This is a genomic window from Staphylococcus sp. HMSC068G11, assembly GCF_001815825.1.
GTDB lineage: Bacteria > Bacillota > Bacilli > Staphylococcales > Staphylococcaceae > Staphylococcus > Staphylococcus epidermidis.
Map to the genome: position 1 here is coordinate 1 of NZ_KV822098.1, position 57,671 is coordinate 57,671.

The 57,671-nt window shown below is 30.9% G+C and carries 46 protein-coding genes and 1 pseudogene (1 of these 47 running past the window's edge); 17 read left to right on the forward strand and 30 right to left on the reverse strand.

Annotated features, from left to right (window positions below; genetic code table 11):
• Window positions 1-86: 86 nt before the first annotated feature.
• Window positions 87-1,694, reverse strand: a complete 1,608-nt coding sequence (locus tag HMPREF3058_RS08255) for an ABC-F family ATP-binding cassette domain-containing protein (protein ID WP_002491343.1) — start codon at window positions 1,692-1,694, stop codon at window positions 87-89.
• A gap of 210 nt (window positions 1,695-1,904) precedes the next feature.
• On the opposite strand from HMPREF3058_RS08255, the gene cvfB reads away from it, so the two are divergent.
• The 6 genes from cvfB to phoU all read left to right on the forward strand — a co-directional run bounded on the left by cvfB (window position 1,905) and on the right by phoU (window position 8,053).
• Window positions 1,905-2,801 (forward strand): RNA-binding virulence regulatory protein CvfB, encoded by an 897-nt coding sequence (cvfB, locus tag HMPREF3058_RS08260; RefSeq protein WP_002489980.1) that lies wholly within the window; start codon window positions 1,905-1,907, stop codon window positions 2,799-2,801.
• A gap of 617 nt (window positions 2,802-3,418) precedes the next feature.
• The gene (locus tag HMPREF3058_RS08265; protein WP_002446401.1) at window positions 3,419-4,396 is read left to right on the forward strand and encodes a PstS family phosphate ABC transporter substrate-binding protein; all 978 of its coding nucleotides are present in this window, start codon (window positions 3,419-3,421) and stop codon (window positions 4,394-4,396) included.
• A gap of 206 nt (window positions 4,397-4,602) precedes the next feature.
• Window positions 4,603-5,529, forward strand: coding sequence for a phosphate ABC transporter permease subunit PstC (gene pstC / locus HMPREF3058_RS08270; RefSeq protein WP_001830936.1), 927 nt, complete (start codon window positions 4,603-4,605; stop codon window positions 5,527-5,529).
• Window position 5,530: 1 nt separating this feature from the next.
• Entirely contained in the window at window positions 5,531-6,436 is a 906-nt protein-coding gene (gene pstA, locus HMPREF3058_RS08275) for a phosphate ABC transporter permease PstA (protein WP_002491318.1), read from the forward strand.
• Between the two features lie 87 nt (window positions 6,437-6,523).
• Window positions 6,524-7,399, forward strand: a complete 876-nt coding sequence (pstB, locus tag HMPREF3058_RS08280; RefSeq protein WP_002446399.1) for a phosphate ABC transporter ATP-binding protein PstB — start codon at window positions 6,524-6,526, stop codon at window positions 7,397-7,399.
• A 6-nt stretch (window positions 7,400-7,405) separates the two neighbouring features.
• Entirely contained in the window at window positions 7,406-8,053 is a 648-nt protein-coding gene (phoU, locus tag HMPREF3058_RS08285) for a phosphate signaling complex protein PhoU (protein ID WP_002446398.1), read from the forward strand.
• 92 nt (window positions 8,054-8,145) lie between these two features.
• Here the strand turns inward: phoU and pepF are convergent, their stop codons facing one another.
• On the reverse strand, window positions 8,146-9,957 hold the full coding sequence (pepF, locus tag HMPREF3058_RS08290; protein WP_002491319.1) for an oligoendopeptidase F: 1,812 nt from the start codon (window positions 9,955-9,957) through the stop codon (window positions 8,146-8,148).
• A gap of 247 nt (window positions 9,958-10,204) precedes the next feature.
• On the opposite strand from pepF, the gene HMPREF3058_RS08295 reads away from it, so the two are divergent.
• From HMPREF3058_RS08295 to HMPREF3058_RS08315, 5 genes are all read left to right on the forward strand, one after another.
• Complete coding sequence (locus HMPREF3058_RS08295) at window positions 10,205-10,543, forward strand: hypothetical protein (RefSeq protein ID WP_002446396.1); 339 nt, start codon at window positions 10,205-10,207, stop codon at window positions 10,541-10,543.
• 179 nt (window positions 10,544-10,722) lie between these two features.
• Window positions 10,723-11,724, forward strand: coding sequence for a nickel ABC transporter permease (gene nikB / locus HMPREF3058_RS08300; protein ID WP_002502090.1), 1,002 nt, complete (start codon window positions 10,723-10,725; stop codon window positions 11,722-11,724).
• Window positions 11,714-12,568, forward strand: a complete 855-nt coding sequence (gene nikC / locus HMPREF3058_RS08305) for a nickel transporter permease (protein ID WP_002487215.1) — start codon at window positions 11,714-11,716, stop codon at window positions 12,566-12,568. Before nikB ends, nikC begins: the two co-directional genes overlap by 11 nt.
• Window positions 12,531-13,307 carry an ATP-binding cassette domain-containing protein gene (locus HMPREF3058_RS08310; RefSeq protein ID WP_002491353.1) on the forward strand — a complete coding sequence of 259 codons (777 nt, stop codon included), beginning with the start codon at window positions 12,531-12,533 and terminating at the stop codon, window positions 13,305-13,307. Before nikC ends, HMPREF3058_RS08310 begins: the two co-directional genes overlap by 38 nt.
• A gap of 2 nt (window positions 13,308-13,309) precedes the next feature.
• Window positions 13,310-14,005, forward strand: a complete 696-nt coding sequence (locus tag HMPREF3058_RS08315) for an ABC transporter ATP-binding protein (protein ID WP_002491351.1) — start codon at window positions 13,310-13,312, stop codon at window positions 14,003-14,005.
• Between the two features lie 129 nt (window positions 14,006-14,134).
• Here the strand turns inward: HMPREF3058_RS08315 and HMPREF3058_RS08320 are convergent, their stop codons facing one another.
• The 12 genes and pseudogenes from HMPREF3058_RS08320 to HMPREF3058_RS08375 all read right to left on the reverse strand — a co-directional run bounded on the left by HMPREF3058_RS08320 (window position 14,135) and on the right by HMPREF3058_RS08375 (window position 26,968).
• On the reverse strand, window positions 14,135-15,145 hold the full coding sequence (locus HMPREF3058_RS08320; RefSeq protein ID WP_002491348.1) for a siderophore ABC transporter substrate-binding protein: 1,011 nt from the start codon (window positions 15,143-15,145) through the stop codon (window positions 14,135-14,137).
• Window positions 15,146-15,209: 64 nt separating this feature from the next.
• A complete protein-coding gene (locus tag HMPREF3058_RS08325; protein WP_002491340.1) occupies window positions 15,210-15,974 on the reverse strand; it encodes an HAD-IIB family hydrolase in 765 nt (254 codons plus the stop codon).
• Between the two features lie 1,030 nt (window positions 15,975-17,004).
• Window positions 17,005-18,258, reverse strand: a complete 1,254-nt coding sequence (locus tag HMPREF3058_RS08330) for an aminoacyltransferase (RefSeq protein WP_002475750.1) — start codon at window positions 18,256-18,258, stop codon at window positions 17,005-17,007.
• A gap of 25 nt (window positions 18,259-18,283) precedes the next feature.
• Window positions 18,284-19,537 carry an aminoacyltransferase gene (locus HMPREF3058_RS08335; protein WP_002457482.1) on the reverse strand — a complete coding sequence of 418 codons (1,254 nt, stop codon included), beginning with the start codon at window positions 19,535-19,537 and terminating at the stop codon, window positions 18,284-18,286.
• Between the two features lie 272 nt (window positions 19,538-19,809).
• The gene (locus HMPREF3058_RS08340) at window positions 19,810-20,469 is read right to left on the reverse strand and encodes a type 1 glutamine amidotransferase domain-containing protein (protein WP_002446387.1); all 660 of its coding nucleotides are present in this window, start codon (window positions 20,467-20,469) and stop codon (window positions 19,810-19,812) included.
• 190 nt (window positions 20,470-20,659) lie between these two features.
• Window positions 20,660-21,391 (reverse strand): annotated as a pseudogene (trpA, locus tag HMPREF3058_RS08345) (tryptophan synthase subunit alpha).
• The gene (trpB, locus tag HMPREF3058_RS08350; protein ID WP_070731358.1) at window positions 21,384-22,592 is read right to left on the reverse strand and encodes a tryptophan synthase subunit beta; all 1,209 of its coding nucleotides are present in this window, start codon (window positions 22,590-22,592) and stop codon (window positions 21,384-21,386) included. The pseudogene trpA and the gene trpB overlap by 8 nt, the downstream one beginning before the upstream one ends.
• A 3-nt stretch (window positions 22,593-22,595) precedes the next feature.
• Window positions 22,596-23,219, reverse strand: coding sequence for a phosphoribosylanthranilate isomerase (locus tag HMPREF3058_RS08355; protein WP_002491337.1), 624 nt, complete (start codon window positions 23,217-23,219; stop codon window positions 22,596-22,598).
• Window positions 23,209-23,997, reverse strand: coding sequence for an indole-3-glycerol phosphate synthase TrpC (trpC, locus tag HMPREF3058_RS08360; protein WP_002491347.1), 789 nt, complete (start codon window positions 23,995-23,997; stop codon window positions 23,209-23,211). The genes HMPREF3058_RS08355 and trpC overlap by 11 nt, the downstream gene beginning before the upstream one ends.
• Before the next feature lie 3 nt (window positions 23,998-24,000).
• The gene (gene trpD, locus HMPREF3058_RS08365; RefSeq protein ID WP_002487231.1) at window positions 24,001-24,996 is read right to left on the reverse strand and encodes an anthranilate phosphoribosyltransferase; all 996 of its coding nucleotides are present in this window, start codon (window positions 24,994-24,996) and stop codon (window positions 24,001-24,003) included.
• A gap of 2 nt (window positions 24,997-24,998) precedes the next feature.
• Complete coding sequence (locus HMPREF3058_RS08370) at window positions 24,999-25,565, reverse strand: anthranilate synthase component II (RefSeq protein WP_002487220.1); 567 nt, start codon at window positions 25,563-25,565, stop codon at window positions 24,999-25,001.
• Window positions 25,562-26,968 carry an anthranilate synthase component I gene (locus HMPREF3058_RS08375; RefSeq protein WP_002491332.1) on the reverse strand — a complete coding sequence of 469 codons (1,407 nt, stop codon included), beginning with the start codon at window positions 26,966-26,968 and terminating at the stop codon, window positions 25,562-25,564. The genes HMPREF3058_RS08370 and HMPREF3058_RS08375 overlap by 4 nt, the downstream gene beginning before the upstream one ends.
• A 660-nt stretch (window positions 26,969-27,628) precedes the next feature.
• On the opposite strand from HMPREF3058_RS08375, the gene HMPREF3058_RS08380 reads away from it, so the two are divergent.
• On the forward strand, window positions 27,629-28,717 hold the full coding sequence (locus tag HMPREF3058_RS08380; RefSeq protein WP_002491341.1) for a prephenate dehydrogenase: 1,089 nt from the start codon (window positions 27,629-27,631) through the stop codon (window positions 28,715-28,717).
• A gap of 73 nt (window positions 28,718-28,790) precedes the next feature.
• Here HMPREF3058_RS08380 and HMPREF3058_RS08385 read toward each other — a convergent pair whose 3' ends face one another.
• The gene (locus HMPREF3058_RS08385; RefSeq protein ID WP_002491338.1) at window positions 28,791-30,053 is read right to left on the reverse strand and encodes a Y-family DNA polymerase; all 1,263 of its coding nucleotides are present in this window, start codon (window positions 30,051-30,053) and stop codon (window positions 28,791-28,793) included.
• Between the two features lie 143 nt (window positions 30,054-30,196).
• Between HMPREF3058_RS08385 and HMPREF3058_RS08390 the strand changes: the two genes are divergently transcribed.
• On the forward strand, window positions 30,197-30,382 hold the full coding sequence (locus HMPREF3058_RS08390; RefSeq protein WP_001831035.1) for a 2-hydroxymuconate tautomerase: 186 nt from the start codon (window positions 30,197-30,199) through the stop codon (window positions 30,380-30,382).
• A 62-nt stretch (window positions 30,383-30,444) separates the two neighbouring features.
• On the opposite strand, the gene HMPREF3058_RS08395 is transcribed toward HMPREF3058_RS08390, so the two are convergent.
• Entirely contained in the window at window positions 30,445-31,434 is a 990-nt protein-coding gene (locus HMPREF3058_RS08395) for an LCP family protein (protein WP_070731360.1), read from the reverse strand.
• 135 nt (window positions 31,435-31,569) lie between these two features.
• Between HMPREF3058_RS08395 and msrA the strand changes: the two genes are divergently transcribed.
• Window positions 31,570-32,085, forward strand: a complete 516-nt coding sequence (gene msrA / locus HMPREF3058_RS08400) for a peptide-methionine (S)-S-oxide reductase MsrA (RefSeq protein WP_002491330.1) — start codon at window positions 31,570-31,572, stop codon at window positions 32,083-32,085.
• A 193-nt stretch (window positions 32,086-32,278) separates the two neighbouring features.
• Here the strand turns inward: msrA and mprF are convergent, their stop codons facing one another.
• From mprF to parE, 6 genes are all read right to left on the reverse strand, one after another.
• A complete protein-coding gene (gene mprF, locus HMPREF3058_RS08405) occupies window positions 32,279-34,801 on the reverse strand; it encodes a bifunctional lysylphosphatidylglycerol flippase/synthetase MprF (protein ID WP_002491328.1) in 2,523 nt (840 codons plus the stop codon).
• Window positions 34,802-35,051: 250 nt separating this feature from the next.
• Window positions 35,052-36,269, reverse strand: a complete 1,218-nt coding sequence (locus tag HMPREF3058_RS08410; protein ID WP_002446374.1) for an AI-2E family transporter — start codon at window positions 36,267-36,269, stop codon at window positions 35,052-35,054.
• A 146-nt stretch (window positions 36,270-36,415) separates the two neighbouring features.
• Window positions 36,416-37,264: a glucose PTS transporter transcription antiterminator GlcT gene (gene glcT, locus HMPREF3058_RS08415; protein ID WP_002457493.1), complete on the reverse strand. Its 849-nt coding sequence runs from the start codon at window positions 37,262-37,264 to the stop codon at window positions 36,416-36,418.
• Window positions 37,265-37,459: 195 nt separating this feature from the next.
• Window positions 37,460-38,917, reverse strand: a complete 1,458-nt coding sequence (locus HMPREF3058_RS08420; protein WP_002457494.1) for a glutamine transporter AlsT — start codon at window positions 38,915-38,917, stop codon at window positions 37,460-37,462.
• A 211-nt stretch (window positions 38,918-39,128) separates the two neighbouring features.
• A complete protein-coding gene (gene parC / locus HMPREF3058_RS08425) occupies window positions 39,129-41,531 on the reverse strand; it encodes a DNA topoisomerase IV subunit A (RefSeq protein ID WP_002487212.1) in 2,403 nt (800 codons plus the stop codon).
• Window positions 41,528-43,522 carry a DNA topoisomerase IV subunit B gene (gene parE, locus HMPREF3058_RS08430; protein WP_162152154.1) on the reverse strand — a complete coding sequence of 665 codons (1,995 nt, stop codon included), beginning with the start codon at window positions 43,520-43,522 and terminating at the stop codon, window positions 41,528-41,530. Before parE ends, parC begins: the two co-directional genes overlap by 4 nt.
• A 209-nt stretch (window positions 43,523-43,731) precedes the next feature.
• On the opposite strand from parE, the gene plsY reads away from it, so the two are divergent.
• Both plsY and HMPREF3058_RS08440 read left to right on the forward strand, forming a co-directional pair.
• A complete protein-coding gene (gene plsY, locus HMPREF3058_RS08435; RefSeq protein WP_002439653.1) occupies window positions 43,732-44,340 on the forward strand; it encodes a glycerol-3-phosphate 1-O-acyltransferase PlsY in 609 nt (202 codons plus the stop codon).
• Between the two features lie 243 nt (window positions 44,341-44,583).
• Window positions 44,584-44,880 (forward strand): HesB/YadR/YfhF family protein, encoded by a 297-nt coding sequence (locus HMPREF3058_RS08440; protein WP_002491342.1) that lies wholly within the window; start codon window positions 44,584-44,586, stop codon window positions 44,878-44,880.
• A 60-nt stretch (window positions 44,881-44,940) separates the two neighbouring features.
• On the opposite strand, the gene menI is transcribed toward HMPREF3058_RS08440, so the two are convergent.
• The 3 genes from menI to HMPREF3058_RS08455 form a co-directional block, all read right to left on the reverse strand.
• Window positions 44,941-45,408 (reverse strand): 1,4-dihydroxy-2-naphthoyl-CoA hydrolase MenI, encoded by a 468-nt coding sequence (gene menI, locus HMPREF3058_RS08445; RefSeq protein ID WP_002476703.1) that lies wholly within the window; start codon window positions 45,406-45,408, stop codon window positions 44,941-44,943.
• A 122-nt stretch (window positions 45,409-45,530) separates the two neighbouring features.
• Window positions 45,531-48,236 carry an aconitate hydratase AcnA gene (gene acnA, locus HMPREF3058_RS08450; RefSeq protein ID WP_070731362.1) on the reverse strand — a complete coding sequence of 902 codons (2,706 nt, stop codon included), beginning with the start codon at window positions 48,234-48,236 and terminating at the stop codon, window positions 45,531-45,533.
• A gap of 421 nt (window positions 48,237-48,657) precedes the next feature.
• Window positions 48,658-50,298, reverse strand: a complete 1,641-nt coding sequence (locus tag HMPREF3058_RS08455) for a BCCT family transporter (protein WP_002491333.1) — start codon at window positions 50,296-50,298, stop codon at window positions 48,658-48,660.
• 211 nt (window positions 50,299-50,509) lie between these two features.
• Between HMPREF3058_RS08455 and mscL the strand changes: the two genes are divergently transcribed.
• Window positions 50,510-50,860, forward strand: a complete 351-nt coding sequence (mscL, locus tag HMPREF3058_RS08460) for a large conductance mechanosensitive channel protein MscL (RefSeq protein ID WP_002446365.1) — start codon at window positions 50,510-50,512, stop codon at window positions 50,858-50,860.
• A 118-nt stretch (window positions 50,861-50,978) separates the two neighbouring features.
• Here the strand turns inward: mscL and sbcC are convergent, their stop codons facing one another.
• From sbcC to tkt, 5 genes are all read right to left on the reverse strand, one after another.
• Complete coding sequence (gene sbcC / locus HMPREF3058_RS08465) at window positions 50,979-54,008, reverse strand: exonuclease subunit SbcC (RefSeq protein WP_002491349.1); 3,030 nt, start codon at window positions 54,006-54,008, stop codon at window positions 50,979-50,981.
• A gap of 3 nt (window positions 54,009-54,011) precedes the next feature.
• On the reverse strand, window positions 54,012-55,136 hold the full coding sequence (gene sbcD, locus HMPREF3058_RS08470; protein ID WP_002491336.1) for an exonuclease subunit SbcD: 1,125 nt from the start codon (window positions 55,134-55,136) through the stop codon (window positions 54,012-54,014).
• Window positions 55,137-55,243: 107 nt separating this feature from the next.
• A complete protein-coding gene (locus HMPREF3058_RS08475) occupies window positions 55,244-55,711 on the reverse strand; it encodes a CcdC family protein (RefSeq protein WP_002457502.1) in 468 nt (155 codons plus the stop codon).
• 233 nt (window positions 55,712-55,944) lie between these two features.
• Window positions 55,945-56,172, reverse strand: a complete 228-nt coding sequence (locus HMPREF3058_RS08480; protein WP_001831215.1) for a YneF family protein — start codon at window positions 56,170-56,172, stop codon at window positions 55,945-55,947.
• A 206-nt stretch (window positions 56,173-56,378) separates the two neighbouring features.
• Window positions 56,379-57,671: the 3' portion of a transketolase gene (tkt, locus tag HMPREF3058_RS08485; protein ID WP_002490242.1), read on the reverse strand. Its footprint extends 696 nt past the window's final position; only the last 1,293 of its 1,989 coding nucleotides appear in the window; its start codon lies beyond the right edge, outside the window; its stop codon occupies window positions 56,379-56,381.

The window sequence follows — 57,671 nt, forward strand, 5'->3', positions numbered from 1 at the left end:
TAATTATAAGTACTTGACTAATCGTAGGAAAGAGTCTGAGACTTTGATAAATGTCCCGGACTCTTGTATAAATGTTAAAACAATTATTAATTATTTTGTAATACGCCAATTTCTTGTAAGTATTCCTCATAAGGTACTTCTTTAGAAAGGGCACCAGCTTGATTCAAGTCAATCACTCGATTTGCGATTGTATTAATAAATTCAAAATCATAAGAAGTGAAGATGATAGAACCTTTAAATGATTTTAATCCATCATTTACAGCAGTGATACTTTCCAAATCTAAATGGTTTGTTGGCTCGTCAAGTAAAAGTACATTAGCACTTGATAGCATCATTTTACTTAACATGCAACGTACTTTTTCTCCACCTGAAAGCACGCTTGCTTTTTTCTTAACTTCCTCACCACTAAATAACATGCGTCCTAAGAAACCACGTAAAAATGTTTCAGTTTGTTCGTCTTCTGGTGCGTATTGACGTAACCATTCAACTAGATTCATATCGACATCATCAAAGAATTCAGAGTTATCTTTAGGGAAGTAACTTAAAGATGTCGTTACGCCCCATTTAAATGTACCTTCATCTGGTTCCATTTCTCCAGCTAAAATTTTTAACAATGTTGTTTTAACAATTTCGCTATCACCAACTAAAATAGCTTTATCATTAGGATTCATAGTGAATGAAACATTGTCTAGTACCTTTTCGCCGTCAATTGTTTTAGAAAGATTTTCTACTGTAAGTAAATCATTTCCAATTTCACGTTCAGGGGTAAATTTCACGTAAGGGTATCTACGAGATGATGGCTGGATATCGTCTAATTCAATTTTTTCTAATTGTTTCTTACGACTTGTTGCCTGTTTAGATTTAGAAGCATTTGCTGAGAAGCGTGCGATGAAATCTTGTAACTCTTTCATTTTTTCTTCTTTTTTCTTATTTTGTTCTTGTGCCATTTTTTGTGCTAATTGACTTGATTGATACCAGAAATCATAGTTACCAACATAAAGTTTAATTTTGCCAAAGTCTAAATCAGCTATATGAGTACAAACATTATTTAAGAAGTGACGGTCATGCGAAACGACAATGACAGTATTTTCAAAATTAATTAAAAAGTCTTCTAACCAACTTATTGCTGGTATATCTAAACCATTGGTAGGCTCATCTAGTAAAAGAACGTCAGGATCACCAAATAAACTTTGAGCTAACAATACCTTAACTTTTTGATTATTTTCAAGTTCAGACATATTTTTATCATGTAAGTCAGGTTCTATGCCTAATCCTGATAATAAATTAGCGGCATCAGCTTCAGCATTCCAACCGTTCATTTCTGCAAATTCTCCTTCAAGTTCTGCAGCACGAATACCGTCTTCATCGTTGAAATCAGGTTTCATATAAATTTCATCTTTCTCTTTCATCACTTGATACAAACGTTCGTGTCCTTTAATCACAACATCTAAAACACGTTCATCTTCATAAGCAAAATGATCTTGTTTTAACACAGCCAAACGCTCGTCTTTACCTAGAGATACATGACCAGTCTGTGAATCAATTTCGCCTGATAAAATCTTTAAGAATGTAGATTTTCCAGCACCATTTGCACCAATTAATCCATAACAATTACCCTCTGTAAATTTTATATTTACATCTTCAAATAGTTTACGATCACCAAAACGTAAACTTACATCAGTTACTTGTAACATTCATCTGCTCCTTTTTGGTTATTCTAACGGAGAAATTATATCATATAATAATTAGAGTTTCGACCTGACAATTAAGCTAATGATAGAATAAGTAACTCATGTTATAATTAATAAGAATTTTATAGATACGAATATAGTTTATTAAGTTAAATCTAACTATTTAAATAGAAAAAAGTAAATGAAATTGAATAATAGATTAAGGAGAATAGAATGGCATTAGATAAAGATATAGTAGGTTCAATAGAATTTTTAGAAGTTGTAGGATTACAAGGGTCAACATATTTACTTAAAGGGCCAAATGACGAAAGTGTCAAACTCAATCAGTCAGAAGTTGCTGATGAAGATGATTTTGAAATAGGTGAGGAATATAGTTTTTTCGTTTATCCAAACCGATCAGGCGATTTATTTGCGACTCAAAACATGCCTGATATTACAAAAGATAAATATGATTTTGCTAAAGTTATAAAAACCGATAGAGACGGTGCACATATCGACGTAGGACTTCCTCGTGAAGTCTTAGTTCCATGGGAAGATTTACCGAAACTTAAAGAACTTTGGCCTCAAGCAGGTGACTACTTGCTAGTTACTTTAAGAATAGACAGTACGAATCAAATGTTTGGACGATTAGCTAGTGAAACGATTGTTGAGTCGATGTTCACGCCAGTAAATGACGATAGTAAACAAAACGAATATATTTCTGCACGTGCTTATAGATTACTCAGAGTAGGTAGCTTCTTATTAAGTAATGAGGGTTATAAAATTTTTGTTCACGAATCAGAACGCAAACATGAGCCAAGGTTAGGTGAAGAAGTAGAGGTCCGAATTATAGGTCATAATGAAAAAGGTGAATTAAATGGGTCATTTTTACCATTAGCTCATGAACGTCTTGATGATGATGGACAGGTCATATTTGATTTACTTGTTGAGTATGATGGTGAATTACCTTTTTGGGATAAATCTAGTCCTGATGCAATCAAAGAAGTCTTTAATATGAGTAAAGGCTCGTTTAAACGTGCAATTGGACATTTGTATAAGAAAAAGATAATCAATATAGAAACAGGAAAAATCACTCTTACTAAAAAAGGGTGGAGCCGTGTCGATGATTAAAGAGGATGAAATCCATTAATACACTTAATTAATGTAGAGATAGAAAGTAATTCTTATTGAATTCGTTATCTCATCATGAAAATAAGCTCTAAATTACAGTATTTATAGCATTCTATATTTTGGAAAACTTGACTGACAATAAAAAATTTAATAATAGCGTACTTTTAATTAATTTAATCATAATATTACCTATACGTTATACACACTTGAGATATCAACTGATAACTCAAGTGTTTTTTTACGTTTAACACTTATTTTAAAATCCTAAATGATATATATTTTAAAGTGCTTCATTTAAAGAACTAAATCATTTCGTTAACGTAATTAATTAAAGAAATAATATGACCTTAAAGGACCAGATTAGATACAATTTATTAAAATTCTCTCTCCACTATAATAATCCCCAATGTCTCATCTATTCATTCAATCAAGTATTTTTATTCTTTTTAAAACTATGTTAGCAAATTAAATTTTAATACACGTTACATTAATTCAAATCTCATTCTTAACAAAAAATTTACAATAACTCTATTTTGATTTAATAAAAGATATGTAACATGAGAACTGTAAGAAATACATATACCATTATAGGTTATTTACATTAGGAGGATGTTTCAATGAAAAAGTGGCAATTAGTCGGTACTACTGTATTAGGTGCTTCGGTTTTACTTGGCGCTTGTGGCGGAAATGATGGAGGTTCAGGAGACGGCAAAGATCTTAAAGGTTCTGCTAAAGGTGAAGGATCGTCTACAGTAGCTCCTATCGTTGAAAAATTAAACGAAAAATGGGCTAAAGATCATAAAGACGCTAAAATTTCTTCAGGTCAAGCTGGTACAGGTGCTGGTTTCCAAAAATTCATTGCTGGCGAAACTGATTTCTCAGACGCTTCAAGACCTATTAAAGACGAAGAAAAGAAAAAATTAGAAGATAAAGGGATTAAATATCACGAATTCAAAATTGCACAAGATGGTGTAACAATTGCAGTTAATAAAGATAACGACTTTGTTAAAGAATTAACTAAATCACAATTAAAAGATATTTACTCTGGAAAAGCTAAAACATGGAAAGACGTTAACTCTAGTTGGCCAGATAAAAAAATCAATGCTGTTTCACCTAACTCAAGTCATGGTACTTACGACTTCTTTGAAGAAGAAGTTATGGATAAACAAGATATCAAAGCTGAGAAGAATGCTGATACTAACGCGATTGTATCTTCAGTAACTAAAAACAAAGAAGGTATCGGTTACTTCGGTTATAATTTCTACGAACAAAATAAAGATAAATTAAAAGAAGTTAAAATCAAAGATGACAATGGCAAAGTTACAGAACCAACTAAGAAAACAATTCAAAACGGTTCATACGCACTAAGCAGACCATTATTTATCTATGCTAAAGACAAATCATTAAAAGACAATAAAGTAATGTCAGAATTCATGAAATTTGTACTTGAAGATGAAGGTCAAGCAGCTGAAGACGCTGGTTATGTAGCTTCACCTAAGAAAACTTATAAATCTCAATTAGATGACTTAAAAGATTTTTTAGATAAACATCAAAAGTCTGATAAGAAAGACGACAAAAAATCAGAAGATAAATAATGAATACTAAGGTAATAAACACCTAGGGTTGGGAATTTTTGAAAGGGTATCAGGCAAAGTGGTCAATGTGCCACTTTGTCGAACCCTTTTCAGCTTTGCAGATAATGAGTAAATATTCTAATAAATATGAATAAACTCATTTTCTCATAAAAGCAATTCCCACTCTTTTTTTAAATTATTTTGGGAGATAAGAGAGAGGGTTTTACATGGCTTCACAAACAAAGGTGAGAGAAATGATAGCTAAGAATAATGCTAAAAAGGGCGGACTAAGTGATAAAATTGTCCCAATTATTTTAGCTATTATTTCAGCTATATCTATATTAACTACAATTGCTATTTTATTTACACTTTTAACTGAGACGATTACGTTCTTCACACGAGTACCATTATCTAAATTCTTTTTATCTGGTACCTGGAACCCAACTGGTTCATCGCCAGAATTTGGAATTTGGGCACTCATCATTGGCACATTGAAAATTACTGTTATTGCTACAATCGTGGCAGTTCCAATTGGTTTAGGTGCAGCTATTTACCTTAATGAATATGCATCTGATCGTTCACGTAGAATCATTAAACCAATATTAGAAATTTTGGCTGGGATTCCTACAATTGTATTTGGTTTCTTTGCTTTAACATTTGTTACACCTATATTAAGGAATCTAATTCCTAACTTAGGAGAGTTTAATTCAATCAGTCCTGGTATTGTTGTGGGTATAATGATCGTCCCTATGATTACAAGTATGAGTGAAGATGCGATGTCATCTGTACCTGATAAAATTCGTGAAGGTGCATTTGGATTAGGCGCAACTAAATTTGAAGTCGCTACAAAAGTTGTATTACCGGCGGCGACATCAGGCGTTGTTGCTTCAATTGTATTAGGTATATCAAGAGCAATAGGGGAAACAATGATCGTTTCTTTAGCTGCTGGTAGTTCACCAACATCATCTCTAAGTTTAACAAGTTCAATTCAAACGATGACAGGATATATTGTTGAAATTGCTACAGGTGATGCAGCATTTGGTTCTGATATTTACTATAGTATTTACGCTGTAGGATTTACACTTTTCATTTTCACTTTAATTATGAATTTATTATCACAATGGATCTCTAAACGATTCAGAGAGGAGTATTAATATGTCTACAAATTCAAATACTGACAATAAAACATTGATTGATAAAGATGCCGTAGAAAAAAATATTTCTTCTCGTGATAAGAAAAACTCGGTAAACAAATGGTTATTTTTATTATGTACATTAATAGGGCTCATTGTTTTAGTAGCACTATTAATTCAAACCTTCGTTAAAGGGGCGGGACATCTAACTCTCGAATTTTTCACTAATTTTTCATCTTCAACACCAGCAGATGCTGGTATTAAAGGGGCATTAGTAGGTTCCATTTGGTTAATCTTAAGTATTATTCCAATTAGCATCATTTTAGGAATAGGTACAGCCATTTATTTAGAAGAATACGCAAGAGACAATATTTTCACACAAATCGTAAAAGTGAGTATATCTAATTTAGCTGGTGTTCCTTCAATTGTGTTCGGTTTACTAGGTTATACATTGTTTGTGGGCGCGGCAGGTTTAGGTAATAGCGTGTTAGCAGCTGCTCTTACAATGTCACTACTAATCTTGCCTGTTATTATCGTTGCTAGTCAAGAAGCTATCAGAGCAGTTCCTAGTTCAGTCAGAGAAGCATCATATGGTCTTGGTGCTAATAAATGGCAAACAATTAGAAGAGTTGTTTTACCGGCAGCATTACCTGGTATTTTAACAGGTTTCATTTTATCTTTATCACGCGCATTAGGAGAAACAGCACCACTTGTAATGATAGGTATACCAACGATACTTTTAGCAACACCAAGCGGATTACTCGACCAATTCTCTGCGTTACCAACTCAAATTTATACATGGGCAAAAATGCCTCAAGCAGAATTCCAAAACGTTGCATCAGCAGGCATTATCGTTCTACTCGTTATCTTATTATTGATGAACGCTATAGCGATACTTCTACGTAATAAATTTAGTAAAAAATTCTAATCGAACTTATAAGGGAAATGCATTTTTATAAATAAACGTTATTGACCTATATCATCTAGGTCTCAAGATATAAAGGAGTTTTTAATTATGGTTAATTCACAAGTAGCAGACAAAGAGAAATTAGACGCACAAACAAATAATCAAGACTCAGTTGCCACAATAGTTACTACTGAAAACAATAAGAAATATACAATTCCAGACAGTGAAAAGAAGATTGTTTATTCAACTCAAAATCTAGATTTATGGTATGGAGAAAATCATGCTTTACAAAACATTAATTTAGATATATTGGAAAATAATGTGACTGCAATAATCGGACCATCTGGATGTGGTAAATCTACATACATCAAAGCTTTAAATAGAATGGTCGAATTAGTTCCATCTGTGAAAACTGCAGGCAAAATTTTGTATCGTGACCAAAATATATTTGATGCAAAGTATTCTAAAGAGAAGCTACGTACTAACGTTGGAATGGTTTTTCAACAACCTAACCCATTCCCTAAATCAATTTATGATAATATTACTTATGGTCCTAAGACTCACGGTATTAAAAACAAAAAAATTCTAGATGAAATCGTAGAAAAATCATTACGTGGCGCTGCAATATGGGATGAATTAAAAGATAGATTGCATACAAATGCTTATGGATTATCAGGTGGACAACAACAACGTGTTTGTATAGCTAGATGTTTAGCAATTGAACCAGATGTCATTTTAATGGATGAACCTACGTCAGCATTAGATCCTATTTCTACATTAAGAGTTGAAGAACTTGTACAAGAATTAAAAGAAAATTACTCAATTATTATGGTTACACACAACATGCAACAAGCTGCGCGTGTTTCAGATAAAACTGCTTTCTTCTTAAATGGATATGTCAATGAATATGATGATACTGATAAAATCTTTTCAAATCCTGCAGACAAACAAACTGAAGATTATATATCTGGTCGTTTTGGATAAGATGCAATGGCAATTATTAGACAAAAATATGAAGGTCAGCTAGATGGATTAATTAAAGATTTACGGCGTCTTGGTCTTCGTGTATATTTTAATATTAACAATGCACTAGTGTCTTTAGGGGAAGAAAAGAAATCATTCGCAAGACAAACCATTGAGAAAGACAAGGAAATTAACCATTTAGATCATGAAATTAACGAGAAGGTAATCATGCTAATTACTAGACAACAACCTATTGCCACAGATTTACGTATGATGATGGCAGCACTCAAAATCTCTACAGATTTTGAACGAATGGGAGATAATGCAGCTAGTATTGCTCATATACGTTTAAGAGTTAAAATAAATGATAACTATGTGTTTACACGTTTAAAAACCATGGGTAAATTAGCGATGCTCATGTTAGAAGATTTGAATAACGCTATTAGAAACAAAGATTTACCACTGATAAAAGAAGTCATTGAAAGAGATGAAGATATTGATGATTTATACGTTAACATCGTCAATACCAGTTACTTAATCGATAATGACCCATTCGTAGCTGGTCAAGCACACTTAGCGGCTAGACACTTAGAACGAATAGGTGATCATATAAGCAATATTGCTGAAAGTGTTTATTATTATTTAACAGGTCAACATTTTGAAACTTTTGATTAAATTATCAAATCCTATTGTATTTCTATAATGAGCAACCCCACCTGAATTCTATGCCACAGTTTCAGGTGGGGTTTGATATTTTGCTTTAACCTTTATGAATTTTCTTCTATTTGATATGTTAATACTTCTAATTCATCTACTAAATTTGAAATATAGTTAATTGTCTCTTTTAAAGGGGCGTCAGTCGTAATATCGACGCCAGCTATTTGCGCCAATTCAATTGGAGATTGACTACCACCAGCTTGTAGTGTTTTTAACCAACGATCAACAGCCGGTTGACCTTCATTCTTGATACATTGTGATACAACTGTACCTATTGTCAATCCAGCAGAGTAAGTATATGAGTACAATCCCATATAGTAATGTGGTTGTCTCATCCATGTTAATTCAACCCCATCAGTCATTTCAACAGTGTCACCGAAAAATGCTTTATATGTGTTCAACATTATTTCATTTAGAAGTGGGGCAGTTAATGATTCTCCATTGTCGACGCGGCGGTACACTTCACGTTGATACGCTGCTTCTAAAAGGTGAGTAACCATATTGTGATAATAAGTTCGAGATAAAATCGAACCAATAACCCAACGTTTAAATCGAGGATCATTACTACTATTAAATAAATAATTTGCCATCAACATTTCATTCATTGTGGAAGGTGCTTCTACAAAGTACATAGACGCTTCAGATTCCAGCAAATTTTGATGTTTCTGCGCTAATGTAAAATGACCTGCATGTCCTAATTCATGTGCAAGAACGAATGTTTCAGCCATTTTCCCAGTCCATGAAATAAACACATATGAATGTGTAACGTATGGACTTGCACAATATGCTCCAGTATCTTTTCCTTTATTCTGAGCAAAATCAATCCAGCGGTAATCATAGGCAGACTTTAACATTTTCACATAATCATCACCAAGTACATTGAGCGCTCCATAAATGTATTTTTTCGATTCTTCAATTGATATTTCTGGTTCAAAGTTAGGGTCTATTGAAATTTTTAAATCCTCAAATCGCATTTTATCTAGGTTATGTACACGTTGAATAATCTCTGCATACTTTTGCATAACTGGGGCTAAATCACTCATAATGACATCAATTTGTCTATCGAACATATCTTTTGTTACTTCTTGATCTTGTAGAAGATAATCAATAACAGAATCATATCCTCGTAAATCCGCTTCAATCTTTTCTTGTTGGACTTGCATATTATATGTTGCAGCCGTCGTATGTTGATATTGTCTTAATGCATCGCTAAAAGCTCTAAAACTTTTACGTCTAAATTCAGGAGATGGATGATCTTCGTATTCATTTTCAAAAGTTGCATAATCCAATGGATAGGTAACACCCTCATAATCAAACGATTCAAAATTAATATCCAAACTTTTTGTAGTACCGTATAATTCAAACGGACTTCTCAATGTTGGTGTTAATGTAGCTAATACTTTTTCAACATCAGCAGATAATTGATATGGCTTACGATCTTGAAGTTGTTTAATAAAATGTGGGTATTGGGTTTGAGACCTTAATTCACTTATTATCTCATCAGATAACTCCAAAATTTCGGAATCTACAAAAGATAATAAACTAGCAATTTTTCCAGAAGTCGTATTAAGTTTTGCGTTAACTTTTTGTGCTTCTTCATTAGACGTATCAACGCTTAATCTAAGTTCTGGATAATTATATAAACGATCTATTTCTATAAGTATCCTTTCATATTCATCTAATGCCTTTTCTATTGTTTCTATGTTATTAAGTTTTTTATAATATGTATGATTAAAATCTAAAGACATTTGTACTACTTGTTCCAATGTTTGATAGAATGCTTGATCACTTGTAAATAAATCTTTCAAATCCCAAGTTTCTCTTACCGGAATCTCTTCTCTCAAAGGTAAACCTTCACTCATTTTTGACACTCCTTTATAAATCATTTAATGACATTATACTAAAATTCAATAACAATCTCACAAAGGACGCCTAAACAGATGTTATGTAACATTTAGTAATGTTATAATTATTATAATCATGTTATAAGTATTAACATAATCTTGTTAAATAAATAATGTTAAAAAATGATTACTTCTTAAGTCTGAATGATATTATATTAATAAGTTGTATAATAGTAAGTAAACTTTACTTATAGGAGCACGTGCAATGACAATATTTGATATGCCAAACTATTTGTGGATTACCATTCTTGGTATGATTTTATTAACTGTATTTTACACACTTGTATTAAATAAATGGTTTCAATCTGCAATCATTACTTTTGTAGTTTTAGCAGTACTTGCCTTTTTTATACCAAATTTTCAAAGCATTTCGTATCAACCACTGCTTGGATATGCAGGATTCTTAGGCATAATGAGCTTAATTATAAGCTTTCTTATTTGGTATTTCTCTAGAAATTGGAGAAAAAATCGTAGAAAAATAAAATTGGAAAAAGAGATTCGCAAATATGATGATGAAGAGTCACTTCGTCGTCATCATAAATAACAACTTTTCAACTTTGCTATCATCTTATCTTAAGCAAAGTTGTTTTTTTATTTCTTTTTTTATCTCTTTTATTATTAATTAAAAAAAGTCATACTATAATAGATGTTGACGAAAACAATTTAATGAAATTTATTATTTAATATTTTTCCCATTCGTTGAAAGTGAAAGGATGCTAACATATGTTTAAAATGATAATTTATAAACTTTCACAAATGATTGTCGTACTATTTATATTAACTACAATCACATTTATATTAATGAAACTCTCTCCAGGTAATCCTGTAGACAAAATATTACATCTTGATATTTCACATGTATCTCATGAGCAAATAGAAACAACAAAGAATAAGCTTGGCTTAAATGATTCTATTTTTATTCAATGGTTGCACTGGTTAAATCAATTGTTTCATTTTGATTTAGGAACAAGTTATCAAACAAATGAGCCTGTAATCAGAGAAATAGCAAATTATCTTGGTCCTACACTTATAATTACTTTTGGTACGCTTATAATGTCGTTAGTTATTTCTATACCATTAGGGATTATAGCAGCGATTTACTATCATAAAATTTGGGATAGGATAATTCGTGTTATGACATCATTATCCGTAAGCCTACCATCATTTTTTATTGGTCTTATTTTATTATATATATTTAGCTTAAAATTGAATGTTTTGCCAACGTCAGATGAGGGGCGTTTCGCTTCGTATATTTTACCAATAATTACCATGAGTATTGGAATGTGTGCTTATTATATTCGATTTATTCGTTCTACTTTATTAGATCAATATCAAACACCTATAGTTGAATCGTCTCGTCTCAGAGGTATGCCCGAAAGATATATACTTTTTCAAGATATCCTTAAACCTACGATACTGCCAATCATACCTCTATTAGGTTTATCCATTGGGAGTTTGATAGGTGGCACAGTAGTTATTGAAAATTTATTTGATATTCCTGGGTTAGGCTATTTTTTAGTTGATAGTATAAAGTCGAGAGATTATCCAGTCATTCAAGGTTGTGTATTATTTATTGGTTTCTTTGTTGTGATTATAAACACAATTGCAGATTTACTTTCATTACTCATCGATCCTAAACAACGTTATACTATTACTCAAAAAGAAACATTAAAGTTTAAATGGTTAAATTCATATAAAAAAGAAGGTCGTAACGATGAAGTTTAAGTCGCCAAAGAAAAACACTATATTTATCATTTTTACGGTCTATATTATATGTCTTATTGTATTGCAATTTATAGTCAATGATAAAGCTGCGTATCAGGTACATTTGTCAAACTCATTTGAACCTATAAGTATGAATCATTTACTTGGCACAGATGATTACGGACGTGATTTATTCAGTCGTTTAGTCGTGGGCTCTCGCGCAACATTGTTTGTTACACTACTTACTTTACTGTTCACTGTTGTGGTTGGAGTACCTTTAGGGTTACTTGCAGGCTATAAAAAAGGTTGGGTTGATACGATTATCATGCGAATTATTGATATAGGATTAAGCATACCAGAATTCGTTATTATGATTGCCTTAGCAAGTTTTTTTCATCCTAGTCTTTGGAATTTGGTAATAGCTATTACAATCATAAAATGGATGAATTATACTCGCGTGACAAGAGGGATTGTCAATACCGAAATGAATCAATCGTATATACAGATGGCACAATTTTTTAATGTCTCAACTTTGAATATCTTATTTAAACACTTATTACCAAAAGTTTTACCATCTATATTTGTTATTATGATAGTTGATTTTGGAAAAATCATTTTATACATTAGTTCATTATCATTTTTAGGTTTAGGTGCACAACCACCATCTCCAGAGTGGGGAGCAATGTTACAAGCAGGGCGTGAATTTATTACTTCACATCCTATCATGATTATCGCTCCAGCATCTTTGATATCAGGTACAATATTGATATTTAATTTAACTGGTGATGCAGTAAGAGATCGTTTATTAGAACAAAGAGGTGTACAAGTTGAAACTTTTAACAATAAAAAATCTAAACATCAGTGATAAAGAAGGGCAAGCAATTATTAAAAATGTCGACTTAAATATATATCATCAATCTCTAAATGTCATTATAGGTGAAAGTGGTGCTGGAAAAAGTTTGACTGTTAAAGCAATATTAAATCATTTACCTACTCAGTTACATATGAGTTTCGATGAATTTAAAATGCAAGGTCAAAATACTTCTGGTATCAAGCAACTTTTAGGTAAACATATCGGCTATATCTCTCAAAATTATGCTCAAAGTTTTAATGAATATACTCGGTTAGATAAACAACTTATAGCTATCTATCGTTATCATTTTAATGTTTCTAAGGATAATGCATTGAAAAAGATAAAAAAAGCTTTAACTTGGGTTAACTTAAATGATGAATCAATCATTAATAAATATAGTTTCCAACTTTCAGGGGGACAATTAGAGCGAGTTAATATTGCTAGCGTTTTAATGTTAGATCCAGAATTAATTATTGCAGATGAACCTGTTGCATCTTTAGATGTAGTGAACGGTCATCAAATAATGCAACTCCTTCAACATATTGTTAAAGATCATCATAATACTGTATTACTCATCACTCATAACATGAATCATGTCCTCAAATATGCTGATTATTTTAATGTAATGAAAAATGGCATGATGATTGAATCTGGAGAAATAGGCAAATTATTTAATCACCAACATCTTCATCGGTATACAGAACAATTATTAAGCTATAGAAGCAAGCTGCAAAAGGAGGATAATATCTAATTATGATTCAATTTGATCATGTAGATTATTCATATCATCGAAAACAGCCTGTTTTAAAAGATATTAATATAAGTATTCAACGTGGAGAAAAAACAGGGATTTTAGGAGAAAGCGGTGCTGGAAAAAGTACCATTGGTTCTTTAATATTAGGTCAATTAAAGCCAACAAAAGGTAAAATAATTATCAATTCTTCTAAGGTTCTTCCTATTTTTCAGCATGCGACAGAAAGTTTTGATCGTCAATTCACGATTGAACAGTCATTGAGAGAGCCACTTTTATTTTATCGACAATTAAAACCACAAAATATCAAAAATATCATTCTTAACTATTTAATTGAATTTAATTTGTCTACAGATCTAATAACAAAGTTTCCTCAAGAGGTAAGTGGTGGGCAACTACAAAGATTAAATATTATTCGTTCTCTCTTAGCACAACCAGATATATTAGTTTGTGATGAAATAACTTCGAACTTAGACGTCATGGCCGAACAAAATGTAATCAATATTTTACTTAATGAAAAAAACATTGAAAATAAAACATTAATTGTCATCTCGCATGATTTATCTGTTTTACAAAGGTTAACGAATAGGATAATAGTTATCAAAGACGGTCAAATAGTAGATGAATTTAAAAGTAAAGATTTATTTAACCATCAAAGACATGCATATACAAAACTATTAATTCAAACATATGAATAATGAATATAGTCATTTAAATGATTAAGATATTTTTATTCACATAATAAACCCCAAAAGTTGGAATCAAAATCTAACTTTTGGGGTTTATTAGTTAATTATCGGAGTAAATTTTACCGCTATATAATTATTTTACTTTTGGAATGCATCTTTAATTCTCTTGAGTTGTTCAATCGTTAATTGATTGCCACCTTCACCAAAATACCATGCATTGGATTCAAATTGATAAACTTGATGATTTTTTATAGCTTTTACATTTTCAATAACTTTATTTTGTAAGATGCTTGGTTTCTTATTATCAGTGCCATTCTTCGTTCGATCTATTACAAATATTTTATCAGGGTTAACTTTGTTAAGATATTCATAATTAATATTATTTCCAGCTGAATTATCTTTCATGTTTTTATCAACATGTTTAATGCCCAAATCTTTGTTTAAAAATCCTCCAAAGCGTCCATTTGAACTAAATGCTTTTATCCCTTTATCATCAACAACTAGGAATAATACTGAGTCATGATTAATACTTTTCTTAGTTTCAGATACTTGTTGTTCTAATTTTTTATTTAAATCATTGGCTTCATTCTCTTTATTGAATATTTTACCAATCGTTGATGTATGAGATTTAATTGAACTTAAATAATGATCATGGTCTGGACTTACGAATAGAATTTTAGCATTAGGTGCCGCTTTTTTCATTTCGTCAATTGTCTTTGTATGGGCTTGTCTAAAAGATGCTAGAATAAGCTCAGGTTTAGATTTAGCTAATTGATCAAAATTTGGTCGACCTGGATTACCTAAATTAGAATATTTATCATCTTTAAATTCAGCTAAAGAGGAAGGTAAGAATGCATTTCCTTGACCTTTTGCAATTGAAACAATCTTATTTTGTAATCCTAATTGTTTCATTACATCTAGTGCACCATAATCAAGAACCGCTACACGATGGGGATTATAAGGCACCTTAACAGTGTCAGTTTTCGTTTCACCACGATGATGTGTATTATTCTTGTCCTTAAATTCATATGTATTTTTAATAGTCACTGTTTTTTTTGAATCATAACTATTACCTGATTTATCATTTCCGCATGCTGTTAATGCTATTGCATAAAGAATAATAGATATTAATGTTAATAATTTTTTCATAGTAATCCTCCTATCAATGATTATAATCGATATTGATAATCATTTTCAATAAGAAGATTGTTAATTATAAATATTTATCTAAAACTTCACATATTGCATGTATTGTATCATCAATAACTGTAATATTTTTATTTTTAAAAAATGATGTGTGTTCTATAAATTGATTAGTCACAAAATAACCTTGGCTCGCATGTTCAAGCATATGAACATCATTGTGATCATTACCAAAAGCGATATAATCACTATTAGTTCCTAAAACATATTGAATAGTAGTATACTTATCAACGCCACGTGCCGTTACATCAATATAGGACTCACTGTAATGACGAATTAATTCAATACCGTGAGACTGATTTACTAATTGATGAGCAATCATGTCAAAAACTTTGTTATCTATATTTAATAGAATTGCTTTTATAGGATTTCGAATATCATCCATATCTAGAGATTGTGCTTTACCATCAGGATCAATACGTTGATACAGTTCATTATTAGTATCCAAATTTGAAGCATAATTAAATTTACCATCAATGATGTATGATAATTGATATTTCTTTATAAGCTTTTTAATTAGACTAATATCATGCTCATTGATTACCGAAACAATTTCGATTTGTCCATTTTTAGATATAATTGAGCCATTACCACCAATCAAGGTATCATCCGCAAATTCAGGAATGACTGGAAGCAAGTCTCTAATGGGACGTGCTGAAGCAAACATTACATTGTGATTAGCTTGACGTAGCTTGAAAAGTCTTTGCTTAATAGATGGATCAATAGAACATCCATCAAAACAAATCGTACCATCAATATCAAAAATAAAATTCATTATTAGTCACTCCAAAAATTAGAATGATTTAATTATAGCATATGAGTATTAACTCAAATTTAAATATTTTGATTTAAATTGTATAAACTTGAAACATGGCATTCCAACTTGTTAGTCTCTATAGATTAACAAGTATAGATTTCTATAATAATCTCAGCTAAAAAAGCAAATAAGAGGAAACTTTATTAGATAATAAATATAGATGTCATTTAGATATACCAGTAAATTGAGTGAGGGGCTTTTATGGTGGTACACACAACTTCCTATAATATATATTATGTAAACTAAAATAAAAAAATTAAGATTCTTAGCCATATAGATGAACATATACTTCATTTATGTTGTTATATATACTATATATTTTTTTATTTGGCAGTTTTTACATGTGTTAAAAGTTATTGTATTGATCAAGAGTTATTTATTCATTAAAGACTTAAATATTTATTTCTTTGCATTTACAAGAAATGTTTCTTTAAATAACATCATTAATAATTAACAACGTAATACACAATAGCATTACGTTGTTAATTTATCACGTTTGAATGCAATTAAGTAGTATGATAATAAATTATATATATACGTTACAACTACTTAGCAATATACTTGCTATAATCATGAATATTCATTTATATATATAGGTAAATCACCAAAAATCTTTTGTTACAACACCCAAATTCACAACTACAAATTATAATATAAGGGAATTATAAATATTATTATTAAATAGTAGTATAATTATAGCTTTAGTTTACATAACATTTTTATATTCTTCTCTTTCTACTAATAGAACTACATTTAAAATAATTTAGTATTACAAACTTATAATTTGAATATAAAAAATATATTGGTGAGTATTATTGTATAGTTCTAATAATATGCTATGATTAAATATGTAGGGAACAACACGATTTTACATCCTAGACTTAAACATCCTACGCCGAGTGCTTTAGAGTACATAACCCTTCTCTAAAGCTAAACGAGCAGATTGGATATCTCAATCTGCTCGTCATCTTCTTGTATCAATTTATTTTTACTTTTTCAATTTATTACGTATGCGGTCTAATGTATTGAATAACCAATATTTCACTTTATTGATTGGTTTATAGAAATCACCGATTAATTCCTCAATCTTAACATTAAAACCTCTCTTAAAGCGATAAACACCATAGTCTTCACTGTTTTCAGTAAAATCACCTGATAAGCCATAGAAATTGTATCTATCATAGCCGTTATCAAAACAATAATTAATCATGTGCCAATGCATTGCATATGGTCCCATATATTGATTATATTTTTCTGAAGACCCTCCAGAGAAATAGTTCACTTCATATGCATTAGCAAAGTATACTCCTGACGCTAAATTTAAAATTTCGCCATCTGTTTGACGTAATTCACTAGCTTGAAGTAATTCTTTTTTATCGTGATCAATTTGCTTATCTAACTCAGCGATTTTCTTTAACTGTTTATCTGTTTTATTTTCTTTCGCCATCATATCATCACGTCGATTTTCTTTATCATTTAGTGATTCTTGCAAATGTTGTATATATTCACTTAAATCTATGTAAGCTAAAGGAACTAATACTTTATCGCCATAATGCTCTATAAAGTTATAGAAATAATCGTCAGTTTTAGAAGCAAATCCAGTTCTAGCTTCAGTCTCTCGGTATAAGTCTAAGAATAAATCAAATTCATCCTTACTAAGAAATCTAACTTTCACACCGTAGTTTATCGCTTTATTAATATTTCGTTTTCTTTGACTATCAAACTCTTTCCTTAGAGATGCAGGAGTTTTGCCCTCTAAATCTAATACCCCCATCCATCTAACTTGGCTGGAAGAATCATATTGGGTTGTAAATCCATGATGATCATAACCATGTGATTTAAATAGATTTACTAAAGCATCATTTTTTTCTGTTAAAGGATTAATATCCTTATCATAAACTTGATACAACCAGTAAGGATCTAATTTTACATATAAGCATTGATGTTGATGTAAATATTTATCAAGCTCTTTTAAATAAAAATCCACTAAACCTAAATCTGAATAGTCCATTACAGGGCCTCTATTGGAATAATACACATAACTGCCCATTGTAGGGATTTTAGAAAACAGGCTAGCTGCTATCACTCTATTGTCGTCGTCTTTTACACCTAATAACACTACTTGAAACCCATCTGATTCACGTGTAGCAATATTTTCCTTCACTTGGAAATAATGACTTTCTAATGATGGATTTTGTACAAAGTTTTCAAATTCTTTAACTGTTAACTCTGTAAATTTCATAATTAGATAATTCCCTTCTTAAAATCTATTTCTTTAGTTTTTTAAGTGTTCTATAAATGTTATACATTGGTTTATTAATAGGTTTAATAAAGTCACCAACGTATTCTATAACATCGGCATCATAGCCCTTTTTAAACTTAACTACGCCAGCATCTTCGGCATCTTCACTAAAGTCACCACTAATACCATAGAAATTATACCGATCAATACCATGTTCAATTGCATAGTTAATCATCTTCCATTGAACCGCATAGCTCCCTGCAAAATGGCGATAACGATTTGAAGTTCCACCAGCGTAGTAAACTACTTCAAACGGATTGATTATAAAGAAGCCAGCAGAGATGGGTAATTCATTGCCATGTTCTTGTTTTAAGTTTTTGGCTTCATTAATTTTTTGCTGGTTTGCATCAAGTTGTTGTTCTAAATTTTCTTTTTTGTTATGTGCTTTTTTATTCTCTGGACGCTTCTCAATGTCTTTTAAAGCTTTATTATAATCTTTATTAAGCACATTTCTTTCATTATTTAGTTCCTCTATATACTCATCAAAGTTAATATAGGCTAGTGGTACTAAAACACGGTCTTTATAGTGTTTGAATCTGTTGTAATAAAAACTATCATCTCTATCTGCAAAATCTTTAGTTTCAGAGGTATCCTCCATAAATGACCTAAATATAGGTAATTCTTCTTCAGATAAAAAGCGGACTTTAACTCCATTTTTCTTAACTTTTTTAGTATTACGCTTTCTTAAACCATCCATGTTTTTTAAAACATCATTAGCACTTTTGTTTGCTAAATTTAGAACAGAATGATATCGGATTTGTAATACAGGATCAAATCCTTTGTGGAATCCTTCGTGTTTATATCCTAAACTCTCTAATTCATCAAAAATCCAATCATGACCTGCATTTCCAGTTATTTCTCCTTCATGATTTAAATATTGATATGGAAGGTATGGGTCAACTCTTAAATATAAACAATTATATTTTTTTACATATTTACTTAATTCATTAAAGAAAAAATGTACAAGCTCTTTATTATTATAATCTATTACTGGACCGCGATTGGAATAGAAATATTTAAATATTTTCATTACAGGAACAGCTGTTAATAAACAAGCTGCAATCACTTCGTTATCATTATTTTTAATTCCAACTAAATGTGACTCGGTACCTTCAGCAACCTTTAATTCGTAATTACCTTCCATTTGTGTAAAATGGCTATATGTCATACGATCAGTAAAGTCACTAAATTCTTTAGCTGTCAAATTCGTAAACTTCATCTTCATAACTCCCATTTATATCTTTATATCTATTTCTTTTTATTTTTAGAAAAATAGGTCGTTTTACTTCACCTTTTATATTTAACATTCGGTTCATTTAATACTATTTATATTTCTAATCTAAACAAGTATACAATAGTTGTAGTGAAAACTAAAATATTATCCTGCAAAACTTATATGTAAAATTAAAAGTTAAATCTCGTTTATTCTGTTTATGTATAAAATAATATGGGCTAAACAGTAATGTCGCCCATATCACTAATTATTTACTATTATTTTAATTCATTTGCAAGTGCTTTACCAATTTCTTCACTTGATTGGGGATTTTGTCCAGTGATAAATTGCCCATCTTTTTCTACGTGAGATGTAAAGTCATCTTTCACTACAAAATTTGCACCTTGCTCTTCTAATTTAGATTGAGTTAAAAATGGCACTTTATTTTCAAATCCCATTGCTTTTTCTTCACTATCAGTAAATGAAGTTATTTTGACACCATCTACTAGATAGTCATTATTTGCATCTTTTACACCTACAAACGCACTAGGTCCATGACATACTGAAGAGATGACTTTATTACTATTTTTAAATTGAAGTAAAATATCAGCTAATTTCTCATTATTGGCAAAATCGTATACAGTACCATGTCCACCTGGTAGATAAATAGCGTCATACTCATCTGCATTTACATTTTCGATACTAGGTGTATCGTTTAAGTGTGACACGAATTTAGCATACTGATTAAGTGATTCATTAGAAACAGAATTTGGATCAAGATTTACTTTTCCACCTTTAATAGATATAACATCAACATTGATACCTTCTTCAGTCAATATATTATATGGTGCTCCTGCTTCTTCTAACCATAATCCAGTTTCTGTACCATCTGTAAATTGACTTGTACTTGTTAAAACAAATAAAACTTTTTTACTCATGAATATATACACCTCTTCAAATTAATTGTAATTAATATTTACCCACATTAGTAGTAGATTATTCAATTAGGATCATTTAATTTTTTGAAGTTACTATTAGCATAATAGTTAATTCATAGAGTAATCATTGTTTTTGCTATGTATATTTTTTATCTGTTTTCTTAACTTTGATTTAACTTTATATATATTCTTAAAATGAATTCAACGCAGTTCTGATTGATTTGATATAAGTGATAAATTCTTTTCTTGAATCTATTTCAATACGTTTTACAATTTCACTACCAATTACAATACCATCTGCAACGGACGCTATATCTTTAACATGTTCAGGATTTTTGATACCAAATCCAGCAACCACAGGAATTTTTGAAACCTTTTATATATATTCAATTTTTCTCTTTAAATCTGGATGGAACTCCCCACTATTACCTGTTGTGGCATTCATTGTTACCGTGTAAATAAATCCTTCTGAATTCTTTGCAATTTGCATAATCCTAGCATCACTTGCGGTCATAGCAATTAACGATATTATTTTAACAGAATGATGATAAAATTCTTTTTTAAACTTTTTTGTAAGTTCGTAAGGTAAATCTGGGATAATTAAACCATAAACACCAGCTTCATCACACTTATCCAAAAATAATTTTTCTCCATAAGCACTTAGAATATTATAATAAGTCATCAGTACATACTTAGATGAAATAGTATTTTTATTTTTTATTAATTCATCAAAAATGAAATTAATGTTTGAACCCTCATCAATAGCCTTGCGTCCTGCCTTCATAATTATAGGTCCATCTGCAACTGGATCAGAAAATGGCACACCAATTTCAACAATGTCTGCTCCATTCTCAGTTAATGTTTTTAAATGATGAATAAAATTTAAATCACCCATAATATACGGAATGAATAATTTACTCATTTTGTTCACCACCGTTTTCTTTGTATTGTTTAATTGTTTCCATATCTTTATCTCCACGTCCTGAAATAGTCACAACAATAATTTCATTTTCATCCATATTTGGCGCTAACTTTTCAACGTAACTCAATGCATGTGCACTTTCAATTGCTGGAATGATGCCTTCAACTTTTGAGAATGTTATAAGTGCTTCCATAGCTTCATTATCTGTAGCACTTTCATATGATACACGACCAATATCATTATAATACGAATGTTCAGGTCCAATACCTGGATAATCAAGTCCCGCTGATATTGAGTGTGCTAATTCAATTTGTCCATCATCATTTTGAATAAGGTACATTCTAGAACCATGTAATACACCTGGTTTACCTTTCCCTATGGCTAAGGCATGATTATGCGTATGACTTCCTTTTCCTGCAGCTTCTACCCCATATAATTTAACGTCATCTTGTATAAATGGATAGAACGTACCTATTGAATTGGATCCTCCACCCACACACGCGACTAACGCATCTGGAAGTCGTCCTTCTTTACTTAAAATTTGGCTTTTAATTTCATTACCAATCACACTCTGAAAATCTCTGACCATTGTTGGAAACGGATCAGGTCCCAACGCTGAGCCTAACAAATAATGTGTATCTTCAACATGATTCACCCAATATTGTAAAGCTTTATTTACTGCATCTGATAATGTTCCTTGCCCATCTGACACAGACACTACTTTAGCCCCTAGCAATTCCATTCTAAATACGTTAAGTTGTTGACGCTTGATATCTTCACTTCCCATGAAAACAATAAGGTCCATATCGAATAAAGCAGCGACGGTGGCACTTGCTACACCATGTTGACCAGCACCTGTTTCGGCTACTAATTTAGTTTTCCCCATCCTTTTAGCTAATAGTGCCTGTCCTATTGCGTTATTAATTTTATGAGCACCAGTGTGATTTAAGTCTTCTCTTTTAAGATATATCTTGGCACCTCCTAACAATTTTGTGTATGATTCAGCAAATGTTAAAGGCGTTTCTCTACCAACATATTCACTTAAATAATAATTAAATTCTTCCTTAAAGTGAGTATCTAACTTCGCGTCTTCATATGCTTTTTTTAGTTCAATAATAGCTGGCATCAATATTTCAGGTACATATTGGCCACCATATTCACCGAAAAAGCCTAATTCATCTACTTCTGTTTGAATTTTCATTAATTATACGTCTCCTTTCAAAAATTTTAATATTTGAGTCATCTTATTAAAATCTTTTTCATTATGTGATTCAATGCCCGTTGAGATGTCATAACCACGTTGTCCAAATGAATATTTTTCTAATCGTTTTATCTTTTCAAAATCCAAACCACCCGCAATGAGAAAATCAACATCTTTTACTTTTTTTAATAATTTCCAGTCAAAACTTTGACCTGTACCACCGTATGTGATTGATGGTGTATCTATAATAAACATGTCTATCTCATCTTTATACTTTTGTATGTTATTATTTAAATTTCTTGTTGCTGGAATTGCTTTTATGATTCTTATTTTTGAATTAAGTTTCCTAATATTTCTTATTAATTGAATGCTCTCATTTCCATGTAATTGGATTGTGTTAATATCAGTTTGATTAATTATTCTCTTTATGGTAGACATTTGAGGATTTACAACAACTACTACTTTCTCTATATGATCTGGCACTATTTTAGCCAAATATTTTAATTGTTTCAGTGAGACATGTCTCTTACTATGGGGATAATGTATAAACCCTACTGCATCAACTTCTAATTTTCTAATTTTCTTAATATCACTTTCGGTTTTAAAACCACAAAATTTAACTATCATAGAGATTCTTCTTTAACTTTAAACTAGGCAAAAACTGACTTAAGTCGTTTGTTTTCATTAATGCCTCCCCTACAAGTAAACCGTCAATACTTGAATCTACAATTTTCTCAACATCTTCTTTTGTATGAAAACCACTCTCTGAAATGTAGCGGCAATTAGACTTTTTAAACTTTAGTAATTTATTTGTATGTAGAACATCGGTTTCAAATCGCTTTAAATCACGATTATTAACACCAATAATTTTAGGGTTAATTTGGTGTGCACGTTCAAGTTCACTAATTGTATGAACTTCTACTAGAACTTCTAAATTATGGTTTGTCGCATATGAATACAATTCTTTTAATTGATCATCACTTAAAATATTTACTATTAATAAAATAATGGATGCACCAGCTCGTTTTGCAACATCTATTTGAATTTTGTCAACAATAAAATCTTTACATAAAACTGGTAACGATGTTATCTTTGATAACTGATTTAATCGTTCAAAACTACCGCCAAAGTATTTTTCATCAGTTAATATTGAAATAGCATTAGCACCATATTTTTGATAATCTTTAACTTGTTGAACAAGATCACGTTGCGGTAATTGAGGTACAGATGGGCTTTTCGACTTTATTTCAGCAATAACTGATAATGTTTTATCGTAGTTAAGTGAATCAATCAGCTTTCTCCTCTTAACATTTCCGTTATTTTGTAAAGTTTCAAGTTTTTTATCATAGTATTTACGCTCAAGCAAGGTTTTTTTATACTCTATAATTTCATTTAAAATAGTCATTACTTAACCCCCCATTTTCAAATATTGTTTCATTGCCATACCTGTATCAATGAGATATTTCGCTCGCTCTACGCCATGTTTGATACTTTCCACTTGCTCAGCAACATATAAAGCAATTCCAGCATTTAACAAAACTACATCTCGTTTACTTGATTGATCGTTGCCACTTAGAATATTCAATGCAATTTGTTTATTTTTTTGAGGTGAACCACCTATCAACGTGTCATTCTTTGCATAAGCTAAACCAACTTCATCTGCTTTTAAACTATATTTTTTTAATGCGCTTTCGCTGTTGATTTCATAAATGATATTTTCACCAGAGAGCGTGGCTTCATCCATACCATTTGCACCATGAATTAAAATTGCTCGTTTTCTACCTAAATCTTTTAATGTTTGTGCTATATTTTCAAGTTGTGAAGCTTCATATACACCCATCACTTGATAAGTTAATTTGAAAGGATTAATTAATGGTCCAATCAAGTTAAAAATTGTAGGTGTTGCAATCGATTTTCTAATTGATTGAAGTTTTTTCATCATTGGATAAGAATCCGTTGCACTTATGAATGCTAATCCTTTCGAATTTAATTGTTGCTCTACTTCATACATTTTGTTTGTTTTTATATTCATTTCATGTAGTACATCTGTACTTCCTGAATGTGAAGTAATACTTTTGTTTCCGTGTTTAATTACTGGCACTCCTGCACTTGCTACAACAAAAGCTACAGTTGTAGAAATATTAAAGCTATTTGATTGATCTCCACCTGTGCCACATACACACATAGCTTTATTATAAAATGGTTGGTCTGGATAGTTTGTCTGAATAAAGTATTCAACTAAATACGTTAGCTCATATTGACCCATGTCTTTGTTTGTATAAGCTTTCAATAATTCTACCTTTACATTGGTTTCAATATTTGAATCAAATAGTGTAATAATAAATGATTGCATATCTTTTTTAGATAAGGATTTATTTTGTTTAATTTTCTCAAGAAGGGGCATTTTCAACTTCCTCTCGTTGCTATATTGATAAAATTAATAATGATTTGTTTCCCATTTTCTGTAGCGAAGGACTCTGGATGAAACTGTATGCCATAATGCTTTCTATTTTTGTGTTGGAAAGATTGTATACAATCATATGTTTGGCCAGTGATTAATAAACTTTCTGGAAATGAGCATGGATCACTAATTAATGAATGATAACGCATAACTTTGAAACTTGACTTAATTCCTTTGTATAGAGGGGACCGATTAACCATAGTTAAAGTATCTACTTTTCCATGTTTGACACAACTACCTTGTATGACATCGCCACCGTAATAACAAGTGAGCGCTTGTGCACCTAAGCAAACACCTAAAATGGGTAAATTTTCGAAATTTTCAATTAATTTAATTAATAATTGATTGTCTAATGGATGTCCAGGTCCTGGTGAGATAATGACTGCTGTAATACCTTTTAGATTACATATATTTGGATCGTCGGGATATTTAACAATCGTTTCACAATGTTTTTCTACAATATCTACAAGATTATAGGTAAAAGAATCATAGTTATCTATTATTAATATCATGGAGTTACCTCCAATAAACTTTTAGCTTTAAGTTTTGTTTCTTCAAGTTCTTTCTCTGGAATAGAATCATATACTACTCCACATCCTGCCTCGACACTGACGGTTTCCTCATCGATAATCATGGTGCGTATAGCCAATGCAAAATCTAAATGATGATTACAGTTGATATACCCAACACCACCGCTATAGATACCTCTTTTATATGGATAAGATTCGTATATTCTCTGTATAGCTCTAAGTTTAGGTGCACCTGAGACAGTACCTGTTGGTAGTAAACTTGCGATGACGCTCATAGGAGATAGATTTGGTTTTAATTCTCCAGTGACTTCACTAACGATATGCATGACATGTTCATAACGTTCTATTGTCATTAGTTTTGTAATTTGTGAAGTGCCTGTTTTACTTATTCGATGAATGTCATTCCTTCCTAAATCTACGAGCATACGATGTTCACTCAATTCCTTTTCATCTTTCATTAATGTCTTTTCATTATTTTCATCTTCTATTTTATTTTGACCTCTTTTAATTGTTCCAGCTATAGGATTCGTATAAACTTTTCCATTTTTCACCTTTACAAAACTTTCAGGAGAACTTCCTATTACAATCGGCATATCTTTATTAATGTAATACATATATGGACTAGGATTTTGTCTCTTTAAATTTTGATATAACTGAAAAGTTAATTGATGTAAATTATGTTGAAAATGGTGTTTATAACTATAAATTCTTGAAGGAACTACTTGAAACATATCTCCTTCAGTAATTTTCTTTTTTAGTCTTCTTATAGTCTGAACAAACTGTTGCTCTGATATATTGGTGGTTATATGTCGAGGGATGGATTTATATTTTATATCCTCAACCGAAAAATGTATCTTTTTTAAGTCTTCAATTTTTCGTTCAATAGATTCCTTTAATCTTTCTTTTGTTCTATCAGAAAATAAGTTACTTGCGATAATATATAATTCATCTTTATAATGATCAAAAACAAATACATCTTCCACTAGATAAAATTGGACATCATGAGTTTGATGATCTTCTAATTTAATATCTTGTAATTTTTTAAATTCATGTCGTACTAAATCAAAGCTACATGTCCCTATAAAGCCGGAAATAAAAGGCAAATCTTTTAAATATTTATCTTTTATTTCAAAATAATATTTATCTACTAATTCCTTAAGTCGTTGATACGGTTGATTCTTAACTATTTCACAATGGTTGTCTAGCTTAATTAAAAGTTCAGAATTATCTAATGTAATTTTGCCATAATGATCGAATACTACTATCGAGTACCTACCTTTAAGTTGCTGTTGATTGGTACTTTCAAAAATAATCTTTTTTTGTTTTAATTTTGCTAAAGCCTCTGGCGTAATTTGAGCATTCACTTTTTTGTATACAATATCCATTGATTTCCTCCTTTTCCAAAAAAAATCAGCCTCCTTCGTTATAAGGACGCTGACGCGCGGTACCACCTTTATTAGCAGAATATAATATATTCATAGCTCACTTGTTCAATTTATTTTAAGTTGTTCCACAAAACCCAATTTCACTAAAGACGGTGTTAGTTCTCATCTACCACTAACTTTCTGGTGCTACCTCAACTTTAGATACTTCATTTTGCTTCAAAAAAACCACAATAACGCTATCATTCTATAAGGACGCGTTACCGTGGTGCCACCTTAGTTAACAAATATGTTCACTTTAATGATTAAGTTAAAATTTGAAACCCCATTTCATCTATTATCATGTGCTAATTTACATCTACCATTAGCTTTCTGCTTGCTACAAAATATAATGATTACTCTATCAATCAAATTATCTGATTTTTCTAATTATTTAGTATAATACCTATCTTTCTCTAATTTGTCAACTGACTTTAAAATTAAATTGAAAAATTTGTTGAGTTTATCTTTATGTCCTATACAAAAACGTACTGAAATTAAACTATAAATTCTTCTTTATTTAATAACTTAAAATCATACATAAGTTATATTTGTTATTGAATACTTGAAATGACTCATATACAATATTGTTATTCTGAAAATTCTGAAACAAGGAGGCGCTCTATGCGAAATATTTTATTTGTAGGGTTAGGCCTTATTGGCGGTAGCTTGGCGAGTAATTTAAAATATCATTACAGTAATTTCAATATTCTTGCATACGATTCAGACTACACACAACTTGATAAAGCCCTTTCTATAGGTATTATTGATCAAAAAGTTAATGATTATGCTGCTGCTGTTGAGATAGCAGATATAATCATCTTTGCCACTCCTGTTGAGCAAACAATTAAGTATCTATCTGAACTTACAAATTACAATACAAAAACTCATTTGATTGTAACAGACACAGGTAGTACCAAACTTACTATACAATCATTTGAAAAAGAATTATTAAAACATGATATTCATTTAATTAGTGGTCATCCTATGGCAGGAAGTCATAAATCTGGTGTTTTAAACGCGAAAAAACATTTATTTGAAAATGCTTATTACATTCTTGTATTTAATGAAATGGAAAACAATGAATCCGCGACATATTTAAAAAAATTACTTAAACCTACTTTAGCAAAATTTATCGTTACCCATGCAAATGAACATGATTTCGTAACCGGTATAGTGAGTCATGTTCCACATATCATCGCTTCAATTTTAGTTCATCTAAGTGCTAATCATGTCAAAGACCATTCTTTAATCGAAAAATTAGCAGCCGGTGGCTTTAGAGATATAACTCGTATAGCAAGTAGTAATGCTCAGATGTGGAAGGACATCACTTTAAATAATCCAAATCATATTTTATCTTTACTTAACGAGATTAAGAAACAAATTACTGGTATTGAACATTTGATACAAGAACAAAATAGTAATAGTATTTACGATTTCTTCGTTAAAGCTAAAGATTATCGTGATCAACTTCCTGTTAAACAACACGGTGCAATATCTACTGCGTATGATCTTTATGTTGATATCCCTGATAAACCGGGTATGATAAGTCAAATTACAAACATCATAAGTTCACATAATATTTCTATTATAAACTTAAAGATTTTAGAAGTACGTGAAGATATTTATGGTGCTTTACAAATCAGTTTTAAAAATCCCGAAGATCGAGAGAATGCTATAAAAGCCCTCGCAAATTTTGATACTTATTATTAAATAAATCCTCCTTCCAGTCGTTATCTTTTCGCTTCTATATGTTGCACGACGAGGGGGAACTCTCTTTGTATATCTACATTTTATGACCAGCCATTAGTCCTAATCGACCATGCTTTGTACCAGCTTCGGTGTATGAAGTCGCTTTTGACACAATTCCTTTTCCATATTTTAAATGTAAGTGATCAATGGTTTTAGCAAGTTTTTCATCTTTCTTACGTTCATATTCATCAATGAATAAGTTAAGTTGTCGATCGCTTTCTTTAATAAACTGAGTTAACGATACACTTAACGTTCTATACAATGCTTTTTTGTCACACAGACGATTTGCAAAATAATTAATGACTTTGAATATATCTCTTTCTAAATTTGTAGGATCCTCCAAGCTGTATTGCTTATGTATGCCACCACCTTCTGCATAACCAAAAGAAAAATGAATTGTTCGCGCAAGCTTCTTTTCTGCTCTTAAACGACTTGCTACATCTTCTATCAATTCTTGCATGACAACTTTGGATTCTTCAAATTGATAGTCTCGCATTAAAATCTGACTTTTACATATTGAAGGATTTGTTACTTTATATTTTTCTCTTACTTTACTTTGATCAATACCGTTTGCATGTAGATGCATATCTATACCTAAAACTCCAAAATCTCTTTTTAAATAATGATATGGATACTTTGCTAAATCTCCTATTGTAAATATTCCTCTTTTATTCAATTTCTTTTCTGTACGCTTATTAATCCCCCAAAAATCTCTAAGTGGTTGAATTGGCCATAATTTTTCAGGTACATCTTGATAACGCCATTCAGCTATACCGTTTTCCGTATGCTTAGCTTCAATATCCATTGCAACCTTGCTCAATAGCATATTCGAGCCTATTCCAATGGTACAGTGAATACCTGTTTCTTCTAATATTTCATTTTGAAATCTTTTACAAAAAGCAAAAACTGTTGAATTAAATCTATGGTAACTATCCGTTACATCCATGAAAAATTCATCAATACTATACTGATGTAAATCTTCAGGTGGAACGTACCGCAGTGCAATCTTTGAAATTGCAACAGATACATTTAAATACTTTCTCATACTTGGATTAATAATATAAATGTCATTACGATGCGGTATCTCAAAAAGTCTTGATCCCGTTTTAATACCTAATTCTTTTAACTTTGGAGTTGCTGCTAGAACAACCGAACCTTGCCTTTTCGTATCTGCTACAACTGCTAGCTTAGTTGTTAATGGGTCCAATCCTTTTTCCATACATGATACACTCGCAAAAAAACTTTTTTGGTCTATGCAGAGTACATCCCTATCTTCTAATAAATTGTAATCATACATAACTGATCCTCCCTTACAAAACCATTATATAAGAACACTTGTTCTATTTCAATTCTAATAAGAACATTTGTTCTTATTCATTCTTCTCATTTTCATGCTATACTAAAAGAGCCAATGTTATATAGCAAAGGAGAATGTTGATTATGCCAATCATTAATGTGAAATTATTAGAAGGCCGTTCTGATGAACAACTTAAGGATTTAGTTACGGAAGTCACTCATGCTGTAGAAAAAACTACAGGTGCAAATAAAGAAGCGATTCACGTGGTCATTGAAGAAATGAGAAAAGATCATTATGCTGTCGGTGGCGTAAGAAAATCTGATCAGTAAACATAAAATCCCTGAAAGTAAAACAATTATTATTAATTGTCTTACTTTCAGGGATTCATTTTTTAATTATCTTCAAAGAAATTTTTGATTGCTTGCTTATTTTTCTCAGAGTCTATTTGAAGCGCACTACCGTCATTATTTGTATTAATATCTTGGTAGCTTCCTTTAATAGGAACTGTCAAAGATTGCACATCTTTATCTCCACGAATTCCAAAACTTATACCTGTTTGAAAAATCGCAGAGTTAAGCATGTTTGTGTTAACATAACCTCTTAAAATACCAGCAACTTTTGGTAGTTTTGCAACTGTATTGAAATTAACTAACTCTTGTTTTAATGTTTGCATCACTTGTTGCTGTCTTCTCACACGACCAAAATCTCCTTCCGGATCATGACGAAATCTAGCATAACCAAGTAATTCTTTACCATTTAACTTATGATGTCCTTTTTTCAAAGACACACCTATATTTTCAGACATGTCTTTTTCCACATCAATTGGGACACCATTAGGCTGTAGTTCATCTATCATTTTTTCAAATCCCGTAAAATCTACTACAGCGTAATACTCAGGATTAATACCTAAATTTTTGTTAAGTGTTTTTCTTAACAATTCTGGGCCTCCAAGTGAATATGCGGCATTAATTTTATATTTATCATAACCAGGAATATCAGCATAAATATCTCTCATGACAGACATCATTTTCATTTTTTTATGTACGTAATCATATTGAACAATCATAATCGAGTCAGTACGTGATTTGCCACCTTGAGCCTTATCTGCACCAAGGACAAGAACTGAAATCTTCCCATCATTTTTCATATTCCCATTAAATTTATGCACTTTCACATCCTTAGCATGTTCTTTAGCATACTTCATACCACTGTTATACTGATGGGTAATATACACAATGATAGAAATTAAAATAATAAGGATGATTAAAATGATAAAAGGTAACTTCCGCATTCTTTTTTTATTTCTTCGCCTAGAAGGTGTCGAAGTTGTTCCTTTCTGTCGTCGATACTCTGTTTCTTTAATATCCTTCTGTTCAGTCATATTTACCTACCTTATACCTTCAAAATTACATATCTATATACTATAATTAATATGTATTAACGTTATAGAAAAAGTATTCAAATTGCAAGAGTTTTTTAATAAATGGTACTAAGGTCCAATGAGAGGATGGCATAAATGAATATCAATACTGCATACTTTGCTGGTGGCTGTTTTTGGTGTATGACTAAACCTTTTGATACATTCGATGGTATCGAAAAAGTCACATCGGGATATATGGGAGGACACTTAGTTAATCCTTCTTATGAAGAAGTAAAAACTGGATCTACTGGGCATTATGAAGTGGTTAAAATTGAGTATGATGTTGCTCTATTTTCATATCATAAATTATTAGAAATTTTCTTTTCAGTTATCGATCCTTTGGATGATGGTGGTCAATTTCAGGATAGAGGTTCTCAATATAAGACCGCTATTTTCTATTCAAATGAACATCAAAGACAGTTAGCTGAACAATATATATGTGAACTCCAAGATAGTTTTAACGCTGATAAAGCAATTGCAACAAAAATTTTACCGGCATCAACTTTTTATGAAGCGGAAGCATACCATCAAGATTTTTACAAAAAGAACCCTGAACATTATAAACAAGAACAACAAGACCGTGCTAATTATATCAAAGATAATCATATGTAAATAATAGATTGGATCATGATTTATTTTGAATATATCACTCCATCTTGAAAATAAAAAATATAAATGTAGATTTTTGATAAAAAGATTTTTTCAATTTAGTCAACAACTACCTTAGATTAAAAATGCCTGGAACAACAATTGATGTTCCAGGCTATATTTATGGATATTTAGAGATAAATGTTTAAAACACTCATTATTTATGGCGTATGACTCTCATCACTTTAAGCATACTCTCCCACAGAGAATAATGCTTTTGATAAACTAAAAATCTAGGTTCCCAATTGGGGCTATATTTTTCTTTATAACGTCTTAATCCTTGAAAACGGTATAAACCATTGAAATGTTCAAATACACGCCCCGCCATTCTCTCTCTTAAATAAGAATAATGCAATTGACCTACATTGGAGAGTGTCGCCATTCCCATATTAAATGCTTTATACCCCTTTTCTTTACTCCATAACAACATATGAAGATATAATCCATCCATTAAAGGTAAATCCAATTCAGGCAGCCATCTAATTAAATCAACAGATATTGCATTATTAGAATAAGTAGGCATCAAACTACAAAATGCAATCATCTTGCCAGAATGATCTCTCATTACTCCAATAGGTGCTTTCGATAAATAAGTTTGAGTAAATTGACCTACAGAAAAATGCATCTCACTTCTTCCATCCAACCATTTATCACTCACAAATTTAAGTTCATCAAAGAAATCTTGAGTGAATGGTGGTTCAATAATTTCAAAATTGATATTTAAATCATCAAACTTATTAAGCGTCGCTCTAAAACCACGTCGTTTTTTACCAGATGTTGTAAACGTTGTTAAATCAATAATAGCTTCTTCACCTAATTTAAAGAATTGATTCCCAAAATTATGATATAAAGGCATATATTGATCACTTATTTGATAAAAAATAATTTCATAACCTTGATACTCAGCAAACTGATAAAATGCTTCTAATAATGACTCAAATGATTTAGTATTGCCAATTGGATCACCCAAAACGACAAGGGCATTGGACTTATATCGATACATAATAAAAGAATCTTTATTTTCATTAAAGAAACAATCTTTGTCACCACTATAAACCAGGTGACTTAAATAATTACCACCGTATTTTTGAATAATTTCATCGCAAAGTGTTAAATCAACGCTGTGATGAGAACGTTTATACTTATAATCAAAAAGCCAAGCAATAACGCCAACGAGTAGCATAATAATAACAATGGTCATCCAAAAGTAATATCGTAATAAAGACGTATCAATCTCAATATGATAAACATCTAATGCATATAAAGTTCCTGATATTAAAATATGATTTAAATAAAGAATAAAGATACTAAGAAGTAGCATAAACGCCAACTTTTTAAAGCGTAATGGTCGTTTAAGTACTTGAGCACGTTGATAAGCTAAAATCAGTAACACAAATATGATAATGAGCCATGACAATAATAAAAATGACGCATAAGTATATATAGTCACACTAGCAATTAAAATAATAGAAATAAAGGCATAAATTATTGCACGACGACTGCCTTTATAAATACCTCTTACATTTAGAATAAGTAACAAACAAGCACCCGTTTGTATAGCTAAGGCAATATAATAGGCAAAATGATTTCCGTCATACAATCCATCATAGACAATAGTTAAATTGTTAATAAAGAAAATAATACTAGTTAAAAATATTAAAATTGCTAACGAAAATGAAGGTATTTTAACTAAAATATCTTTCTGATAAGATCTCAAAAATGAAGTGAAGTCTTTTACAGGTATAAAGTACTTCGAATTGTCGAGATATTTTTTAGCAGTATTTCCAAATTCAAATGAGGATAATATAAGTGCAATCATCACTGGCACAAAATAATAAGCAAATCGATATAAAACTAATGCTAGAAGTATCTTTTCTTCAGAAATACCAAGTGATTTCAGTCCTAGTAACACGACTAAATCAAACGCGCCAAAACCACCTGGAATAAAACTAACTAAACCAGATAAAGCTGCAATAACAAATATACCTACAAAAGTCATAAATGAGATATGTATATCGACAATCAATGCAGCAAAATATAATACAGTAGCTGCTGCCATCCACTCAACACATGATACAACTGTACAATAAACACCTATAAAACGATTATTTCTATCTACAGGTCGTGCCACGGTATAGAAAATAAAGATAGGTAAAAATAATGCAACAATATATAAAATCCAACGTACCCATGAAATTTCATCAATCATGTGAGAAGCGTTAAATATACGCAGAACAACTAAGATAGATAATAAACTTAATCCCGTAAGCATAGATACTAAAATAATAGAAATATATTGCACAAGCTTTTTCGTGTCATTAGTATAATTTTTATATACAAAAGCTCTTACACCTGCACCTATAAACCCTCCAAAACCAATTATAGAATTTAGGGCGTTGATAATATAACTCACTCTAAAGACTCTAATCATCGGCATTTTAAGTTTAAGAGACTTTACTAAAATAATATCGTACAGTGATAATAAAATGAGTGACAGTCCCCCACCAGCAAATAGTAGTACGAGCCATAATCTATTAATTTTGCCAAACTGTATGAATGTTTCTTTAAAATTGATATGTGATAATTCTCTATAGAGTGTAAAAATTACAAAGATAAATAAAGCAGTGGCGAAAATAAATTTTAAAAAAGAAAGTAATTTACTTTTTAATTCTTGTGTCATGTTTTCACTTCGATTCTAATTCAATATGATATATATCAAAATATATCATAAAGCTATGTCATATAGAATATCAATAAGCAAGATGAACCTTACATTATTGTAATACAATTTTCACATCATCCGAGGGATTAATTTGAATAAAATCATTTAACATATGATTACTAAGCATATCATGATTGTAAATGTATGTGATTTAAAATAAAAAAGACTGGAACATTGTTTTTTTGTTGTTCCAGTCTAAATTAATATATTATTGTTTAATTCCTTTTTCTTCTTCAGTGATAGTGTACTCACCAGCATCATTTCCATAGTAGCGATTGTATCTTCGTTTAAATAACATAAATATGTGTGAAACCAATACCTTAAGTACAGCGTATAGAGGAATACCAATAATCACTCCAACAATGCCCATTAAATTTCCTGCACATAATAAAATGAAAATAATTGTTAAAGGATGAATTTTCAATGTTTTACCCATAACGTTAGGAGAGATAAAGTGACCTTCAAAGAATTGGACAAGCGTCCATACAACAGCTAACTTTAATAACATCAAAGGTGAAGTAATAATCGCGATAACAATCGCAGGCGATATTGCTATTGTCGGTCCTAAATAAGGAACTACACTAGTGACTGCAGCAATACTTGCTAAAACCAAGGCGTACTTAAGACCAATAATTGAATAGCCAATAAATAGTAATAATCCAATACAAAATGACACAATAATTTGACCTTGAATGTACGAACCAACTTGTACACTCATCTTTTCTAACAAGTCATGAAAATCTTTTCTAAATTTAGGTGGCATAATTTTTGTAGTATAATCTTTAAATTTATGACCATCTTTTAACATAAAGAACAACACAAAAGGTGTAGTCCCAATAACAATACCGATATTCGCGACTGCTTCAGCAAAAGTTGCAAGTTTAGATCCAAATCCATCTGAGTAATCTGAAACCATAGATGGTATCTTTTTCTGAGCAGATTCTAACCATTCGTTCACTTGTCCCATATAACCAGATAAAATTGTATTATTATTAAGTTTATCAAGTGATCGCGTAATTTTATGTAAATAATTAGGTGTATTTTTGATAAAACTTTCTATCTGTGATCCAATAATTGGAATAAGTAAATTAACTATTAATGTAATAATACCAACAATTGCAACATAAATAATTGTTATACCTAATAGTCTTGGAATACGATACCTCTCCATCATATTTACAATAGGATTGAATAAATAAAATAGTACTAATGAAACAATAATAGGTGCTGCTATTGTATTAAATACAATAATAAATGGTTGAAAGACATATGAAATTTTATCAAAGATAAAAATGACAATACCTAAAAGAACCAATGCAATTAAAGCATAAATAAGGTCATTTCCGCCTAAAAACCTCATAAATCTAGACTCTGACAAACTAAAAAAATGGCTTTTCTTTCCATTTATTTCTTTTTCATTTTTCATTAAATTCACCACGCCTTAAAAATACATCTATTTACTTTTTAATTTTATTGTAAAAATAAGCTTAAAAACACAATATTTATCTTACCACAAATAACAATACTCTAATCATTAAAGTCACTTTTCTTATTAAAAGAATATTTTAAGATTTATTTACTACTAATTTGAACTTCAAAATGATTGATATGTAGTGTTAAATAAACTATTTCCGCTTCGTATACATACACACTAAATTCACGTTGAATCATTTTTAATATTTTATAAGCCGTATTAAAACTACGTGGATACATAGTTTTTATCATCGATATAAAATTCTCTTGTGCTTCTAAATACTCACCTTTAGTTAATCGATATATTAAAAATTGTATGTGCCTTATAAAACGCTGATATTGTATAGTTTGTTTATCAATTGAATGTTGTAAATCAGTTTCAATAATTGTAATACTCTTATTGATTAACTTGTTTATTACTGAAATATCGTGAATTGATAATTTTTCAGAGTTAGATGCAATATGTAATGCGATGAATCCAATTTCATCTTCTGGAAAATGTACGTCTAAGGTTTTATTTAATTTATCGATTACCTTTCGAGCAACATTGTATGCATTACTATAAAGATGTTTTGTTTCAATCACAAATGGATTTGTAATCATTTGATGTTGCTTAAGTCTTTTATAGGCATAAATGATGTGATCTGTAAGTGCAACAACCAAATTTTTATCATCTGTAATTAGACCAGATTCATTGATAATATTAACTGAGTCTATCACCGCTTGAACAACATGATCTTCTCCGAGCTCCAAAAGTGTTTTGTAGTGTTCTTGTTGCTCTTGTTGTTCTAATTTATAAATTTTTTCTATCGAAGCATTCTCTTGAACTGTCATACCAACCTTTTTATTAAAACCAATACCTTTACCAATTAAAACAACCTCTTGATGATTTTTTGTGCATATGATGACATTATTATTGAGTGTTTTTGTTATTACATACTTGCTCATCATAATCACCTTTCTAATATCATTATTAAAATTATAATGCTTAATACCTAAATTGAAAAGGAATCTATTTTGAAAGTTTTTACTGCTATTTAGAGACTGAATTAATGACATCAATACTTTAAATCTTTCCAAAAATTAAAACGGCTTGATACGTCAAGGGATATGTATCAAGCCGTTATTTTATTAATTTATTCACTATTTTTTTGGTATTCTTGCATGTTGTCCCCAAGTCTCAATGCCAAATAAATTTATTTCTAAGTTTTCGGGTTTAAACACAGGTCTCTTACCTTCTTTACGTTGTCTTTGATAATCTTTCATCACTGCAAATGCTATATTCGACAAACCTATAATTGATATGATATTTACTATTGCCATAAGACCCATAAATAAATCGGCAGTACTCCATACTGTTTCTGTTTTAGCAACAGCACCTACAAATACTAAAAGTACTACAAAACATCTAAAAATAAATAATATCATCTTATTGTTAGATAAAAATTCGATATTGGATTGTCCATAGTAATAGTTACCTACAACAGATGAAAATGCAAATAAGGTAACTGCTACAGTTAGGAAAATACCTCCTGCTGAACCTAAATGTTCGTTCAACGCTGATTGCGTAACTGCTACACCTTGAGGCGCGCTATCACCAAATTGTAAACCAGAATATAATAAAATCATAATTGCTGTAGCTGTACAAACAAGCATAGTGTCAAAGAATACACCTAATGATTGAATTAAACCTTGTTTAACGGGATGAGGCACAGCAGCTGTAGCAGCAGCATTAGGTGCAGATCCCATACCAGCTTCGTTTGAGAATAAACCACGTTTAATACCTTGAAGAATAGCAGCTCCTACAGCACCACCAGTAACCTGCTGAACTCCGAATGCACTTTTGATAATAGTGCCAATCATAGGTACAATTTGATCTATATTGAGTAATAAAATGATTAAAACCATACCTATATAAACAATAGCCATAATAGGCACAATAAGTGAAGATAGTGTAGCTATGCTACGAACACCACCAAAAATGATAATACCTGTAATAACTGCAAGTACTATTCCAGTAATTACAGGGCTAATATTGTATTGAGTATTTAATGATTCAGCAATTGTATTTGCTTGAACAGTATTAAATACAAAAGCAAATGTAACTGTAATTAAAACAGCAAATACAATTCCAAGCCATTTTTGGTTAAGTCCTTTTGTTATGTAATAGGCTGGTCCGCCACGGAACCCACCTTCTTTGTCATGTACCTTATAAACTTGCGCAAGTGTTGCTTCCATAAATGCACTAGCTGCACCAATAAAAGCAATAACCCACATCCAAAAGACTGCACCGGGACCACCAAGAACAATAGCAGTTGCAACACCGGCAATATTTCCAGTTCCTACTCTTGACCCAGCACTAATCGCAAAAGCTTGAAATGGTGAAATACCCTTCTCACCACTACTTAAAGTTTCTGGCTTTTCAGTTAATGCTCTAAACATCTCTGGTAACATTCTGAGTTGAATAAATTTAGAACTAATTGTAAAGAAAAAACCTGCTGTTAATAATAATCCAATAAGATATTGAGACCAAATTAAGTCATTCCCGACTTGAACAAATGTTTTAAACCAGCCAGGAATTAAGTTATCGAAATCTTGCAAAACGAATCCCTCTCATCCACTTAAATTTATCGTTTTAAATACACCAAGAGATTTATGCTTTAATTTCATTAACAAAGATTAAACATTCATATTAACAATAAATGTATATTATCACTTTGATAGTTCAAATTAGACATAAATCCCTTGGGCTCATTTTAGTTGCTATTATTAATTTTTATTTTATCATTTTATTTTGTGATTGCATATACTTTTACTCTAGAATCATACTTTCTACTTCTCCAAAATCATCAGTATCAATAATAAATGATCCATTCGTATATTGTTCAGATAAGTGTACATCATCGATTTTACCATATTCTTCATGATGTTGAGAGAATACAACATATTTCGTGTGATTTTCTTTAACTACTGCACCTGCCACAATCCGATGCGGTTTTTTCTTTAATTCTTTTAGTAAAGTGATTCCACGTTGTGCGCGTTTAGCTTCTTGAAGAACATTAAAATCAATACGCTTCATAGCACCACGTTGTGTAACCATTATTATGGAATCTGAGTCGTTCACATCTTCTGTCATAACAACATAGTCTTCATCTTTAAGATTAATTGATTTAACACCAGCTGCTCTTAAGCCTGTATCCGATAATTCATTAGTTGAATAAGTTAATGACATGCCTTTATGCGTTAGAACAGTAATTAACTGATCAGTCTCTAATCGAACGACATTAATAAGTTTATCATTGTCTTTGACCTTCATATTTATGAGTGGTTTATTAAAACGAGTAGTTTTAAATTGTGAAGCGCTACTTTTCTTAATCATGCCGTTTTTAGTAGCCATAATATAAAAGGCTTCATGTTTAAAATCTTTTTCGTTGTATACATTTACCACTTCTTCATCTTCATCTATTGGCACAATTTGTGATATGTGTTGACCAAGCTCTTTCCAACGGATATCGGCAAGTTTATGAACAGGTATAAACAAATATCTACCTTTATTTGTAAATACAAGAACAGTATCTTGAGTATTCACGGCTTCATGTTTTAATAAGCGGTCACCGTCCTTCAAACCGATTTCAGTCACACCGCTAGCGTTAAAACTACGTGTAGATGTACGTTTTATATAGCCATGTTGTGTCAAACTTAAAATCACTTCTTCACTAGGCACCATAACTTCTTTATCAATTTTGATTTCGGAAATTTCAGCTTCGATTGTAGATAGTCGATCCACTTTAAATTTCTTTTTAATTTCATTTAGTTCATCTTTAATTACTGCTAAAAGCGCCTCATGATTATCTAAAATATTTCTTAATTCTTTTATTAAAGCTTCTAACTCTTCATGTTCTTTTTTCAAAGCTTCAATGTCAGTATTTGTTAATCTATATAGCTGTAACATGACAATAGCTTCTGCTTGAGCTTCAGTAAAGTCATATTCTGCAACTAAATTATCTTTAGCATCTTTTTTATTTTTAGAATTACGTATCAATGCAATAACTTCATCAAGTATAGATAAAGCTTTCATTAATCCTTCCACAATATGCATACGTTTTTCAGCTTGCTCTAAGTCATAGCGCGTTCTATTTGTAACCACTTCAATTTGATGATTTAAATAACTTTCTATAATTTCACGTAATCCCATCAACTTAGGGCGGCCTTCACTAATAGCAACCATATTAAAATTATATGAAATTTGTAAATCCGAATTCTTATATAAATAGTTTTTGATTGATTCGCTATTAGCATCTTTTTTTAATTCGATTGCAATTCGTAATCCAGTTCTATCAGTCTCATCTCGAACTTCTACAATACCATCAACCTTTTTATCAGCACGTAATTCGTCGATTCTTTTAACTAAACTACTTTTATTCACTTCATAAGGAATTTCAGTCACAATTAATTGTTTACGTCCACTTCTTAAAGGTTCTTCATCTACTCGTGAACGCACGACAACCCTTCCTTTACCAGTCTCATATGCTTTTTTTATACCTTCTATTCCTTGAATGATACCACCTGTAGGAAAGTCAGGCCCTTTGATATATTTCATCAGCTGATTAATTGTAATATCAGGTTGATCAATATACTTCAATGTACCTTGTATCACTTCGGCAAGGTTATGTGGCGGGATATCAGTAGCATATCCTGAAGAAATCCCCGTAGATCCATTAATTAATAAATTAGGAAATCTCGCTGGTAATACCATTGGTTCCAAAGTTGTGTCATCATAGTTTGGAATAAATGATACTGTTTCCTTATTAATATCCCTTAATAGTTCTTCTGATAATTGACTAAGTTTAGCTTCTGTGTAACGCATAGCAGCTGGAGGATCGTTATCGATACTACCATTATTCCCATGCATTTCAATTAGAACATGACGTAACTTCCAATCTTGACTTAAGCGCACCATAGCATCATATACTGAAGAGTCTCCATGAGGATGATACTGACCTATAACATCACCGACAGTTTTCGCACTTTTACGGAAATTTTTATCATACGTATTCCCACTAGAATACATTGCGAATAGTATACGTCGTTGTACTGGTTTTAAACCATCACGTACATCAGGTAATGCACGTTCTTGAATGATATATTTACTATAACGTCCAAATCGGTCACCAATAACATCTTCAAGTGACAAATCTTGAATTATCTCACTCAATTCGTTTCCTCCTCAATATATTTTTCATTCTCTAGTATTTGGACTTCTTTATTATCCAAAATACTTTGATCTTCTTGCATACCAAATTCAACGTGTTTTTCAATCCACTCTCTTCTTGGGGCAACCTTATCCCCCATCAAAGTAGTGACACGTTTTGATGAACGAACTTCATCTTCAACTTGAACTCTAATTAATGTTCGAGTTTCTGGATTCATTGTAGTTTCCCATAATTGTTCTGGATTCATCTCACCAAGACCTTTATAACGCTGTAATGTGAAACCTTTTCCTAATTGATTTTGTAAATTTTCTAATTCTTCATCAGTCCAAGCGTACTCAACTTTTTTATTCTTACCTTTACCTTTTTCTAATTTGTATAAAGGCGGTAACGCAATAAAGACACGTCCAGCTTGAACAAGTGGTTTCATATATTTAAAGAAAAATGTAAGCAATAATACTTGAATATGTGCACCATCCGTATCAGCATCTGTCATGATAATAATTCTGTTGTAATTACTATCTTCAATTTTAAAGTCAGTACCAACACCAGCACCAATAGTATGAATAATCGTATTAATTTCTTCATTTTTAAAAATATCCTCTAAACGTGCCTTTTCTGTATTAATCACCTTTCCACGAAGAGGTAAAATAGCTTGGAATTTACGGTCGCGTCCTAATTTTGCAGAACCTCCCGCTGAATCACCCTCAACTAAATATAACTCGTTTTTATCAGTATTTTTACTTTGCGCAGGAGTTAACTTACCTGATAGCAATGTATCTTTACGTTTACTTTTCTTTCCGGAGCGTGCATCTTCTCTAGCTTTACGAGCAGCCTCGCGTGCTTGTTGAGCTTTAATTGCTTTTTTAACTAATGATTTAGATAATTGGCCCTTTTCTTCTAAGTAATATGGTAATTTCTCTGAAACAACAGAGTCTACAGCACTCCTTGCTTCTGAAGTGCCAAGTTTTGATTTCGTTTGCCCTTCAAATTGAAGAAGTTCTTCTGGTATACGTACTGAAATAATCGCTGTTAAACCTTCACGAATATCATTACCGTCTAAATTTTTATCTTTATCTTTCAGTTCGTTTATACGACGTGCATATTCATTAAAAACACGAGTCATCGCTGTTTTGAAACCAACTTCATGAGTACCTCCATCCTTTGTACGAACATTATTTACAAAACTTAATATGCTCTCAGAGTACTGATCATTATATTGGAATGCTACGTCTACCTCTATTCCATTGGAATGCCCTGCAAATGTAGTAACATCATGTAATACTTCTTTACCTTCATTGACATAACTAACAAATTCTTTAATTCCTTCTTCATAATGGTAAATTTCTTCTCGTTCTTTTCCACTACGTAAATCAGTAAGTGTAATTTTTAAATCTTTAAGTAAAAATGCAGATTCTTGTAAACGCTCACTTAAAATATCAAAATTAAAAGTCGTCGTTGACTTAAATATTTCTGAGTCTGGTTTAAATGTAACTTTAGTACCTGTTTTTTTTGTTTTTCCAGTTTTTACTAAGCCTGTCGCTGGAATACCACCATTTTTGAAATTTTGGGTGTAGATATTACCATCTCTATGAATTTCAACTTCAAGCCATTCACTAAGGGCATTTACAACAGAAGCACCTACACCATGGAGACCTCCAGATGTTTTATAACCCCCTTGTCCAAACTTACCTCCAGCATGTAAAACAGTAAATATAACTTCTGCAGTAGGTTTGCCAGACGCATGTATACCTGTTGGCATACCTCGACCATTATCTTCTATAGAAATACTACCATCCTGATTAATTGTTAGTGTAATTGCATCACCATAACCATTTAATACTTCATCGACGGAGTTATCGACAACTTCATATACAAGATGATGTAATCCTCGTTTATCAGTTGATCCAATGTACATACCAGGTCTCTTTCTAACAGCTTCTAGTCCTTCAAGTACCTGAATTGAATCATCTGAATAATTATTTTGTTTATTCATTGCCAATGATTTCGCCCTCCTACAAACGTACGTTCGTTATTAAAACTATACAATAGTTATTCTTATATAAATTCACCTAAATTGCAAGTGTCATTTAAATTACTAAGTTGTTTGAGTAACTTTATTGAATTAAATTAAATTAACAATGTTCTAATTAATATTGAGTGTGGTAGAATGAAGCTAAGTTTCTAAAGGATGTGTAAGTTTTTATGATGATCATCGTCATGTTAATCTTGAGTTATCTGATTGGTGCATTCCCAAGTGGGTTAATTATTGGTAAATTATTTTTTAAAAAAGATATAAGACAATACGGTAGTGGAAATACTGGAGCAACTAACAGTTTTCGTGTTCTTGGAAGACCAGCCGGATTTATAGTTACGTTTTTAGATATTTTCAAGGGTTTTATTACAGTCTTTTTTCCACTATGGTTCCCAGTTCATGCGGATGGTGTTATAAGCACCTTTTTCACAAATGGTTTAATAGTAGGATTGTTTGCAATACTCGGTCACGTGTATCCAATATATCTGAAATTTAATGGTGGAAAAGCAGTAGCTACCAGTGCAGGAGTTGTATTAGGTGTCAATCCTATTTTACTTCTTATCTTGGCAATTATCTTTTTTAGTGTATTAAAAATCTTTAAATATGTTTCTTTATCAAGTATCATTGCAGCAATTAGTTGTGTAATCGGTTCAATTATCATTCATGATTATATTTTACTTGCTGTTAGCGGCATTGTTTCAATCATATTAATCATTCGACACAAATCTAATATAGTTAGAATTTTTAAAGGCGAAGAACCTAAAATTAAATGGATGTAACTTAAATTTCTAATTGTTTAGAGCCTGGGACTTCAAATCAATGTTCCAGGCATTATTAATATATTAGCGATTAATAACTTAATTGCAAAATAAAATAAAGACTTAATTTTGAAAAGATTCATCATTTTTTTCATGATTTTATATTTACTCGATTACAATAAGAGAGCATATCAAATGTATTGTGCTCTCATGACCTTAAAATTTAGATAAATGAAAATTTAAAACAAGAGAGGTGGTAAGACCATGAATATAAATTTAACTCAAAAGGCAGTAGAATGGTTTAAAAACGAATTGGATTTACCTATAAATAATAAAGTACTTCAGTTTTATGTAAGATATGGAGGAGAATTCCAATTAAAACAAGGATTTAGTTCAGCGTTCACCGTAGAAGATAAAGATGCTATTGAAATAGGTTTTGAACAAACATTCTTCGAAATAAATGTCGTTATTGCGGAAAAAGATTTATGGTATTTTCAAGGTGAAACACTAACTGTAGATGCAATCAATCATGAAGATGAGATCATCTACAAACGAAATTAATATAATTATAAATATTATTTAACTACAAAAAAGAAGCGATAATAACTACTTCGCTTCTTTTTATAAATGATCAATGCCAAACGTAACCTCAGCATCTTTACCTTCTTTATTTAACTGGTTAACCTTACTATAAGTCTCATGCCACTCAGGAAAATATCTATCCAGGCGTATGGGTTTAAATGTATCTGCTTTAATACAGATAAGCTCTGTTGAACCAGTCGTAGCTAATTCTCCATTTTCATTATAAACCTCATAACAATACGTTGAACGTAATCTAGAATATTTTTCTACCCATGTTTTTACTGTAACCTTTTCAGGATAGTAAATTGATTTTTTATATTGCACTTTTAAATCTACAACTGGTGAAATAACACCTTGTTCTTCCATAGAGGCATAACTGAAGCCAAGTTTTCTTATATAGTCAGTTCTCGCAACTTCAAACCATGTTGCGTAGTTACCGTGATAGATAACCCCCATTTTATCCGTTTCTTGATATCTTGCTTCAATTTCAGTCAAACTGTATATCATTGGAGTAATCCTTCTTTCAACTTTAACTTATTCTTTCAATTAAGGATAACATAAAGCAGTCATACCAACACAATAGTTAGCATGACTGCTTTGAATTAATAATGAGTCAAAATTATATTAAATTACTGCGCGAGTTTATTTCTTAATACCATTTGTAAAATACCACCATGACGATAATAGTCTAATTCTACTAGTGAATCAAAACGTACAATAGCTTTGAAATTAATGATTTCACCATTTTCTTTTTTAGCAGTCACATTTACAAGATCATGTGGTTGTACATCTTCATTAATGTCTACAGATATTTCTTCTTTACCATCAAGACCTAGTGTTTCTGCAGATTCTCCTTGTTGGAATTGAAGCGGTAATACCCCCATCATAACTAAGTTAGAGCGATGAATACGTTCATAACTTTGTGCTATGACAGTTTTAACTCCTAATAAATTCGTACCTTTTGCAGCCCAGTCACGAGAAGATCCCATTCCATAGTCATTACCAGCTAAGACAACTAAGCCAGTTCCATCTTCTTTATATTTCATTGCTGCATCATATATAGGCATTATTTCTCCGGTAGGCCAATATGTTGTAAATCCACCTTCAGTACCTGGAGCAAGTTGGTTTTTGATACGAATATTAGCAAATGTACCACGTACCATTACTTCGTGGTTACCACGACGGGAACCATAAGAGTTAAAGTTGCGAATTGCAACATCATGATCTAATAAATATTTACCTGCTGGTGTATCTTTGCCGATAGCACCTGCTGGAGAAATATGGTCTGTTGTAACAGAATCACCAAATTTACCCATAACTCTCAAACTTTTAAGCGGTTCAATTTTACCCGGCTCTTTAGATAATCCTTGGAAAAATGTTGGATTTTGAATATATGTTGAATTAGGATCAAAATCATATAATGGTTCATCGGTTACATCTATTTCATTCCACATTTCATTGTTATGATATACATTTTTATATTCTTCTAAGAATAGTTCAGGTGTAACAACTTTATCTACAGTATCAGAAACTTCTTGTATTGAAGGCCAAATGTCTTGTAAGTATACATCTTTACCATCTTTGCCTTTACCAATTGGTTCATTTTGTAAATCAATATCTACTGTACCAGCAAGCGCATAAGCTACAACAAGTTGTGGTGATGCTAAATAGTTTGCTTTCACTAATGGGTGGATTCGACCTTCAAAATTACGATTACCTGATAAGACTGAAGTTACTAATAAATCTTCATCTGCAACTGCCTTTTCAATTTCAGGCAATAGTGGCCCTGAGTTACCAATACATGTAGTACAACCATAACCAACAAGGTTGAAACCTAAATCATCTAAATATTGTTGTAATCCAGAATCTCTTAAATACCCTGTAACAACTTTTGAACCTGGAGCAAGTGACGTCTTAACGAACTCTGGTACTTTCAATCCTTTTTCTACAGCTTTTTTAGCAACTAAACCAGCACCTAACATAACATATGGGTTAGAAGTGTTAGTACATGAGGTAATAGCAGCAATTGCGATATCTCCTGTTTTCATTGTAGCTTTAGATCCATCATTAAAATTAATTTCTGCTTTTTTATCAAATTCACTTTGATCAAGTCCATGACCTTGATTACCAGCAGGAGCTGTTACTGATTTTTCAAATTCTTTTTTCATATTACTTAAGAAAATTAAATCTTGTGGACGCTTTGGACCAGAAAGTGATGCCTCTACTGTAGATAAGTCTAAATCAATAACATCTGTATATTCAGGGTCCTCTTTTTCAACATCAAAGAACATATGGTTTTGTTGTAAATATTCTTTAACCAATTCAATATGTTCTTCGTCACGGCCAGTAAGTTTCATGTATTTCAATGATTCTTCATCTACTGGGAAGAAACCACACGTTGCACCATATTCTGGGGCCATGTTAGCAATTGTAGCTCTGTCTGCTAATGGTAAATGTTGAACACCTGGACCAAAGAATTCAACAAATTTTCCAACCACACCTTTTTTACGTAATTCTTCAGTCACACGTAAAGCCAAATCGGTAGCTGTTGAACCTTGTGGTAAAGAATGAGTTAAACGCACCCCGATAACTTCAGGAATTGGGAAATATGACGGTTGCCCTAACATACCTGCTTCGGCTTCGATACCACCAACGCCCCAACCTAGAACACCAATACCATTTATCATTGTAGTATGTGAATCTGTACCAACTAAAGTGTCAGGAAATGCTGTTTTTTCACCATCAACATCTCTTACATGTACAACATTTGCTAAATACTCTAAGTTTACTTGATGAACAATACCTGTAGCAGGAGGTACTGCATTATAGTTATCAAAAGCTTTTGTTGCCCAGTTTAAGAATTGATAACGTTCATAGTTACGTTCAAATTCTAATTTCATATTACGTTCTAATGCTTCTGGATTAGCGTAACTATCTACTTGAACAGAATGGTCGATAACTAAATCTACAGGTACTTCTGGGTTGATTTTATTAATATCCCCACCAACATCATTCATAGCTTTACGTAATGAAGCCAAATCTACTACTGCTGGCACACCTGTAAAGTCTTGTAAAATAACACGAGAAGGTTTGAATGGAACTTCACCTTCGTTACCTTCATTACCGAATTCACTTAATGCTTTGATATGATCATCTGTTATAACAAAATCATCCTCTTGTCGTAACACAGATTCTAACAATACGCGAATTGAGTATGGTAATTTAGAAATTTTAGTTAGCCCTTTTTCTTCTAATGTTTGTAAGTCATAGTAAGTATATGATTGACCATTTAATTCGAATTGTTTCTTTGCTTGTTCTTTAATATTAGAAGCCATTTTATATCCCCCTTGATATTTATATATATTTATATGCCGTTAATTAAATTGTATTATTATATGTTTATCAAAACAACTATGTACCTTTAGAAAACGCTTTATTTTCATTTCGCTTTTGTAATCAGTTTATATAAGAAAAACTTATCATAAGATATTGGTGCAATAAGAAAATGTTATTAATTGAGAATGGTTATCAATAATGAACATCATTTTAAATCTCAAACTACTATTCGGTTTCTTCATAACTAATTGAATGACCACAAACTTATAAGCGTATGCGCTCAAAAATGAAATGATATCAATTTGATACTGTATCTATTATCAGATATAATAATAAAATTTTAGTAGTGAGATATTAGTGATTTTTATAAAAAAACCTGAGACAATTTTGTTTGTCTCAGGTTTATAAAGCAATTACACTTTATTCTTCTTTTTCTTTATTTCTTCTAACTTCTCTTTTTTCTAGAATATCTGTTTCATAATCTTCTTGTTGATATTTAACATATTCTTGTAAACGATGTTTATTTGGCGTAAGTGTTAATCCAAGGAATTTACGTTCCTTATTTGCATCTTTGTAGAAACTTATCATCATCATTATGACGACGAATGAGAATGGGAAAGCACTTATAATGGCAGCACTTTGAATAGCATTCAAGGCTTTAGAGCCATCTCCTCCACCAGCTAATAATAGTACAAAGGCAATAAGTGCTTGCGCAACTCCCCAAGTTACTTTAACTAGTCTACTTGGATTCAATGATCCGAATGTAGTTTGCATACCTAATACGAATGTTGCTGAGTCAGCTGAAGTAACAAAGAAAGAAGCAATAAGCAATAATGCAATGATAGATAAAACAATACCTAACGGAATATGGTTGAATACACCAAACAACTGCGTTTCAGGTGACATTTTAAAGAGACTTGAATCTTTTTTACCAGTTTCAATTCCTAATACACCGAAAACACTGAACCATATAAAACTAACAAGTGCCGGTACTAATAAAACACCTGAAATAAATTCTCTTATAGAACGACCTTTAGATACACGTGCGATGAATACACCAACGAATGGACTCCAACTTAGCCACCAACCCCAATAGTATAATGTCCAAGTTGACATCCATTCACGCTTTTGACCGTTTAACGCAGCGGTATCAAAACTGTTAAACAAGAATGAATTTAATAAACTACCTGTAGAACTTGTCATCATATTTAAGATTAAAACAGTTGGTCCAACAATTAATGTAGCAATCATTAATACCGTACCAAGACCTATATTTAAGTTACTTAAATATTGAATTCCCTTGCTTAAACCTGACCAAGCACTAGCAATAAATAGAATTGTTACGACAACTATAATAATACCTTGAACAAAAGTGTTGTTCGGCACGTCAAATAAATAATGTAAGCCACCATTAATTTGAAGCGCGCCCATACCTAGAGATACAGCTACACCAACTAATGTAGCAAAAACAGATAATACATCAATAAAAGTACCTATTGGTCCTTCAACTTTATCTCCCAATAGTGGACGTAAAGTTCTAGAAATTAATCCAGGTTCTCCTTTACGGAATTGAGAATAAGCTAAGGCTAATGCTACCACACCATAAATTGCCCATGCGTGGAATCCCCAATGGAAAAATGTAGATCTTAAAGACTCAGTGTATGCTTTTGTCGTTTCAGGATCAGCTGTTGGTGGAGCTGCAAAATGTGCCATAGGTTCAGCTGCACCATAGAATACTAAACCAATCCCCATACCAGCACTGAATAGCATTGCGAACCAAGAAATTGTATTAAATTCTGGTTTGTCATTAGGTTTCCCTAATTTAAGTTTCCCAATTGGACTGAAAATCAAGAAAACACAGAAGAATACAATTACTGTTGTTAAAATAAGGTAATACCAACCCAAATTATTAGTAATCCACATCTTAGCTGTATTAGTAACGCTATCGAATTTCTCAGGCCAAACAGCACCGATGATCACTACTATAGCTGCAATAATTGAACTATAGATGAAAACCGAAGAAAACTTTTTATTTTTCTTCTCTTGTGAAGAAGAATTCATAATTAATTACTCCCTTCATTCGAATATTTAATTTTTCAAGGCAGTAAAATCAAAAAATTAAATTTTATTTTAAAATTTTTAACTTTACCAATACACTTTAATAGATTAACAAAGGTCTTCAACATTATCAAATTTACATAATTATAGTATTTGCTATAATATTTATATATTGTATAATCAGAAATATATTTTAAAAGAAGGGATATGCTTTATGTTAAAAGAATTTAAAGAGTTTGCACTCAAAGGCAATGTTTTAGACTTAGCTATTGCTGTAGTTATGGGGGCAGCGTTTAATAAAATAGTTACATCTCTAGTCCAATACATTATCATGCCATTAATTGGTAAATTATTTGGTTCAGTTGATTTTGCTGAAGATTGGTCTTTTTGGGGTATCAAGTATGGACTTTTCATACAATCAATAATTGACTTCATTATAATTGCTTTTGCTTTATTTATCTTTGTTAAGATAGCTAATACAGTTATGAAAAAAGAAGAGAAAGAAGAAGAAGTAGAAGAAAATACTGTTTTATTAACAGAAATTAGAGACTTGCTTAAAAAATAATCAAATCACTATATTCAATTATAGAGACTTAAAGAAATTATGCATGTTTTTATTAAAGTATTGAAAAATCAATAGCTTTAAATTAGAGCATGTCACAAAATCTTAAGTCTCTATTTTTTTAATTTTTTCTAAATTGTGTATGACTTTCGTATTGATTGCTTGTCACTTCTAAAATCAAAGGAATGCGTTGCTTAAGCTCGCTTACATGTGAGATTATACCAACCATGCGCCCAGATGATTTTAAATTAATTAATGTATCTATCGCAGTTTCAAGTGTTTCTTGATCTAAAGTGCCAAATCCTTCATCTATAAACATAGAATCTAAAGTGATTCCACCTGATTCTTGCTGTACGACTTCACTTAATCCTAAAGCTAAAGCCAGTGATGCTTGAAATGTTTCTCCTCCTGAAAGTGAACTTATGTGTCTCGATTTATTTGAATGAAAATCAAACACGTCAATTTCCAATCCACTTAATCCTAAGGAAATGGCCTCTCTTCTAATCAGTTGATATCTATTACCACTCATAAATGAAAGTCGTTGATTCGCTTGAAAAATTATTTTTTCCAAGTAATAAATTAAAACATAATTTTCTAGTGTTAATTTATAATCATTTTTACCTGCTAATATTTCTGATAGCAAGAAAATTTCTTTTTGCACTTTCAATTCATCATCGAGGATCTGAATTATATTTTTTATGTTATTAAATTTGTTAGAGTTATTATCTATTTTATAGCTAATCGTAGCTATCTGTGAATTCGTTTCATCTAGTTTCAAGTTTGTTTTTTCTATAGATTGTCGTAAATCTTCTAAATTTAATAATTTTTTTCCTTTAACTAATTCATTGAGTCTGTTAATCTCTATTTCAAAACTTTGATAGTTCTTATTATAAATACTAATTTCTCTTTCTATTTCATCTTTTTGGGCACTTAAATCTGCAGCGCTTTTGACTTGATCATAAGACTCAAAACCAAGTTGTTGCATTTCTTTTTCCATTTTTAATTCTAAATTATTTATTTCTTTACTTGTTTGAGTTAAATTCTCAGTTAAATGTTTTTGATCATTCATTTCTATCTTTAACTTATTATTTAACTCGTTCAATTTATTTTTAGTTTTTTCTTTATCATACTCATAGTTCTCAACTTGTTTTTTAGCATGAGAATAATAAGCTTCAAAATCCTTTACTGATGAAAATTGTGAATGTCGTTCAAAATCATTAATTTGAATTTCCAGTTTTTCTTTTTGCGTGTTCTTTCTACTCAAATCTAAATCAAACTGATGTATTTTATTAACTATTTCTTTTTCTTGTTTCTCAAAATTTTCTACTAACTTATTTATGCTTTGTTGTTCGTCTTTTAGTTGTTTCAAATGATTAAGTTGTTTTTGAAGCTCACTGATATCTTTCTGTTCTTGTTTCTCAAAATTTAATTCTTTTTCTCTATGATTTAATTCCTCAATTCGAGTTTCTATTTTGATTATTTCATCACGAATTTTTACCTTCTTACTTTCAAACTGTTTTATTTTATTATTTTTTTGAGCAATTAATTCAAAATCGATATGTTCTCCCAATGAATGTATTTCATTACCACAAATTGGACAAGTATCCCCTACTGACAAAGCGGACTTTATTTCATTTACAAAATCCTTTTTGTCATTCAAATCAATTAAAGTCGCATCTATATTAATTATTGATGATTCAATTTCATTTAACTGTTCTTTCTTCTCATTTAATTTACTAAGATAAGATGATTTATCTTGTTGTAATTTATCAAATAATTTCTCATCCTTTTTTTGTCTTTCATATTCATCTATAATCTTTTTCAGGTTATAAATCTCTTCAGTGTAATGTTCAATAATTGCAAAATCTTTGTTCTTATCGTTCAATTCTTTCGTCAATTTTTCTTTTTTGGTTATTAAATCATTATATTCACTGTATAATCTTTTTATTTCTTCTTCAATTACCGGTTTTTGTTGATAACTACTAATAATCATATCTAATTGATTAAAGAAAACTTGGTTTTTTTCTAGATACTGATTAAATTGAGTTATTTCATTTTCTCGTGTTGATAAATGTTCGAGTTGTTTTTGAAAATCTTTAATTTCATTGCAATAGTTTGTTTCATTTAATTTTGATTGCTCATGAAGTGACTCTAATTCATCTTTACCTTTTTTTAAACTTTGCAGCCTAGTAAAATAAGTGATTAATACTTTAGATTCCTGAATCATTTTTAATTCTTGATTCAATTTATCAATATAGTTTTGTTCTTTTTTTAATTCGTCAAATTTGATTGTTTCCGCTTTTAATTTTTTAGTATTCTCACTTAATTCAACATTCACTTTATATTTATGATTTAAATCATCTAATTCTTTAGTTATTTTAATCTTAGCATCTTCAAATGACTTGAGAATTTTGTACCCATAATCATTAAATTGTGGGAATTTTTCAATCATTTTATCTGTCTGAGAACTCTCTAATTCTTTATATAAGGCCAATTCATCATTATTAAATGTATCTATATCATTCCATAAATTTTCAATTTGAGTGTATCTATTTTCAATTTGTACTTTTTCTTGCTTTACATTTTCTACAAGTAGATGTCTAATCTCATCAAATCGCTCACTATTAAAAAGTGTTCTAAGAATCGATTGTTTATCTTTACTATTTGACTGAAGAAACTTTTTAAATTCTCCTTGAGGCAAAATAAATAATTGACGAAATTGTTCAGCATTAACGCCTAATAATTGTACAATAAATTGATTACCTTGATTCACTTTACTTTCTCTTAATTCAAATTGATTATCAACTAATTCATATATATTTAACTTGGCTTGTGTTTTAGTTATATTCCCCTCTTTAATAAAAGGTGCTTCTCTATGAATTTTAAAGGTTTGATTATTAACTTTAAATTGATAAATTACTGACATTGGCGATTTACCGTCTGCAAAATGACTTCTTAAATCTCCTTCTTTTCTAGTTTTGGTCGAAGCCATGCCGTATAATGCGTATACTATAGCATCAAATATCATTGTTTTACCAGATCCAGTTTTACCACTAATTAGAAAGAGTTGATCAGTTTCAACTTGCTCAAAATCAATAGTTTCTTTAATAAAAGGGCCAAAGTTCTCCATAACTATATGTAAAGGCTTCAAATCTTATCCCTCCCTATCCAATATAAAACTTAACAAGTGCTTTATTTTGTCTGATTGAACTTGACTCAGATGTTGATCCGTCATATTTTCATAAAAATTTTCTATAATTGTCTGATCATCTTGCTTTTTGATTTCGGCATGGCTAAAATTCTCACTATGCTCAAATGCTACATTCGATAGCGCTAATATATTGGGATAAATCTGTTTCAGTTTCATCATTGGATCAGTAACATGAGAAACATTCGTTAACTTAAAATGAAAATAATTATTTTTATTTTTTACTTTTATTCTTTCTTGAATAATATCTTCATAATCACCTTCAATAACTTCTAATTCTCTTAGAGGTTTTAAAGGAACAAAAGTTTCATTTAATATTTGATTATTTTCAATATCAAGAACTCTATATCCTTTAGATTGAGTTACTTCAGAGAAAGAGTATTGCAATATCGAACCGCTATATTTGATAAAAGAGTTATTTATACTAAATGGATGATGTAGGTGCCCAAGCATTACATAATCAAACAACCGAAAAGAATGCATATCAACTGATTCTACTGTTCCAATAGTTAATGGTCTTTCCGAATCTGAAGTTTTACCGCCCTCTATAGTTAAATGACCAATTAGTATATTTACCTTATTATTATCTATGGAACTAGACATTTGCTCTAAGCATTCGTTTAATGCTTGTTGATATGTTTCTATTTGCTTATCCTTAAAATAATTTTGCACTTCACTCACAGTTGCGAAAGGTAAAGTGAAAAATTGAACACCACTCAATTCTATTGGATCATCAATATTTTCTAGTTGAGTTCTTATGTAAAGTTGATTATTCTCAAACCACTTAGCGCCATAATTCAATCTTTCCCTACCATCATGGTTACCGCTTATCATGATTATTGGAATTTCAAGTTCTATATTTAAGTATTCAATAGTCTCTTCTAGTAAACCTATCGCTTCTTTACTTGGATATGAGGTGTCATACAAATCACCTGCAATGACTATTAAATCTGGTTGTTCCTTCTCCATATGTTGTTTAAATTGAGTTAAAATATATTTTTGGTCTTCAAGCAATTGCTTTCCATTTAAAATTTTACCCAGATGCCAATCAGCGGTATGTACAATTTTCATAATTACCCTCCTGATAAGAACGTTTGTTCGTTTCAATTCTATATGCTTTTTTTACCTTTTTCAAGTAAAAAACCACCTATCAAAATAATGATAAGTGGTTAAACATATTACTTAATAAGATTCTTTTGCAATTTTTTATATTTATAAAGCATTGCACATCTCCAAGGTACTATCATACAAAATGCAAGTAAAAAAAACATACCAGCAATTTCACCTGGATCAATTTCGCTACTTATAAATATTTTAATAACTGTTCTTATTATTAATAATGATATTAAAATAATTGGAAATGCTTTAGACCGTTTCATATAAATATTATCATCTTTAACTTCAAATCTAGAAGTCCAGATTAAAACAGTAGAAAACAAAACACCTAATATCAAAGATTCTAACATTTCCATACCAGTTAATCTAAAATATGGTACCACATACATCAATGCACCGGTAGCCATGAAAAATGGTGGTAAGATAATTTTCTTTTCATTGACTGGAAACTGTTGTGCTTTCATTCTTATCACTATAACGACAGCACCCATTAGAAATGCAAACACAATGGAAAAGACTAAATAAGCCAAATTGACACCCTCTTTTGACATAAACTTATTCGCTTAAATAATCATTTGATAGTATATCACTATCACTATAAAATTGACACTTTAAATGTTCAAGTTTTAACATTTTAATACATATATAGTATTTAATTCATTACTAGAACATAAAATTAATATATTAATAATAAGTAAAAAAAGAGCGCTACAGTTATTTTGATAAGTTTCTGTAACACTCATTAATATAATGTCTATGAACCTTACATTTTTTGATTCATATTTTTATTCATCATTGTCATCATTTGATTGATTTTCTTTTGAGATGGTTTTTGTCCCATTTGCATCATCATCATACGTAGCATTTCCTCATTGATAGGTGGATTTTTCTTTAAGTAATCTTTCATATATTTTCTAGCTAATAAGAAACCACCAATTAAACCTGCAATAAGTGCTATAACGATCAGAATAATTGCTACCCAAATTGCCATTATTTCACCCGCTTTCTGTATCCTTATGAATTTTACTAAATTCGTTCTGTTATTTCAAGACATTCTTGAATAATAACGATTAGTACTCCATTTATTATCATAACAAAGCCAAAGATATTATTAAATTCTATTTTAATATCTAAAAGGTTACTAACCAATTTTGATGGTTAGTAACCTAAAAAGTTCAACTAAATCATTGTCTAAATTTATAATGAACGAACTTGTTTTAAAATATTTTCTTTAGTGAATCCATACTTTTCAACTACTAAATCTCCAGGAGCACTAGCACCAAAACTATCTATACCAATGACTTTACCTTCAATACCAACATATTTATGCCAACCGAGAGGTGATGCCATTTCGATAGCTATACGTTTAGTAACATCAGAAGGTAAAATTGATTCTTTATATTCAGAAGATTGTTGTTCAAATGCGTACCAGTTTGGCATAGAAATAACTCGCACACCTTTTCCTTGTTGCTCTAATTCTTTTGCGGCTTCTACAGCTAAATTAACTTCTGATCCTGATGCCAATAATAAATATTCAAGTTGTTGTTCTGTTTCAAAAACAATATACGCACCTTTTCTCACACCATTTTCAACTGTTTGTTTATCAACATCCAAAGTTGGTAAATTTTGACGAGTTAACACTAATGATGTTGGCGTTTGTTCTGATTCAAGTGCAACTTCCCAAGCTACACGTGTTTCATTGCCATCAGCTGGACGAATAACATTCATATTAGGAATGGCACGAAGACCTGCTAATTGTTCTATAGGTTCGTGTGTGGGTCCATCTTCACCTACAGCAATTGAATCATGAGTAAAGATGAATGTTGAATTGAGCCCCATGATTGATGATAATCGTAAAGCTGGTTTTAGATAATCACTGAATACAAAGAATGTTGCTGCATACGGATGAAGTCCACCATGTGCTGCCATACCGTTTACTGCTGCTCCCATTGCAAATTCACGTACACCAAACCATACGTTTTTACCTTCTGGAGTATCTTTATTATAATCTTTAGCTTCTTTAACGTTAGATTTATTTGAACCTGCTAAGTCTGCTGATCCACCAAAGAATGAAGGAACAAATTCACTTAATTTTTGAATTATTTCTCCTGAATCAGCTCTAGAAGCACCACTGTGATTTAAATCATATTCTGGTAAGGCATTAACGTAATGATTTGGTAATTTACCACTCATTGCTAATTTAAATTCCTCAGCTAATTCTGGATAGGCTTCACTATAATTTTTAAGCATATTATTCCAAGCCTCTTCATTTTCATTTGCACGTTTTAACATTGTTGATTTAAATATTTCGTATACATCTTCAGGAACATTAAAACGTTTTTCAGGATCTAATCCATATTCTTTAAATGTAAGTGCACGTTCTTCTTCACCAAGTGGGGCACCATGAACTCCATTTGAACCAGCTTTATTAGGAGAACCAAAACCAATAATAGTTTTAACTTCGATAATAGTAGGTCCTTGTTGTGATTT

Coding starts and splice junctions, on each gene's coding strand:
- HMPREF3058_RS08370 (WP_002487220.1), bottom strand. CDS start 25,565: ATGATATTAATAATAGATAACTATGATTCTTTTACCTATAATCTTGTA.
- HMPREF3058_RS08385 (WP_002491338.1), bottom strand. CDS start 30,053: ATGTATGATTACAATTTATTAGAAGATAGGGATGTACTCTGCATAGAC.
- HMPREF3058_RS08395 (WP_070731360.1), bottom strand. CDS start 31,434: ATGACTGAACAGAAGGATATTAAAGAAACAGAGTATCGACGACAGAAA.
- acnA (WP_070731362.1), bottom strand. CDS start 48,236: ATGGCTTCTAATATTAAAGAACAAGCAAAGAAACAATTCGAATTAAAT.
- HMPREF3058_RS08325 (WP_002491340.1), bottom strand. CDS start 15,974: ATGAATTTTATTTTTGATATTGATGGTACGATTTGTTTTGATGGATGT.
- HMPREF3058_RS08315 (WP_002491351.1), top strand. CDS start 13,310: ATGATTCAATTTGATCATGTAGATTATTCATATCATCGAAAACAGCCT.
- HMPREF3058_RS08265 (WP_002446401.1), top strand. CDS start 3,419: ATGAAAAAGTGGCAATTAGTCGGTACTACTGTATTAGGTGCTTCGGTT.
- plsY (WP_002439653.1), top strand. CDS start 43,732: ATGATGATCATCGTCATGTTAATCTTGAGTTATCTGATTGGTGCATTC.
- HMPREF3058_RS08320 (WP_002491348.1), bottom strand. CDS start 15,145: ATGAAAAAATTATTAACATTAATATCTATTATTCTTTATGCAATAGCA.
- HMPREF3058_RS08330 (WP_002475750.1), bottom strand. CDS start 18,258: ATGAAATTTACAGAGTTAACAGTTAAAGAATTTGAAAACTTTGTACAA.
- mscL (WP_002446365.1), top strand. CDS start 50,510: ATGTTAAAAGAATTTAAAGAGTTTGCACTCAAAGGCAATGTTTTAGAC.
- HMPREF3058_RS08455 (WP_002491333.1), bottom strand. CDS start 50,298: ATGAATTCTTCTTCACAAGAGAAGAAAAATAAAAAGTTTTCTTCGGTT.
- HMPREF3058_RS08375 (WP_002491332.1), bottom strand. CDS start 26,968: ATGGATATTGTATACAAAAAAGTGAATGCTCAAATTACGCCAGAGGCT.
- HMPREF3058_RS08295 (WP_002446396.1), top strand. CDS start 10,205: ATGACAATATTTGATATGCCAAACTATTTGTGGATTACCATTCTTGGT.
- HMPREF3058_RS08355 (WP_002491337.1), bottom strand. CDS start 23,219: ATGATAGTTAAATTTTGTGGTTTTAAAACCGAAAGTGATATTAAGAAA.
- msrA (WP_002491330.1), top strand. CDS start 31,570: ATGAATATCAATACTGCATACTTTGCTGGTGGCTGTTTTTGGTGTATG.
- HMPREF3058_RS08380 (WP_002491341.1), top strand. CDS start 27,629: ATGCGAAATATTTTATTTGTAGGGTTAGGCCTTATTGGCGGTAGCTTG.
- cvfB (WP_002489980.1), top strand. CDS start 1,905: ATGGCATTAGATAAAGATATAGTAGGTTCAATAGAATTTTTAGAAGTT.
- glcT (WP_002457493.1), bottom strand. CDS start 37,264: ATGAGCAAGTATGTAATAACAAAAACACTCAATAATAATGTCATCATA.
- nikC (WP_002487215.1), top strand. CDS start 11,714: ATGAAGTTTAAGTCGCCAAAGAAAAACACTATATTTATCATTTTTACG.
- HMPREF3058_RS08255 (WP_002491343.1), bottom strand. CDS start 1,694: ATGTTACAAGTAACTGATGTAAGTTTACGTTTTGGTGATCGTAAACTA.
- trpD (WP_002487231.1), bottom strand. CDS start 24,996: ATGCCCCTTCTTGAGAAAATTAAACAAAATAAATCCTTATCTAAAAAA.
- pepF (WP_002491319.1), bottom strand. CDS start 9,957: ATGAGTGAAGGTTTACCTTTGAGAGAAGAGATTCCGGTAAGAGAAACT.
- menI (WP_002476703.1), bottom strand. CDS start 45,408: ATGATATACAGTTTGACTGAAATTGAAGCAAGATATCAAGAAACGGAT.
- HMPREF3058_RS08440 (WP_002491342.1), top strand. CDS start 44,584: ATGAATATAAATTTAACTCAAAAGGCAGTAGAATGGTTTAAAAACGAA.
- pstC (WP_001830936.1), top strand. CDS start 4,603: ATGGCTTCACAAACAAAGGTGAGAGAAATGATAGCTAAGAATAATGCT.
- HMPREF3058_RS08340 (WP_002446387.1), bottom strand. CDS start 20,469: ATGAGTAAAAAAGTTTTATTTGTTTTAACAAGTACAAGTCAATTTACA.
- pstA (WP_002491318.1), top strand. CDS start 5,531: ATGTCTACAAATTCAAATACTGACAATAAAACATTGATTGATAAAGAT.
- nikB (WP_002502090.1), top strand. CDS start 10,723: ATGTTTAAAATGATAATTTATAAACTTTCACAAATGATTGTCGTACTA.
- parE (WP_162152154.1), bottom strand. CDS start 43,522: ATGAATAAACAAAATAATTATTCAGATGATTCAATTCAGGTACTTGAA.
- pstB (WP_002446399.1), top strand. CDS start 6,524: ATGGTTAATTCACAAGTAGCAGACAAAGAGAAATTAGACGCACAAACA.
- mprF (WP_002491328.1), bottom strand. CDS start 34,801: ATGACACAAGAATTAAAAAGTAAATTACTTTCTTTTTTAAAATTTATT.
- phoU (WP_002446398.1), top strand. CDS start 7,406: ATGGCAATTATTAGACAAAAATATGAAGGTCAGCTAGATGGATTAATT.
- HMPREF3058_RS08390 (WP_001831035.1), top strand. CDS start 30,197: ATGCCAATCATTAATGTGAAATTATTAGAAGGCCGTTCTGATGAACAA.
- trpC (WP_002491347.1), bottom strand. CDS start 23,997: ATGACTATTTTAAATGAAATTATAGAGTATAAAAAAACCTTGCTTGAG.
- trpB (WP_070731358.1), bottom strand. CDS start 22,592: ATGAAAATTCAAACAGAAGTAGATGAATTAGGCTTTTTCGGTGAATAT.
- HMPREF3058_RS08480 (WP_001831215.1), bottom strand. CDS start 56,172: ATGGCAATTTGGGTAGCAATTATTCTGATCGTTATAGCACTTATTGCA.
- HMPREF3058_RS08410 (WP_002446374.1), bottom strand. CDS start 36,269: ATGAAAAATGAAAAAGAAATAAATGGAAAGAAAAGCCATTTTTTTAGT.
- sbcD (WP_002491336.1), bottom strand. CDS start 55,136: ATGAAAATTGTACATACCGCTGATTGGCATCTGGGTAAAATTTTAAAT.
- HMPREF3058_RS08335 (WP_002457482.1), bottom strand. CDS start 19,537: ATGAAGTTTACGAATTTGACAGCTAAAGAATTTAGTGACTTTACTGAT.